The 56,834-nt window shown below is 57.6% G+C and carries 55 protein-coding genes and 3 pseudogenes (2 of these 58 cut by a window edge); 21 read left to right on the top strand and 37 right to left on the bottom strand.

Annotated elements, in window-relative coordinates; all coding sequences use genetic code 11:
* Nucleotides 1–252 carry the start of an alpha/beta hydrolase gene (locus VGC62_RS07275; RefSeq protein ID WP_331186394.1) on the bottom strand. The gene continues 741 nt to the left of window position 1, outside the view, so the window shows 252 of its 993 coding nt (coding positions 1–252); it begins with the start codon at nt 250–252; its stop codon lies beyond the left edge, outside the window.
* Between the two features lie 160 nt (nt 253–412).
* Nucleotides 413–2,788 carry a phosphoenolpyruvate synthase gene (ppsA, locus tag VGC62_RS07270; protein ID WP_331186393.1) on the bottom strand — a complete coding sequence of 792 codons (2,376 nt, stop codon included), beginning with the start codon at nt 2,786–2,788 and terminating at the stop codon, nt 413–415.
* 177 nt (nt 2,789–2,965) lie between these two features.
* Here ppsA and ppsR point away from each other — a divergent pair, with 177 nt between their 5' ends.
* A complete protein-coding gene (gene ppsR / locus VGC62_RS07265) occupies nt 2,966–3,784 on the top strand; it encodes a posphoenolpyruvate synthetase regulatory kinase/phosphorylase PpsR (RefSeq protein WP_331186392.1) in 819 nt (272 codons plus the stop codon).
* A gap of 132 nt (nt 3,785–3,916) precedes the next feature.
* Here the strand turns inward: ppsR and VGC62_RS07260 are convergent, their stop codons facing one another.
* Nucleotides 3,917–4,840, bottom strand: coding sequence for a DMT family transporter (locus VGC62_RS07260; RefSeq protein WP_331186391.1), 924 nt, complete (start codon nt 4,838–4,840; stop codon nt 3,917–3,919).
* Nucleotides 4,841–4,939: 99 nt separating this feature from the next.
* Here VGC62_RS07260 and VGC62_RS07255 point away from each other — a divergent pair, with 99 nt between their 5' ends.
* Both VGC62_RS07255 and VGC62_RS07250 read left to right on the top strand, forming a co-directional pair.
* Nucleotides 4,940–5,809 (top strand): LysR substrate-binding domain-containing protein, encoded by an 870-nt coding sequence (locus tag VGC62_RS07255; RefSeq protein ID WP_331186390.1) that lies wholly within the window; start codon nt 4,940–4,942, stop codon nt 5,807–5,809.
* Nucleotides 5,810–5,963: 154 nt separating this feature from the next.
* Complete coding sequence (locus VGC62_RS07250; RefSeq protein WP_331186389.1) at nt 5,964–6,695, top strand: CatB-related O-acetyltransferase; 732 nt, start codon at nt 5,964–5,966, stop codon at nt 6,693–6,695.
* 9 nt (nt 6,696–6,704) lie between these two features.
* Here VGC62_RS07250 and VGC62_RS07245 read toward each other — a convergent pair whose 3' ends face one another.
* Nucleotides 6,705–7,658 (bottom strand): alpha/beta hydrolase, encoded by a 954-nt coding sequence (locus VGC62_RS07245; protein ID WP_331186388.1) that lies wholly within the window; start codon nt 7,656–7,658, stop codon nt 6,705–6,707.
* Between the two features lie 264 nt (nt 7,659–7,922).
* Here VGC62_RS07245 and deoR point away from each other — a divergent pair, with 264 nt between their 5' ends.
* Both deoR and VGC62_RS07235 read left to right on the top strand, forming a co-directional pair.
* Nucleotides 7,923–8,687, top strand: a complete 765-nt coding sequence (deoR, locus tag VGC62_RS07240) for a DNA-binding transcriptional repressor DeoR (RefSeq protein WP_331186387.1) — start codon at nt 7,923–7,925, stop codon at nt 8,685–8,687.
* Nucleotides 8,688–8,952: 265 nt separating this feature from the next.
* Nucleotides 8,953–10,266 (top strand): MFS transporter, encoded by a 1,314-nt coding sequence (locus VGC62_RS07235; protein WP_331186408.1) that lies wholly within the window; start codon nt 8,953–8,955, stop codon nt 10,264–10,266.
* Between the two features lie 30 nt (nt 10,267–10,296).
* On the opposite strand, the gene VGC62_RS07230 is transcribed toward VGC62_RS07235, so the two are convergent.
* On the bottom strand, nt 10,297–11,247 hold the full coding sequence (locus tag VGC62_RS07230) for an AraC family transcriptional regulator (protein ID WP_331186386.1): 951 nt from the start codon (nt 11,245–11,247) through the stop codon (nt 10,297–10,299).
* Nucleotides 11,248–11,459: 212 nt separating this feature from the next.
* On the opposite strand from VGC62_RS07230, the gene VGC62_RS07225 reads away from it, so the two are divergent.
* A complete protein-coding gene (locus VGC62_RS07225) occupies nt 11,460–12,290 on the top strand; it encodes an oxidoreductase (protein ID WP_331186385.1) in 831 nt (276 codons plus the stop codon).
* 91 nt (nt 12,291–12,381) lie between these two features.
* Here the strand turns inward: VGC62_RS07225 and VGC62_RS07220 are convergent, their stop codons facing one another.
* The 5 genes and pseudogenes from VGC62_RS07220 to VGC62_RS27630 form a co-directional block, all read right to left on the bottom strand.
* Nucleotides 12,382–13,713, bottom strand: a complete 1,332-nt coding sequence (locus VGC62_RS07220) for a cytochrome c (RefSeq protein ID WP_414705757.1) — start codon at nt 13,711–13,713, stop codon at nt 12,382–12,384.
* Nucleotides 13,714–13,753: 40 nt separating this feature from the next.
* A complete protein-coding gene (locus tag VGC62_RS07215) occupies nt 13,754–15,529 on the bottom strand; it encodes a GMC family oxidoreductase (RefSeq protein WP_331186383.1) in 1,776 nt (591 codons plus the stop codon).
* A gap of 2 nt (nt 15,530–15,531) precedes the next feature.
* Complete coding sequence (locus tag VGC62_RS07210) at nt 15,532–16,275, bottom strand: gluconate 2-dehydrogenase subunit 3 family protein (RefSeq protein ID WP_331186382.1); 744 nt, start codon at nt 16,273–16,275, stop codon at nt 15,532–15,534.
* A 181-nt stretch (nt 16,276–16,456) separates the two neighbouring features.
* Nucleotides 16,457–16,951 (bottom strand): annotated as a pseudogene (locus tag VGC62_RS27635) (methyl-accepting chemotaxis protein); the annotation flags it as partial.
* A gap of 363 nt (nt 16,952–17,314) precedes the next feature.
* Nucleotides 17,315–18,049, bottom strand: a pseudogene (locus tag VGC62_RS27630) (cache domain-containing protein); the annotation flags it as partial.
* Between the two features lie 150 nt (nt 18,050–18,199).
* Here VGC62_RS27630 and VGC62_RS07200 point away from each other — a divergent pair.
* A complete protein-coding gene (locus tag VGC62_RS07200) occupies nt 18,200–18,370 on the top strand; it encodes a hypothetical protein (protein WP_331186380.1) in 171 nt (56 codons plus the stop codon).
* Here VGC62_RS07200 and VGC62_RS07195 read toward each other — a convergent pair.
* From VGC62_RS07195 to dusA, 3 genes and pseudogenes are all read right to left on the bottom strand, one after another.
* On the bottom strand, nt 18,360–18,692 hold the full coding sequence (locus VGC62_RS07195; protein ID WP_331186409.1) for a (2Fe-2S)-binding protein: 333 nt from the start codon (nt 18,690–18,692) through the stop codon (nt 18,360–18,362). The two genes, VGC62_RS07200 and VGC62_RS07195, sit on opposite strands and share 11 nt — an antisense overlap.
* Nucleotides 18,693–18,778: 86 nt before the next feature.
* Nucleotides 18,779–18,981: pseudogene (locus tag VGC62_RS07190) on the bottom strand (TonB-dependent receptor domain-containing protein); the annotation flags it as partial.
* A 474-nt stretch (nt 18,982–19,455) separates the two neighbouring features.
* Entirely contained in the window at nt 19,456–20,457 is a 1,002-nt protein-coding gene (gene dusA, locus VGC62_RS07185; RefSeq protein WP_331186379.1) for a tRNA dihydrouridine(20/20a) synthase DusA, read from the bottom strand.
* A 379-nt stretch (nt 20,458–20,836) separates the two neighbouring features.
* Between dusA and tal the strand changes: the two genes are divergently transcribed.
* Nucleotides 20,837–21,763 carry a transaldolase gene (gene tal / locus VGC62_RS07180; protein ID WP_331186378.1) on the top strand — a complete coding sequence of 309 codons (927 nt, stop codon included), beginning with the start codon at nt 20,837–20,839 and terminating at the stop codon, nt 21,761–21,763.
* An 88-nt stretch (nt 21,764–21,851) separates the two neighbouring features.
* Here the strand turns inward: tal and rssC are convergent, their stop codons facing one another.
* Together rssC and rssB are read right to left on the bottom strand one after the other, a co-directional pair.
* Nucleotides 21,852–22,334 (bottom strand): anti-sigma factor antagonist RssC, encoded by a 483-nt coding sequence (gene rssC, locus VGC62_RS07175; protein ID WP_331186377.1) that lies wholly within the window; start codon nt 22,332–22,334, stop codon nt 21,852–21,854.
* Entirely contained in the window at nt 22,334–23,515 is a 1,182-nt protein-coding gene (gene rssB, locus VGC62_RS07170; protein WP_331186376.1) for a two-component system response regulator RssB, read from the bottom strand. Before rssB ends, rssC begins: the two co-directional genes overlap by 1 nt.
* Nucleotides 23,516–23,783: 268 nt before the next feature.
* Between rssB and VGC62_RS07165 the strand changes: the two genes are divergently transcribed.
* A complete protein-coding gene (locus VGC62_RS07165) occupies nt 23,784–24,083 on the top strand; it encodes a PilZ domain-containing protein (protein ID WP_331186375.1) in 300 nt (99 codons plus the stop codon).
* Between the two features lie 99 nt (nt 24,084–24,182).
* On the opposite strand, the gene VGC62_RS07160 is transcribed toward VGC62_RS07165, so the two are convergent.
* Nucleotides 24,183–24,884, bottom strand: a complete 702-nt coding sequence (locus VGC62_RS07160) for a VacJ family lipoprotein (protein ID WP_331186374.1) — start codon at nt 24,882–24,884, stop codon at nt 24,183–24,185.
* Nucleotides 24,885–25,079: 195 nt separating this feature from the next.
* On the opposite strand from VGC62_RS07160, the gene VGC62_RS07155 reads away from it, so the two are divergent.
* Nucleotides 25,080–25,727, top strand: coding sequence for an HAD family phosphatase (locus VGC62_RS07155; protein ID WP_331186373.1), 648 nt, complete (start codon nt 25,080–25,082; stop codon nt 25,725–25,727).
* Between the two features lie 115 nt (nt 25,728–25,842).
* Nucleotides 25,843–26,106, top strand: a complete 264-nt coding sequence (locus VGC62_RS07150) for a DUF4404 family protein (RefSeq protein WP_331186372.1) — start codon at nt 25,843–25,845, stop codon at nt 26,104–26,106.
* 119 nt (nt 26,107–26,225) lie between these two features.
* Here the strand turns inward: VGC62_RS07150 and queF are convergent, their stop codons facing one another.
* Together queF and VGC62_RS07140 are read right to left on the bottom strand one after the other, a co-directional pair.
* Entirely contained in the window at nt 26,226–27,056 is an 831-nt protein-coding gene (gene queF / locus VGC62_RS07145; RefSeq protein ID WP_331186371.1) for an NADPH-dependent 7-cyano-7-deazaguanine reductase QueF, read from the bottom strand.
* A gap of 88 nt (nt 27,057–27,144) precedes the next feature.
* A complete protein-coding gene (locus VGC62_RS07140; RefSeq protein WP_331186370.1) occupies nt 27,145–27,666 on the bottom strand; it encodes a cupredoxin family protein in 522 nt (173 codons plus the stop codon).
* A 155-nt stretch (nt 27,667–27,821) separates the two neighbouring features.
* On the opposite strand from VGC62_RS07140, the gene VGC62_RS07135 reads away from it, so the two are divergent.
* Nucleotides 27,822–28,502 carry a heavy metal response regulator transcription factor gene (locus VGC62_RS07135; protein WP_331186369.1) on the top strand — a complete coding sequence of 227 codons (681 nt, stop codon included), beginning with the start codon at nt 27,822–27,824 and terminating at the stop codon, nt 28,500–28,502.
* Nucleotides 28,502–29,860 carry a heavy metal sensor histidine kinase gene (locus tag VGC62_RS07130; RefSeq protein WP_331186407.1) on the top strand — a complete coding sequence of 453 codons (1,359 nt, stop codon included), beginning with the start codon at nt 28,502–28,504 and terminating at the stop codon, nt 29,858–29,860. Before VGC62_RS07135 ends, VGC62_RS07130 begins: the two co-directional genes overlap by 1 nt.
* 25 nt (nt 29,861–29,885) lie before the next feature.
* Here VGC62_RS07130 and recR read toward each other — a convergent pair whose 3' ends face one another.
* From recR to dnaX, 4 genes are all read right to left on the bottom strand, one after another.
* The gene (gene recR / locus VGC62_RS07125; protein WP_331186368.1) at nt 29,886–30,488 is read right to left on the bottom strand and encodes a recombination mediator RecR; all 603 of its coding nucleotides are present in this window, start codon (nt 30,486–30,488) and stop codon (nt 29,886–29,888) included.
* An 83-nt stretch (nt 30,489–30,571) separates the two neighbouring features.
* Nucleotides 30,572–31,600 carry an NADP-dependent oxidoreductase gene (locus tag VGC62_RS07120; RefSeq protein WP_331186367.1) on the bottom strand — a complete coding sequence of 343 codons (1,029 nt, stop codon included), beginning with the start codon at nt 31,598–31,600 and terminating at the stop codon, nt 30,572–30,574.
* Nucleotides 31,601–31,961: 361 nt separating this feature from the next.
* Nucleotides 31,962–32,288 carry a YbaB/EbfC family nucleoid-associated protein gene (locus tag VGC62_RS07115; protein WP_331186366.1) on the bottom strand — a complete coding sequence of 109 codons (327 nt, stop codon included), beginning with the start codon at nt 32,286–32,288 and terminating at the stop codon, nt 31,962–31,964.
* 67 nt (nt 32,289–32,355) lie between these two features.
* On the bottom strand, nt 32,356–34,452 hold the full coding sequence (dnaX, locus tag VGC62_RS07110) for a DNA polymerase III subunit gamma/tau (protein WP_331186365.1): 2,097 nt from the start codon (nt 34,450–34,452) through the stop codon (nt 32,356–32,358).
* Between the two features lie 164 nt (nt 34,453–34,616).
* Here dnaX and VGC62_RS07105 point away from each other — a divergent pair, with 164 nt between their 5' ends.
* The 3 genes from VGC62_RS07105 (at nt 34,617) to VGC62_RS07095 (ending at nt 37,839) form a co-directional block, all read left to right on the top strand.
* Entirely contained in the window at nt 34,617–35,378 is a 762-nt protein-coding gene (locus VGC62_RS07105; protein WP_331186364.1) for a substrate-binding periplasmic protein, read from the top strand.
* Between the two features lie 137 nt (nt 35,379–35,515).
* Nucleotides 35,516–37,222, top strand: coding sequence for an acid phosphatase (locus VGC62_RS07100; protein ID WP_331186363.1), 1,707 nt, complete (start codon nt 35,516–35,518; stop codon nt 37,220–37,222).
* Nucleotides 37,223–37,377: 155 nt separating this feature from the next.
* Nucleotides 37,378–37,839, top strand: a complete 462-nt coding sequence (locus VGC62_RS07095) for an N-acetylmuramoyl-L-alanine amidase (protein WP_331186362.1) — start codon at nt 37,378–37,380, stop codon at nt 37,837–37,839.
* Nucleotides 37,840–37,946: 107 nt separating this feature from the next.
* Here the strand turns inward: VGC62_RS07095 and VGC62_RS07090 are convergent, their stop codons facing one another.
* The 5 genes from VGC62_RS07090 to VGC62_RS07070 form a co-directional block, all read right to left on the bottom strand.
* On the bottom strand, nt 37,947–39,191 hold the full coding sequence (locus tag VGC62_RS07090) for an MFS transporter (protein WP_331186361.1): 1,245 nt from the start codon (nt 39,189–39,191) through the stop codon (nt 37,947–37,949).
* A gap of 91 nt (nt 39,192–39,282) precedes the next feature.
* On the bottom strand, nt 39,283–40,209 hold the full coding sequence (coaA, locus tag VGC62_RS07085; protein ID WP_331186360.1) for a type I pantothenate kinase: 927 nt from the start codon (nt 40,207–40,209) through the stop codon (nt 39,283–39,285).
* 163 nt (nt 40,210–40,372) lie between these two features.
* Nucleotides 40,373–41,287, bottom strand: coding sequence for a CDF family Co(II)/Ni(II) efflux transporter DmeF (gene dmeF / locus VGC62_RS07080; RefSeq protein ID WP_331186359.1), 915 nt, complete (start codon nt 41,285–41,287; stop codon nt 40,373–40,375).
* 11 nt (nt 41,288–41,298) lie between these two features.
* Nucleotides 41,299–41,574, bottom strand: a complete 276-nt coding sequence (locus VGC62_RS07075) for a metal/formaldehyde-sensitive transcriptional repressor (protein ID WP_331186358.1) — start codon at nt 41,572–41,574, stop codon at nt 41,299–41,301.
* A gap of 213 nt (nt 41,575–41,787) precedes the next feature.
* Complete coding sequence (locus tag VGC62_RS07070; RefSeq protein WP_331186357.1) at nt 41,788–42,639, bottom strand: CAP domain-containing protein; 852 nt, start codon at nt 42,637–42,639, stop codon at nt 41,788–41,790.
* A gap of 205 nt (nt 42,640–42,844) precedes the next feature.
* On the opposite strand from VGC62_RS07070, the gene VGC62_RS07065 reads away from it, so the two are divergent.
* From VGC62_RS07065 to VGC62_RS07055, 3 genes are all read left to right on the top strand, one after another.
* Nucleotides 42,845–43,246, top strand: coding sequence for a hypothetical protein (locus VGC62_RS07065; protein WP_331186356.1), 402 nt, complete (start codon nt 42,845–42,847; stop codon nt 43,244–43,246).
* Between the two features lie 165 nt (nt 43,247–43,411).
* On the top strand, nt 43,412–44,077 hold the full coding sequence (locus VGC62_RS07060; RefSeq protein WP_331186355.1) for a glycosyltransferase: 666 nt from the start codon (nt 43,412–43,414) through the stop codon (nt 44,075–44,077).
* 242 nt (nt 44,078–44,319) lie between these two features.
* Nucleotides 44,320–45,591, top strand: a complete 1,272-nt coding sequence (locus tag VGC62_RS07055) for an Nramp family divalent metal transporter (protein ID WP_331186406.1) — start codon at nt 44,320–44,322, stop codon at nt 45,589–45,591.
* Between the two features lie 35 nt (nt 45,592–45,626).
* On the opposite strand, the gene VGC62_RS07050 is transcribed toward VGC62_RS07055, so the two are convergent.
* The 6 genes from VGC62_RS07050 to VGC62_RS07025 all read right to left on the bottom strand — a co-directional run bounded on the left by VGC62_RS07050 (nt 45,627) and on the right by VGC62_RS07025 (nt 51,691).
* Nucleotides 45,627–45,821: a hypothetical protein gene (locus VGC62_RS07050; RefSeq protein WP_331186354.1), complete on the bottom strand. Its 195-nt coding sequence runs from the start codon at nt 45,819–45,821 to the stop codon at nt 45,627–45,629.
* Between the two features lie 779 nt (nt 45,822–46,600).
* Nucleotides 46,601–46,972, bottom strand: a complete 372-nt coding sequence (locus VGC62_RS07045; protein WP_331186353.1) for a histone-like nucleoid-structuring protein, MvaT/MvaU family — start codon at nt 46,970–46,972, stop codon at nt 46,601–46,603.
* 242 nt (nt 46,973–47,214) lie between these two features.
* Entirely contained in the window at nt 47,215–47,523 is a 309-nt protein-coding gene (locus VGC62_RS07040; protein ID WP_331186352.1) for a hypothetical protein, read from the bottom strand.
* A 100-nt stretch (nt 47,524–47,623) separates the two neighbouring features.
* Nucleotides 47,624–48,829 (bottom strand): amidase, encoded by a 1,206-nt coding sequence (locus tag VGC62_RS07035; protein WP_331186351.1) that lies wholly within the window; start codon nt 48,827–48,829, stop codon nt 47,624–47,626.
* Nucleotides 48,826–50,409, bottom strand: a complete 1,584-nt coding sequence (hpxZ, locus tag VGC62_RS07030; protein WP_331186350.1) for an oxalurate catabolism protein HpxZ — start codon at nt 50,407–50,409, stop codon at nt 48,826–48,828. Before hpxZ ends, VGC62_RS07035 begins: the two co-directional genes overlap by 4 nt.
* A gap of 16 nt (nt 50,410–50,425) precedes the next feature.
* Nucleotides 50,426–51,691 (bottom strand): amidohydrolase/deacetylase family metallohydrolase, encoded by a 1,266-nt coding sequence (locus VGC62_RS07025; RefSeq protein ID WP_331186349.1) that lies wholly within the window; start codon nt 51,689–51,691, stop codon nt 50,426–50,428.
* A gap of 416 nt (nt 51,692–52,107) precedes the next feature.
* Here VGC62_RS07025 and VGC62_RS07020 point away from each other — a divergent pair, with 416 nt between their 5' ends.
* Nucleotides 52,108–52,623, top strand: coding sequence for a MarR family winged helix-turn-helix transcriptional regulator (locus VGC62_RS07020; RefSeq protein WP_331186348.1), 516 nt, complete (start codon nt 52,108–52,110; stop codon nt 52,621–52,623).
* Between the two features lie 54 nt (nt 52,624–52,677).
* Here the strand turns inward: VGC62_RS07020 and VGC62_RS07015 are convergent, their stop codons facing one another.
* From VGC62_RS07015 to VGC62_RS07000, 4 genes are read right to left on the bottom strand one after another with little or no spacing between them, the layout of a single operon-like run.
* The gene (locus VGC62_RS07015; protein ID WP_331186347.1) at nt 52,678–53,496 is read right to left on the bottom strand and encodes an amino acid ABC transporter ATP-binding protein; all 819 of its coding nucleotides are present in this window, start codon (nt 53,494–53,496) and stop codon (nt 52,678–52,680) included.
* Entirely contained in the window at nt 53,493–54,152 is a 660-nt protein-coding gene (locus VGC62_RS07010) for an amino acid ABC transporter permease (RefSeq protein ID WP_331186346.1), read from the bottom strand. Before VGC62_RS07010 ends, VGC62_RS07015 begins: the two co-directional genes overlap by 4 nt.
* Complete coding sequence (locus tag VGC62_RS07005) at nt 54,149–54,796, bottom strand: amino acid ABC transporter permease (protein ID WP_331186345.1); 648 nt, start codon at nt 54,794–54,796, stop codon at nt 54,149–54,151. Before VGC62_RS07005 ends, VGC62_RS07010 begins: the two co-directional genes overlap by 4 nt.
* Nucleotides 54,797–54,805: 9 nt before the next feature.
* Nucleotides 54,806–55,657: a transporter substrate-binding domain-containing protein gene (locus tag VGC62_RS07000; protein WP_331186344.1), complete on the bottom strand. Its 852-nt coding sequence runs from the start codon at nt 55,655–55,657 to the stop codon at nt 54,806–54,808.
* Nucleotides 55,658–56,196: 539 nt separating this feature from the next.
* On the opposite strand from VGC62_RS07000, the gene VGC62_RS06995 reads away from it, so the two are divergent.
* A protein-coding gene (locus VGC62_RS06995; protein ID WP_331186343.1) for a phytanoyl-CoA dioxygenase family protein crosses the window boundary here: on the top strand, nt 56,197–56,834 show its 5' portion. Its footprint extends 172 nt past the window's final position; only the first 638 of its 810 coding nucleotides appear in the window; the start codon lies at nt 56,197–56,199; its stop codon lies off the right edge, out of view.

Below are 56,834 nucleotides of genomic sequence, written 5' to 3'. Positions count from 1 at the left end.
CGCCAGATAAGCGCCCAAGCCAATGCCCTTGGGCGAATACCAGAAACGGCGATTGGAAAAACTGCCGTGCAACAGGATCACTGGCACCCCGCGCGCATCAGGACTGGCGACCAATCCCAGACGGGTGACGGCTAGCTCAACGGTGAAATCAAGACTGTTGCCGGGCTTCAAGCGGTATACGTCCTCGATCAGGTCGCCACGACGTTCGGCGCTGATCAAGGCCACGGGAAAAAGATGGCTGCTGCTTTGCATATTGTCTTGCTTGGCTCTGAAAACTCAGGGTTTCTTCCAACATCCTGGCAGACACGTCAACCAAGGCGCTGAATAACTCGCATAAAAAAGGGCGGAGTCTATAAAGCCGCCCTAAAAAAACTGACCCACCGAAGTGGGCCAGCATTTTACTCAATTTACATTAAGTGGGTGCTTCTTCTTCAGACAGGAAGAACCAGGTTTCCAGCACCGAGTCAGGGTTCAGCGAAACGCTCTCAATACCCTGCTCCATCAGCCAGCGAGCCAGATCCGGGTGATCTGAAGGTCCTTGACCGCAGATGCCGATGTATTTGCCAGCCTTGTTGCAAGCCTGGATCGCGTTGGACAACAGCTTCTTGACCGCCGGATTACGTTCATCAAACAGGTGCGCGATGATTCCAGAGTCGCGATCGAGCCCAAGTGTCAGTTGAGTCAAGTCGTTGGAGCCAATAGAGAAGCCATCGAAGAACTCAAGGAACTCTTCGGCCAGAATCGCATTGGATGGCAGTTCACACATCATGATGACACGCAGACCGTTTTCGCCACGCGTCAGACCGTTTTCTGCCAGCAGATCGATGACCTGGCTTGCCTCGCCCAAGGTGCGCACGAACGGCACCATGATTTCGACGTTGGTCAGCCCCATCTCGTTGCGCACGCGTTTGAGGGCGCGGCATTCAAGTTCAAAGCAATCACGGAAGTTTTCGCTGATGTAGCGCGATGCACCACGAAAGCCCAACATTGGGTTTTCTTCTTCCGGCTCGTACAGCTTGCCGCCGATCAGGTTGGCGTATTCGTTGGACTTGAAGTCCGACAAACGCACGATGACTTTCTTCGGTGTGAACGCTGCGGCCAGGGTGCTGATGCCTTCGACCAGCTTCTCGACGTAGAAGCCGACTGGATCGTCATAACCGGCGATACGCTTGTCAACACTGTCCTTGATGTCTTGCGGCAGGTTCGGGTAGTTCAGCAACGCCTTCGGATGCACACCGATCATGCGGTTGATGATGAACTCCAGACGCGCCAGACCGATGCCGGCATTGGGTAGTTGGGCGAAGTCGAAGGCGCGGTCGGGGTTGCCGACGTTCATCATGATCTTGAACGGCAGCTCCGGCATGGCATCAATGGAGTTTTGTTTGATGTCGAAACCCAGCTCACCTTCGAAGATGTAGCCGGTATCGCCCTCGGCGCAGGAAACCGTAACGCCCTGGCCATCTTTGAGCAACTCGGTCGCATGACCACAACCGACGACTGCCGGGATGCCCAGCTCACGGGCGATGATCGCAGCATGGCAGGTACGACCGCCACGGTTGGTGACGATGGCGCTGGCGCGCTTCATGACCGGCTCCCAATCCGGGTCGGTCATGTCGGACACCAATACGTCGCCCGGTTGCACCTTGTCCATCTCGGACACGTCCTTGATGATCCGCACTTTGCCCGCGCCAATACGCTGACCAATCGCACGGCCTTCGACCAGTACGGTGCCCTTCTCTTTAAGCAGGTAGCGCTCCATGACATTGGCCGAGCTGCGACTCTTCACGGTTTCAGGACGCGCCTGAACGATATAAAGCTTGCCGTCGTCGCCGTCTTTGGCCCATTCGATGTCCATAGGGCACTTGTAGTGCTTCTCAATGATCATCGCCTGGCGAGCCAGATTGGTGACTTCTTCGTCGCTCAGGCAAAAACGCGCGCGATCAGCCGGTTCAACGTCGATGACTTTGACCGATTTACCGGCCTTGGCTTCGTCGCCGTAAATCATCTTGATCGCTTTACTGCCCAGGTTGCGGCGCAGAATCGCAGGACGACCGGCTTCAAGGGTATTTTTGTGGACATAGAATTCGTCCGGATTGACCGCGCCCTGAACCACGGTTTCACCCAGGCCGTAAGCGCCGGTAATGAACACCACGTCGCGAAAGCCGGATTCGGTGTCCAGGGTGAACATCACGCCCGCGGTGCCGGTTTCGGACCGCACCATGCGCTGCACGCCAGCAGACAATGCCACCAGCTTGTGGTCGAAACCTTGGTGAACGCGGTAGGAAATGGCGCGGTCGTTGAACAGCGAGGCAAACACTTCCTTGGCCGCACGGATGACGTTTTCCACGCCGCGGATATTAAGGAAGGTTTCCTGCTGACCGGCAAAGGATGCGTCGGGTAAGTCTTCTGCAGTGGCGGAAGAACGCACAGCAACGGCGATGTCCGGATTGCCTGCTGCCAAGACAGCGAAGGCGGTGCGGATTTCGGCGTTGAGTTTCTCGGGAAATTCAGCCTCCATGATCCACTGACGAATCTGCGCACCGGTTTTTGCCAGGGCGTTGACATCGTCGACATCAAGGGCATCGAGTGCCGCGTGAATCTGATCGTTCAGACCACTTTGCTCAAGAAAATCACGATAGGCTTGAGCCGTAGTGGCAAAGCCACCGGGGACCGAAACACCGGCACCCGCGAGGTTACTGATCATCTCGCCGAGGGATGCGTTCTTGCCCCCCACATGCTCCACATCATGGACGCCGAGCTTATCGAGGGAAACTACGTACTCTACCAAGGTGATCTCTCCACTAACCAATTTGTTGTTGGGAAAAGCTTTGGTGCTTGAATTGCACAAGCAGTTCTGCGCACTTGTGGTCTGAATCTGGAAAATAAGTAAGAATGCGGCCAGTCATGGCAGCAAGCACGCCTATGATATCCAAGAATCGTCACCAGCTTAAGGCCCAAGGCGCAAATGAAACGATCCGCTTTCTTTATTTCCGACGGCACCGGCATTACTGCCGAAACCCTTGGCCAGAGCCTGTTGGCACAATTCGAAAACATTATGTTCAACAAGTTCACCAGGCCCTACATCGACAGCACCGAAAAAGCGCTGGCGATGGTACAACAAATCAACAAGGCTGCGGAGAAGGACGACGCCCGCCCGATCATTTTCGACACCATCGTCAATCAGGACATCCGCGAGATTCTCGCGACCTCCGACGGCTTCATGATCGACATTTTTTCGACCTTTCTGGCACCGCTTGAGCAGGAGCTTAGTTCACACTCTTCGTACTCGGTGGGGAAATCTCACTCCATTGGTCACAACTCCAATTACATGGAGCGCATCGAGGCGGTGAACTTCGCCCTGGACAATGATGACGGGGCTCGTACCCATTACTACGACAAGGCTGACATCATTTTGGTGGGTGTTTCGCGCTGCGGCAAAACCCCGACTTGTCTGTACATGGCTATGCAATTCGGGATAAGGGCGGCCAATTACCCGCTGACCGAAGACGACATGGAGCGTTTGCAACTTCCTGCCGCACTCAAGAAGCATCGTAACAAGTTGTTCGGCCTGACCATCGATCCAGATCGCCTCACCGCCATCCGCCATGAGCGTAAACCCAACAGCCGTTATTCAAGCTACGCCCAGTGCGAGTTCGAAGTGCGCGAGGTGGAAAGTCTTTTCCGCCGCGAGAACATTCCGAATATCAATTCCACGCACTTCTCTGTGGAAGAAATCTCCGCGAAGGTGCTGGTAGAGAAAGGCGTTGAGCGGCGGTTTAAATAAGAAAAGAGGCGACCCGATTCGGGTCATCGCCTATTGAGCGCGGCATCCTGTTCGGCTGCCCTGCAACTTCCCTCTGCTGAAACATTGCCCGACGCGCGAAAACGCATCGGGCAATGATCAGGCTACCTAGCGCTATGTGCGACGCACCAGTAATGGCAGACCGATCAGCGTCAGCGACACACCGGCCAGCGTGCTCCCGAGAACGCTGTCGCCAAACTGCAGCCAAGCCCAGACCATCGTCAAGGGCGGTGTCAGAAACAGCGCACCGCTGATGCGTTGCAGGCTGAAACGTTGCAAGCACAACCAATAAAAACCCCAACCGGCGAGCGTCGAAAACACTGTCAGCCACACGACGCCGAGACCAAAGCCTACTGTCGCCACCGGCCGCAATCCGCCTTCGTACAGTGCCAATCCCGCGAATACCGGCACCGCCGAGCAGACCTGAATGAACAACGCTGTTAGCCCGGAAATGCGTACAACGGTCGCGCGCTTCTCATAAAGCGTCGCGCAGGCCAGCGACAGCACCGCCAGCAACGGCAGTGAATAGGCCCACGCGGATGCAGTACCGAACTCGATACTCGATGCGCTGGCGATCAACATCCCCATTACGCATAGCAGCAGTCCCAGCCATTGCCAGCCTTGAGTACGCTGGCCCGGCACGAAACCAGCCAGCAACACAATCGTCACAGGCAACAAATTGACGATGACTGACGAAGTACCCGGCGCTACGCCCAACTCGATGGAACGAGCAATGGGTGCGATGTAACCGGCGATGGCAAACACGCCCATAAGGCCGTGATGAAGCAAATCTCCCCAGCACAATCGGCGCAGTTCCTTAATAGCGAACGGCAGCAGCACGAATGCTGCCAGCACGAAACGCCAGAACGTCGCCAGATACACCCCACCCTGCTCTGCCGCATAGCGATAGCCGATGAAGCCGGAACTCCAACTAATGATCATCGCGAGCATCAATAGCAGCCCGATCAACCTTGTCCTGAAGGTGTCCGCACAGACGTCAGCAGGTTTGAGGTCATACGCAGTCTGTCGGTTGGTCATCACGTCGCCCTTTTATGTTGACTGGCCGTGATGGTAAGAAGGGATGGCTGATGCAATCAAACGAGATGATTAGCACCACTCATGCAGGATTATTGGATTATGGGTGACGCGCTGGACATTGAACTGTTGCGAACCTTTCAGGCCATTGTCAGGTTCAATCAGTTTTTAGCGGCCTCTACGTGGCTCAACCGCAGCCCCTCGGCGGTAAGCCTGCACGTCCGGCGGTTGGAAGAACTGGCGGGTGGGCGGCTGTTTGAGCGGGATAACCAGACCGTCAGCCTGACCCCGCTGGGTCGCCGGTTCGCGTTGCAGAGTGCCGAGCTGTTGCAAGTACACGACCGTATGCTCGCCAGTTTCAGTCGGCCTCTCGCCAGCGGGCGCGTGCGCTTGGGCATTTCCGAGGAATACGCAGGGGCGCTGTTGCAATGCACATTGTCAACATTATCGACGCTCTATCCGCACATCGATCTGGAGGTGGAAACGGGTGCAAGCGGTCGTTTGAGCCTCAAGCTTGCACGCGGTCAATTGGACCTGGCATTGGTGGTTGAGCCGCTAGGTATCGATACCCCTGATGAGCGGCTGGTTAAAAAAGTCGGTACGACCGAGCCGGTCTGGGTCGCAAGCCACGGCTACCGGGTAGATGCAAGTAAACCGCTGCCGCTGGCCCTGCACGGCAGGGGCTGCCCGTATCGCAGCGCAGCGGTGGATGCCTTGACCCGGCAGGGCAAACGCTGGCGCACGGTGATCAGTAGCGCCGGGGTGATCGCGCTGGAAGCGGCGATCGGCGCCGGCTTGGCCATTGGTATCGTCGACCGCGCGCTGGTACAGGCTGGCATGCGCGTGCTTGGCAAAGAGGATGGTTTGCCCGAGCTAGCGTTGCACGAGATGAAACTGATGCTGGCGCCTGGGGATACCAGTGCGGCGTGCGAGGTGATGGCTCAGTTGATATGTAATCATTTTCGGGGGTGAGCGACGTGACCGGGCGGGCTCTTTTGCGCTTTCAGAATGTGCAGCCCCGTGCGATGATCCCGCGCCATTACAGATCGACGGGATTGAAATCCCGCACACTGCCCCTGCGCCGTGAACTAGCCTGTTTCATTTCATTTTGCCACGGACCGTCGACATGAACTTTCTCAAGCGAGCGCTGCTGGACCGGAAGCTGAAACAAGCACTTTTGCACAACAACTGCCGGCTTGACAGTGGTGTCAGAGGGCTGCGCAACGATGTCCAGTTGACGCTAGAACATGGCGTGAAGCTGCACCAGATCAAAATTCATTCAAAAAAATTGAGTATCGGTGCCTATACCGACATCGTCAGTGGCACCGAGCTGCACGATGTATCGAGCATTGGACGCTACTGCTCGATCGCCAAAAACGTAACCATCGGACAGGACCGCAAATCCCATCCACTGAGCTGGCTGAGCTCCCACAGTGGTCTGGTGGGGTTGCGTCAACAACTCAGTGGCGCCCCGGCGCATCATGATGGCGTGAAGCAGACGGTCATCGGGCATGACGTTTGGATCGGCATGGATGTATTGATTCTGGAAGGCGTGACCATCGGCACAGGTGCGGTGATCGGCGCCCAGTCACTGATCACCAAAGACGTGCCGCCATACGCCATCGTCATGGGATCGCCAGCCCAGGTGAAGCGTTTTCGCTTCGACCCACCGACCATCGACAGCCTGCTGGCCAGCCAGTGGTGGAACCTGACCGCGCGGCAGTTAGCCGATCTGCCCATCGAAAATCCACAAGCACTCATTGAAGCGCTCAACGGGTTTGTCGTACCAGACAGCCATCCCGGTAAAGTGGTAGTCCACAATCAGCCGTTCAAGGTCGAACACCACGCTGCTCAGTAGCCGTCACCTTTAGCCTGCCGAACCTGTGGGTGCAGCGTGTCCGGTCCCGCCGCTGACAGCATGCACTTTCGGCGCATTGGCATTGAGCAATGCCTGGATCGCCTGGCTATAGGCCTGACGCCCCATATTCATGCTGTTGTTGTGATTGCCGCCCGGCACCATCAGCAAACTCTTCGGCTCGCGTGCGGCATCAAACAACTCTTTACTGAAGCGCGGCGCCACGTACTGATCGTCAGTGCCGTGGACGATCAGTACCGGCATCTGCACCTGAGCGATCTTGTCAATGGAGTCGAACTTCTGCGACACCAACCAACGCACCGGCAGCGCGGTGTTGGCCAACGCTGTGGCGACCTCGGCGAGAGTGGTGAATGTTGATTCGATGATCAAGCCACGCGCCTGGATCGGTTCCCCCTTCTGCGCGTCTTGTCCCAGTTCCGCTGCCAGGTCTACCGCCACCGCGCCACCCAGCGAATGTCCGTAGATCAGCCGCTTGCGCGGGTCCGGCTGGAGTATTTTCAGACGTTTCCAGGCGATGCGGGCATCTTCATACACCGACGCTTCTGACGGCAGTTGACCCTTGCTTTGCCCGAAGCCACGGTAATCGATGGCTAATACCGAAAAGCCAAGCGCGTGCAACTGCTCAATGCGGAAGAACTGGCCGGTGAGGTTCCAACGTGAGCCGTGCAGGTAAAGCAATGCAGGCGCATCGCTTTTCTCGGCGGGCCACCACCAGGCATGAATGTTCTGCGCGACGCCGAACGACGGCGCCTTAAGCTCGAACTCCTGCACCTCGGGCGGCAACCCGTGATACCAGCTCGCAGTGCCCGGCTCGATGCGAAATAGTAGTTCGCGCTCCTTGTGTTGCAATACCGAGCAGCCAACGGGCAGGCCAACGATGACCGCGACCATGCAGGCATAGAGCAGCCAACGGGCCCTGAAGTGCGCGAGTAAAGGTTTGGGCATTGGCGTGGGGTTCCGGGCAACGCGACGAAGAGGAGCAGTTTGCCATTCATTGCACAAGCGGGTCATTTCCTTCTGCCCAAAGGGAACGTCACCTGTGATTCTGACCGCCAGTCGCAGGCCCCAGACGTGCCGCTAACCTGCCGGGAATTGGCAGCAAATCCCTCCAATGCACTGCATCAGATACCGCCGTATAATCAGCGCGCTCGTTACACAATCAACAATCATTGGTTATTTTCACAACTCAAATCGACACCGGAATGCCCCGTGGATAATAAAAAATCCCACCGCGTCAAACTGATTCAGCAGGCGCTACAAGACCAGAAAGCCATTCATCTGCGCGAGATGGCAGCCCTGCTGGATGTTTCTGAAATGACCTTGCGCCGGGATCTGGGTCGATATCCGGACAGATTTCAGTTGCTCGGCGGTCACATCACGCTGGCTTTCGATCCCACCGCGACCGCCGATTACAGGGTCCCCGAGCAAGGCATCCAACATCTAGAAGATAAACGCCGAATCGGAAAGCTCGCTGCGGCGTTCATCAAACCAGGTGATACGGTGTTCTTCGATTGCGGCACGACCATTCCCTTCGTGGTTGACTTTATCCCGGACGAACTGGAGTTCACGGCGGTGTGCAACTCGCTCAATGTCCTGCTCAAGCTGCAGCAAAAGCCCAATTGCAACATCATCCTGTGCGGCGGGACCTTCCACCGCAAGAACCAGATCTTCGAGCATCGCGACGAGAGCAGTATCCTCGATAGCGTTCGACTGACCTGGGCCTTGGTTTCTGCGGCGGGCGTCAGCGAGGCCTTGGGCGTGACCTGCTCCAACTTCAATGAAGTACAAGTCAAGCAGAAAGTCTTGCGCCAGGCCCGGCATTGCATGTTACTGGCCGATCACACTAAGTTCGATGCGGTACGTACCGCGCATTTCGCGACACTGGAGCAGTTTCATGTAGTGGTCTGCGACAAGAAAATACCGAAGCTTTATCGCGACGTTATCCAGGGCAATGGCGCGCAACTGGTGATTTAATCGGCTGCGGATAACGCACGATGCAGCGTAGCCGGACGCCGCGTCATCAAACTCCCCCACAGGTTGACGACTACCTACGGATAGCTGCATGCCCCATTGCGCAAGCAGGCACTAAACCGGCACGATCAGCCTTTCGTCTGCACCTGCAGACCTGCCCGCACTGATTGATCAGTCTTTTCCCGGAGCGTTGTCGGTCATGGTCCAGCCCACCACCCAGGATTCCTCGCGCGTCAGCAGCAAACTTACCTCCGTCGAATTTCGCGCAATGGTGGCGGTGCTGCTGTCCATCGCTTTGGCGACACTCGATACCGCCATTGCCAACACCGCCCTGCCCGCCATCGCCGCTGACCTGAATGCGTCGCCGGCCGCCTCGGTGTGGATCATCAACGCCTATCAACTGGCGGCAGTCGCCACGCTGCTACCGCTCGCCGCGCTGGGGGGTGTGATCGGTCATCGCAAGGTTTATCTCGGCGGTCTGATCCTGTTCATTGTCGCCTCAGCGTTATGCACCTTTTCCTGGTCGCTGCCGACCCTGACCATCGCCCGCGTCCTGCAGGGCTTGGGCGCCAGCGCGATCATGAGCGTCAACGCCGCGTTGATCAGCTCGATCTTTTCTTATGAGCGCCTAGGTCGCGGGCTGGGCATGAACGCGTTGGTGGTTGGCACCTCATTCGCGGCGGGCCCAACCATTGCCTCGCTGGTGCTGTCAGTCGCCAATTGGCCATGGCTGTTCGCGATCAACCTGCCCATCGGTATTTTTGCCCTGGTATTTGCCTGGAACTCGCTGCCGGCTGGCAAGGCTGGGACACTGACCTTCGACCGCATCACCGCGATCCTCAACGTCATCACCTTCGGCGCCCTGATTTTCGCGCTCAGCGAAGCGGCGCAACTGGGTTCCTTGAGCACGGTACTGATCGCGCTGGGTTTCTTTCTGGTTGGCGGCGCGCTGATGTTGAGGCGAGAAACCGGGCATCCGGCGCCGATGTTTCCGCTGGACCTGCTCAAGCGACCGATGTTTGCCCTGTCTGCACTGACCGCCTTTTGCTCGTTCGCCACGCAGGGGCTGGCGTTTGTCTCGCTGCCGTTCTTCTTCGAAACCACGCTGGGCCGCGATCCGGTACAGACTGGCTTTTTAATGACCCCATGGTCAGTGATCGTCGCCCTGATCGCGCCAGCGGCTGGACGCTTGTCTGATCGCTATGCGCCGGGCCTGCTGGGCGGTATCGGGCTGGCGATCTTGTGCGCCGGAATGATTTCGCTGGCATTGATGCCAGCAGACGCCAACGCCTGGGAAATTGGCGCACGGATGATTCTCTGCGGCCTGGGCTTTGGTTTTTTCCAGGCGCCTAACCAGAAGGCGTTGATGACCAGCGCCCCGAAAAACCGGGCCAGTGGCGCCAGCGGCACCATTGCCACCGCGCGCTTGATTGGTCAGGCAACAGGCGCTGCCTTGGTCGCGCTGAGCTTCGGGATTTCCAGCGAGCATGGACCGGTGCTGGCGTTGAGCATCGGTGCGTGTTTCGCGGCGGTGGGCAGCATCGCCAGCGGGTTGCGGTTAGTGACCAAAAATACGGCATGATGCGGCGCTGCCACGGTTAGGGTCGCGTCATCAATGCGACGACACGTAGATCGAATTCACCTGCGCTGGCGGCAGCGCGAACGTGCCCTGCAATCGCGCCACCTCGTCGGTGGGCGTGCGTCCGAACAGCCTCTTGAACTCCCGGCTAAACTGCGAGGGGCTTTCATAGCCCACTGTCGATGATGCCACTGATGCGGTCATGCCATTGCGCAGCATCAGCAGTCGCGCTTGATGCAGGCGGGTTGATTTCAGGTATTGCATCGGCGAGGTGTGGGTCACCGCTTTGAAATGCGCGTGAAAACGGGTGACGCTCATGTTGGCTTCGTGGGCCAGGTCCTCGACAGCCAGCGCCTGCTGAAAACTGCTGTGAATCTTGCGAATCGCCTTCGACACCCGGCCGAACTGGCCCTGCTCCTTGAGTGCCGCGCGCATCGAGCCGCCCTGCTCGCCCATCAATATCCGGAAGTAGATTTCCCGCACCAGCCCCGGCCCAAGAATGTCGCTCTCCAAAGGTGTGCGCATGGCTTCAAGAAAGCGCAACACCGAGTCTTTCAGGCGGTCATCCATCAGTGACGAATACATACCTTTAGGCAAGACCTGGGATTGAGGACGCTGTTCGTCCAGTTGCAGGATCAACTGCGCCGCCAAGGCAAAATCCAGATGAAAGTAGATGGCCAACAAGGGTTCGTCTTCGTTGGCATCAGTGGCCATGGTGAAGGGTACCGGCACCGACACTACCAAGCAGTGCTGAGCGTCATACACAAACATCTCATCGCCCCAGTAACCGATTTTCCGGCCTTGGCAGACAATCACAATGCCTGGATCGTAGAGCACTGGCGCCCGCTCCAACGGTCGGTTTGAGCGCAGCAATCGCACCGTGGGCAACGTCGTAAGGTTGTAACCCTCATGCGGCGCCAGCTCATTGAGCAGTGCAACCATCCGCCGCTGACGTTTATCTCGGGTGCTTTTCAGGTCTGTCATGGTCGGTTCGCTTTGATGGATGCGCCGTGCAACCTTGTACCGCCTCAACAGGAAAATCCAGCGGATGGGTAGGAATAGGCAAACATGAGGGAGGTCTGGGCGTTCGCGTTGATGGCAAAGCTTTCTAGCATGGCGGCTACTGCTTAATGAGTCCCATGGATGCATCCCATGACCCCATCCCAGCAACGGCACACCCCAAAGAGGCACACGATATGAGCACAAGCAAAACCCTATTCATCACTGGCGTCAGCAGCGGTTTCGGTAAAGCACTGGCGCAACAGGCACTGGCAGCGGGACATACAGTCATTGGCACCCTGCGCGATCAACAGGCGTTGCAGACCTTCGAGTCACTGTCACAGCGGGCTCACGGCGTGTTGCTCGACGTGACGGATTTCGACACCATCGATGCCGCAATCAACCAAGCTGACCGCACATTTGGCCCAGTGGATGTGCTGGTCAACAACGCAGGCTACGGTCATGAAGGGGTGTTTGAAGAATCATCGCTGGACGACATGCGCCGTCAGTTCGAGGTCAATGTCTTTGGTGCAGTGGCAATCACCAAAGCGTTTGTGCCGCTGTTTCGTCAGCGGCGCAGTGGACACATCATCAACATCACCTCCATGGGCGGTTACATCACGATGCCGGGGATTGCCTATTACTGCGGCAGCAAGTTTGCGCTGGAGGGTATTTCCGAAACCTTGAGCAAGGAACTCAAGCCCTTCGGCATCTTCGTCACCGCCGTCGCGCCGGGCTCGTTTCGCACCGACTGGGCGGGCCGCTCGATGCAGCGCTCGCCAAGGCAGATTGCCGACTACGACGCATTGTTCGACCCCATCCGCCAGGCCCGTGAAGAAAAAAGCGGCAAGCAGTTGGGTGATCCTGTCAAAGCGGCACAAGCGATGCTGCAACTGATTGCCAGCGACAACCCGCCAGCGCACCTGCTCCTGGGCAGTGATGCGTTGCAACTGGTGCGGGACAAACTGGCTCAGCTGAGTGCGCAGATGGATGAATGGGAGCAAGTGACACGATCAACCGATGGCTGATGGCTGATGGCACTTGCGGCACCTGACGCCGCAAAAAACGGCAGGCTCACGCATTGCGCGTCAACCTGCCGTTTGGGGTGACACCAAGCGGTTATGGTTTAGCGATATCTGTCCGCGAAACCGCTGGCGACTCTTTGGGGAGCGTCGCGCGCAGTTGCTTCACTTGGTCGGCGCTCACCGCTGGCGCCTGGTTGCCCCAACTGCTGCGGATGAAGGTCAGCAGCTGCGCCACTTCGTCATCTGACAGACGCCAGGCAAAGCCGGGCATGCCCAACTGCGATGGCGCAGCCTCGGTGCCCGGCAGCTTGCTGCCCGCCAACACCAGCCGAATCATCGACACTGGATCTGGCGAGAGCACCGATGAGTTACCGGCGATCTTCGGGAACACCCGCTCATCACCCAGGCCATTGGTGCGGTGGCATGCCGAGCAGTTGTCGATGTACAACTCAGCGCCACGACTGCCTTCCTGCCCGGCAGCCAAGGCTTTTGCCGTGGCCGGATCAGCCTTGAAGCTCGACACTTGATGCTCACTGGCGGGCAGCGTTTTCAGGTACGCCGCCACAGCTTGCAGATCACCGTCGTTCAGATGCTGGGTGCTGTGTACCACCACATCACCCATTGCACCGCCCAATACCGCATGCGTGGCACTGCGAGCGCTGCGCAGCGTGGCAACGATGTCTTCAGCGCTCCAATTGCCCAAGCCGTCAGCCGGATTACCGCGCAGATTGACCGCCAACCAGCCATCGATCACCTGCCCACCAGACAGGTAGGCTGCGCCCGTGTCATCCAGCGCCTTCTCCTGCAAGGTCACTTCCCGTGGCGTGTGGCAACTGCCGCAGTGGCCCAGGCCCTGCACCAGATAAGCACCGCGAGCGATCTGTGGGTCCTTATAGCGCGCGGCGTTGAAGCCCACCTCGGCAGGCGCGGGGCCAAAGGTCTTGCGCCAGATCGCCAGCGGCCAGCGCATCGACAACGGCCATGGCACGTCATTGGCATGGTTCTCGGCGTAAACCGGTGCAACACCGTGCATGAAGTACGCGTACAGCGCCCGCATGTCGTCGTCGCTGGTCCGCGCATACGCCGGATAAGGCATCGCCGGATACAGACTGTCGCCGTTGGCGGCGATGCCGTGACGGACCGCCCGGTCAAAATCATCCAGCGAATAACCGCCGATACCCGAGGCTTTATCCGGGGTAATGTTGCTGCTGTACAGCGTGCCGATCGGTGAAGCAATCGGCAGACCACCGGCGAACGGCTTGCCACCTTTGGCGGTGTGACACGCCGTGCAGTCGCCGGCATCCGCCAGGTAACGGCCCTTCTCGATCAACGCCGCCTGCTCGGCTTGCGACGCTGCCTGCAATGCAGGGGTATGGGTTGGCCAGAAGGCGAACACCAGCAACGCAACCAGTACCACCACGCCCAGTGCGACCAGGCTCAAGAGAAACTTTTTCATGGGTTTCTCCTTATGCCTGAACCAGCGGGCCGGGGTTTTTCAGGTACTGCTCGCGAATGGCCTTGGCAGACCAATACGCCAGCGCACCCACCATGCCGGTCGGGTTATAACCATTGTTTTGTGGAAACGCGTTAGCACCAATGGCGAACACGTTATGCACGTCCCAGGATTGCAGATACCGGTTCAACGCCGAAGTTTTCGGATCGCTGCCCATGATCGCGCCACCACAGGTGTGGGTACTCTGGTACTTGGTGATGTTGTAATGCTCACCCGTTTTCTTGGCGTCGCCAGCCAGGGCGGTCGGGTTGAGAATCTTCGACATCTCCAGTGCCTTGCCTACCAAAAACTGCGAAGCCTTGACCTCGTTGTCGTGCCAGTCGAAGTTCATTCGCAGTAATGGCCGACCGAAACCGTCCTTGTAGGTCGGGTCCAGGCTCAGGTAGTGCTGACGGTACGACATGCACGCGCCCTGCACTTCAAAGTAGAACGAGTGGCGGAAGGCATCGCTTGCCGCTTGCTTCCACTTTGTCCCCCAGTTTGGTGTGCCAGGCGGCACATTGATCCCGCGCACCGGTCCTGCGCCGGGTTGCCGCGCCCAGATAATCCCGCCGCCGACGAAACCGGCCTTGGCATTGTCCAGCTGATTGCCGTTGAGGTTGTCCATGGTCGTGCCCGCACCACCGATACCGATGAACTGGTTGGCCTGCACTTCCTTGCCAAAAAACAGCACCACGCGGTTGAGGTTCTGGTACGAGTAATTGCGGCCGATGGTGCCCTCGCCGGATTCTGGATCGTAGGGCTTGCCGATGCCTGAAAGCAGCATCAAATGCACATTGAACAGTGAGAACGCGCAGAGCAGTACCAGGTCAGCCTGTTGCTCGACTTCACGCCCCTGGGCATCCAGATAGGTGACGCCGGTAGCTTTCTTGCCATCGCTGTCGAGGTTGACCTTCAACACTTGCGCATGGGTGCGCAGCTCAAAGTTTTTACGCAGACGCAGCACCGGCAGAATGCTGATGTTGGGGCTGGCCTTGGAGTAGTTCAAACAGCCGTAATCACTGCAAAAACCGCAGGCGTTACACGGCCCCATCTGGCAACCGTACGGGTTGACATAAGGTGCCGATGCGTTGGATGCCGGGATCGGATACGGGTCCCAACCCATCTCGCGCGCGGCGCCGTAAAACATTTCCGCGCCCAGATAATTAGGGTTGGGTCCCAACGGGAATTCACGCGAACGTGAGCCTTCGAACGGATTGCCGCCCGGCTGTTTGGTGCCTTGGATCACACCGGCCTTGCCGGAGGTACCACAGACGTACTCGAAGTGATCGAAGTGCGGCTCAAGGTCTTCGTAGGTGACCGGAAAATCCTGAATGGTCATGTCCGTGGGAATGAACTTGGCGCCGTAACGCTGCTCGACGTTGCTGCGCAGCTTGAAGTCTTCCGGCAGCGCACGGAAATGACAGCCCGACCAGTGACTGCCCGCGCCACCGACACCGGTGCCCGGCTTGAACGAACCCATCTGCCGATACGGTACAGCGGTGGAGGTCAGGTTGTGGCGTGCGGTAACTGTTTCCTGGGACAGGCTTTGCAGGTAACGGCGATGCACCGAACCTTCCAGCTCATCGACCACTTTCGGGTAAGCGAAATCCGGTTGCGTGTCGCGATCAGCGCCGCGCTCCAAGACCACCACATGCAGCCCGGCATCGGTGAGTTCTTTGGCCAGGATCGCCCCGGTCCAGCCCATGCCAACGATGACAGCGTCTACTTTTGGTTTAACGTTCGCCATGCTCAGCCCCTCCGTCCGGCCAGATCGACCGGCGGCAATGGGTACGGCCTGTCACGCACCGTCACCCAATCCAGGTAATCGGCACGCATGCCCGGATAACCGATCATTTTCCACGCACCCATGTTTTTGTTGCCGCCGTGAGAAGGGTCGGCGAAATAGCCGTTGCGTACTTCGTTAAGCAAATTGCTGAAGAACAGCTTCGACGAGATGTCATCCAACGCCAGCTTGCCGCTCTCGGCGTTCTTGAGCAGCTCCTCTTGCTGGGCCGTGGTGAGTTCGGCGAAGGTCTTGCCGGAGAAGGTTTTCTTGCAACTGGCGTCCACCGCCTTGATGCCGATGCGTAGTGTCTCGCGCAGGGTCAGACGGCCCTGATAACCAAACTCTGGCGCCGCTTCAAGGAAGGGCCCCTGCATGTACCAGATGCCGCCATTGGCATAGGGCGTCTGCATATGCCGGTCGAGAAACTGCGGGACACCAAGCTCGACAGCGCCAGGCCCCACTTGATCGGACGGGATCAGTCGGTCACATGCCGCAATCACGAACGTCCACTCCTCGGGCGTGAAGAACGTGGGGGTGTAGTCATCGGCTTTGGCCGGTGGTTGCACGCTTGGCTGGGCATCGCTTGCCGGGGTCTGGGCAAAGGTTGTCGCAGGGAGGCCAGCACTGGCCAGGGTTACGACGGGGATAAGCGTCAGCGACTTACGCAAAAAGTCGCGACGCCCTGGGGAGGTATCGTCATCGGACATCGTTTACTCACTCCTGGGTCTAAACACGGGTGTGCTTCTATTTTTCTTGTGTTTTCTTATTGTTTGTCACTGCAACGCGACAATTAGATCGCTAGCTAATCATGACCAAGCTAAGCAATTGAGCGTACTAAACCAGTTATCCACCCCGCTTTCCAGACAGGCGACAGGCTGAAATGATTCTTCAAATCTTGAACTGACGGACCAGACTACTCAGATTACTGCCCAAAGAAGACACCTCGCGCATGGTGTGCGCGCTTTGTTCGGTTTCATCGGCCAGGTTTTCCACGGCACCGGCAATCTGATGCACGCTGCGATTAATCTCTTCAGCCACTGCGGTTTGCTCTTCGGCGGCGCTGGCAATTTGCGCGTTCATCGCATTGATGGTGCCAATCAGGCCTGAAATGGAGTCCAGAGACACGCCGACTTCATTGGTCTGTTGGTTAGCCCCCTCGCCCGCTTCAGTTGAACGACGCATGGCTGCAACCGAAGCGCTGGCCCCTGCTTCCAGGCGAGTGATCATGCCCTGGATTTCCTGGGTACTTTGTTGCGTACGACTGGCCAAGGCGCGGACTTCGTCGGCGACCACGGCAAACCCACGACCGGCTTCACCGGCTCGGGCTGCTTCGATAGCGGCGTTAAGCGCGAGCAGGTTGGTCTGGTCGGCAATCGAGCGAATCACGTCGAGGACCGACACGATGGACTGCACGTCGTGCTGGAGGTTGTCGAGACTGGTGCCACTCAGGCGAATATCAGACACCAGCGCGTTCATTCCCTGAATATTAATGCCCACCACTTTACGTGCGGCGTGCCCTTGCTGATCGGTCTCTGCAGCGGCCTCGGCGGCACGCTGGGCACTGACTGCGACTTCCTGAGCAGCCGACGACATTTCGTTGATAGCCGTTGCGACCTGATCCGTCTCGTGACGCTGACGTTGCATCGCCTGCTCGGAACGCAGGGTCTGCTGGGTCGCTTGATCCACCAGCCCATCGAGATCGGTGGTCATTTGTGCCACCTGTCGCACCATGGTGTGAATCTTCTCGACGAAGCGGTTGAACGAGGCGGCAAGATCACCCAACTCGTCACTGCTGGTAATGACCAAGCGATGCGTGAGGTCACCGTCACCAGCGGCGATGTCGTCCAGATTGGCTTTGAGAATCCGCAGGGGACGCACCACCCCATTGGCCGTCCAGACGCCCACTGCCGCTGTGACCAACAACAACACCAGCGTCACGATGAAAATACTGCCGAGGATATCGCGCGTGCGTGCCGTAACCGTTGCCTGTTCCTGCGCCATGGCCGCGTCGATATCGTCCATGTTGATTGCGCTGCCCAGCACCATGTTCCATTTTTCCAGGTAAATGGTGTAGCCCAACTTCGGGACCTGCACGCTCTCCTCACCCGGTTTGGGCGCTGCGTAATCGATGTAATGCTTACCGTTTTTAGCCACCTCGACAAAGGTCTGGTAATGAAAGGAACCGTCGGGGTCCTTGGTGTCCCAAAAACTTTTGCCAACGCCTGCGGTGCTGTCACCACGAAAGATTCTCACGCCCTTGGTGTCGTAGCCGAAGAAGTATCCGTCTTCGCCAAACTTCACCGGTTTCAACAATTCCAGCGCCTTGTCCCGCGCTGCCATGTCGCCGGGAGCTGAAGCGTCGTGCAGCGGCTTGATGGTGGTCAGCGCAACGTCCACGTAGTTTTTCAACACTTCGCGGTTGCGCTTGACCAAACTGTCACGGGTCTCGTGCATCGCTTGGGCAGCGCTGCGCTGCAGCATCCACGACGCTAGGCCGCTGACGATCAAGGCGAACAACAATGCAGGGATGATGGCTAAACACAGCAATTTTCTTTTGACGGTAAGCTTCATGAGCTCGATATCCTCCTGGTCGGTGTGGGTTTTCAGAGTATCGGCAAGGCGCGACAGAGCTTGAAACAGAATGATGGCATTTTGACGTCAAATTTCCAACAACAAGATTCCCTGTATCTGAACATCACGCTTCTGGTTCCCCCAATAGGTCATGAAGGCGAAGTGGCTCGGCATTTGAAAATCAATAATGGCGGGCTGTCGGCGCGTGCGGGCGCAGAACTTAGGGGGTGACCAACGGGCAATTCCCACAACGGTCCAACCCACGCACCAAATAAAGCACGCAGCACACTCGCCGCAGCCGCTTCAATTCGCTCTGCCCTTCCATTGCCAGGTAATGCACCGGCTGAAACAGAGGATTGCGCAGCCCATCGGGCGTTTTAGGTGCGCCGAGCAAGGCGTGTCTATCAGCAAGGTCGGCGTGGGGCACGGCGCTGGCGATGATTCCCGGCAGCCATTCGAAGTAATTCCCGCCGCCAACGGCAGGTGCCAGTCGAGGATCAGCGAGGCAGCGATCAGCGGCGGGATCAAACGGATGAAGCAGTACTTGGACCACATTGAGAGCAGCCCACGACGATCGCCTTCGGGGTACTGAGTGGCGCTGTTGCCCAACGGCAAGCTGCAATATGTCGAGGGCACGTTGTCATAGAAGCGATACGTCGCCCAGGTCGAGGCCTGATTACCGGAATACCGGTCAGTTGATGATCCTTGTACAGGGAACCTGCAACATCCTTGGTGACGCGTGCATCGGTGTAAGTATAAGACGCCGTCAGACTGAGGCTTCGAGTCACATCACTGTTGATCTCAAGCTCAATGCCTTGGGATTTGCTCTTGCCCACCTGACGATTAAAGTTGCCGTCCGGCACCACATCTTCGGCGCGAGCACGGCAGGCAAGGAACTAGATCGATAGGGAAATTCACTGGTATTGCAGGGCTGGAACAGTCACTTACTATCAATTCGATCAATATTGAACATGGCCAACTTCGCCGTTCATTTCCTTGTGCGAGATAGGGATGATAGCGCCATCGATTTTTAAGGACTCATCCGCCATGTCAATCAATATGACCATCCTGTTTTTGCTGATCGTATCCTTCACCGTGGCATTGTTTGGCGTAGGCTAGAACTGTACCAGCGTTGGCCTTTTGGAGGGCATTTCAGAATGTGTGTGAACAGCATCACCGGCCACTAAATAGTGAAAACCCGGAGCGCATTTGCACATGAGCGCTTGCAGCAGGGTGTTTCCGGGATGCTGAGGTTGCAACAAACGATACACTCGCTCACCCGGAACTAGCCGCCGCACAAGACTTCCAGCGAACACTCATCGTCCTTCCAGCAGCAACCCCGCTTGATCCAGCAAGCCCAACGGATCGTCGGTCTTGTGAATGTCCACCGACAACAACTGCCGAAACCGTCGCGCGCCAGGGAATCCGGTGCCCAAGCCCAAAACGTGTCGAGTGATGTGGTGCATCGAACCGCCATCGCGCAGGTGGGTTTCCACGTAAGGACGCATTGCGGCAAGGACTTCAGCCCGGCCGATGCTCGGCGCGGCACTGCCGAACAGCTCGCGGTCGACGTCGGCCAACAGATAGGGATTGTGGTAGGCCTCACGGCCGAGCATTACGCCATCAAAAGTCGTCAGGTGCTCGCGGCACTGCTCCAGGGTTTTGATCCCACCGTTGAGGATGAACTCAAGGTCTGGAAAATCCTGCGTCAGCCGCGCGGCGATGTCATAGCGCAACGGCGGGATGTCGCGGTTTTCCTTGGGGGACAGGCCTTCGAGAATGGCAATCCGCGCATGCACGGTAAAGCTGGTGCAACCGGCGTCGCGCACGGTGCCGACAAATTCGCAGAGTTCTTCATAGCTGTCGCGACCATTGATGCCGATCCGGTGCTTGACCGTGACCGGGATGGACACCGCATCGCGCATGGCTTTGACGCAGTCGGCCACCAAGTGGGGGTGCCCCATCAGCACCGCGCCGATCAGGTTGTTCTGCACGCGGTCGCTGGGGCAACCGACGTTCAGGTTGACCTCGTCATAACCCGCCACCTCGGCCATTTTGGCGCACGCGGCGAGATCCGCCGGAGTGCTGCCGCCCAACTGCAAGGCCAGCGGGTGCTCGGTGTCGTCGTGACGCAAAAAGCGTTCGCTGTCGCCGTGCAGCAATGCCCCCGTTGTAACCATTTCGGTGTACAACAAAGCGTTCTTCGACAACAGGCGCAGGAAATACCGGCAATGCCTGTCAGTCCAGTCCATCATCGGCGCAACAGAGAAGCGACGGGACAGTTCGCAGGGCTTGGAGTCGGCGGGTGGGGCGGTCATTGGCAACATGTTGGGCAATCGTACGAGCCTAGCGTGGCGGACGCGCAGTTTATCAGGTAGCACATGATTCGGTCGCTGCCGTTGCGTCAACAGCATCTATTTGAGTATCGCCCCTTTCAATTGAATACCTTGGGAACAAGGAGCGCCAACGAAGCTCAAATTCAGGCTGGATCGAGCAACCGCCGCTTCGGGGACCGACAACGCCACATAAGGACAGCCTCACAAAAAGGGCTGTTCGACTGAGTTCGTGGCGGATGCGCAGACCGCTCGTTTGCGCAAACGACAGCCTTGAAATCAGCCATGTACGCTATGGTTTACACCCTTGAGTGACTGGCGGCGCTCGGGTAATGTCATCAAACCCACAGGACAGAGCACGCCCATGACTTCCAAGCTGGAACAACTCAAAAAGATCACCATCGTCGTTGCCGACACCGGCGACTTCGCAGCCATAGAAAAACTCAAGCCAGTCGATGCCACGACCAACCCGTCCCTGCTGCTCAAAGCCGCATCAAGCGACAGCAACGCTGACCGACTGAAAGAAGCGTTCAGCGCCAGCAACGGTGATATCAGCCTGGCGTGTGATCGTTTCGCGGTCGCCATTGGTCAGGAAATTCTCAAAGTCGTGCCAGGCCGTGTATCCACTGAAGTAGACGCTCACCTCTCGTTCGACACCAATGCGTGCATCGAGCGGGCTGAGCGCCTGATCGGCTTGTATGAGAAGGCTGGCATTGGCAAAGATCGCATCCTGATCAAGCTGGCATCGACCTGGGAAGGCATCAAGGCTGCTGAAGTACTGGAAAAGAAAGGCATCCAGTGCAACCTGACCCTGCTGTTCTCTTTCGCTCAGGCCCAGGCGTGTGCTGACGCTGGCGTATTTTTGATCTCACCCTTCGTAGGCCGCATCTACGACTGGTACAAGAAAGCCGAAGGCAAAGAATACGTAGGTGCCGAAGACCCGGGGGTCAAATCGGTAAGCCGCATCTACAACTACTACAAAGCCAACGACTACAAAACCGTGGTCATGGGCGCCAGTTTCCGCAACCTGAGTCAGATCGAAGAACTGGCAGGCTGTGATCGCCTGACCATCAGCCCGGATCTGCTGCACAAACTGTCCGAAGACACAGGCACTCTGGAGCGCAAGCTGGCACCAGGTAAAGGCGGCGAGCCGCGCCAGACATTGAATGAAAGCCAATTCCGCTGGGCTTCCAACGAAGACGCGATGGCCACCGAGAAGCTGGCTGAAGGTATTCGGCAGTTCGCTCGCGACCAGGAAAAGCTGGAAGCACTGCTGTCAGCAAAGACGTAATGCGCTAGTCGGCAGCTGCAAAAAAGGCGACATCCTCACGGATGCCGCCCTTTTTATGCCTGCGATTTATCGCGGCCGGAGTTTCAGGTCACTGACGTTCGAGTGCGTTGACCAAGTCATGAAACGCTTCACGATTGGAGTCGTTCAAGCCCATCAGGATCTTGTGCGCCTCCAGCACCTTGGCCTTGACCACGTCCTCGCACTGATCCTGCGACGGCAAGTCGGTCAGACACTCAGGGCGTGGGATCGGACGATCGACGATGTTGAACACCTGATCGAAGCCCATTGACTGCAACAGGCGCGTGATGTCTTCGTGGGTGGTCACCACCGTGGGCAGCAGGCCCACTTTTTGACGCGACAAGATAGACAGCTTTGCTAATAAGCCGAGCGTGGTGCTGTCGATGCTGCGGGTTTCAGTCAAATCAATCACGACCGTTGAAAAATTCAACGCCGTGAAGATCCGCTCAATCGTCGTATCCAGAGCCGAACAGAGCGTTAACCGCACTTCGCCTACAAACTTTAGGACGAACGTACCATCTTGCTCGGCGAACTGGATTCTACCAGTACTCATTAAAGGTTCCTGCTCAACACTAACAAGGCGATATCATCCGGCATCTCCCCGAGTGTGGCCAATCCAAACTTGCGACGTAGGCCATCCAGGCTGCCGCCTGCCGCCTTCACCAACTCAGGTAACGCGGCTTCTTTTTCTTTGAGTGTATCACCTGGCAAAAGGTCCAGAATGCCGTCAGACAATAGCGTCAGACTAAAGGCCTCAGGTAGATCAAGGACATGATCCGTATAAGTCGCCTCACTGAACAACCCGACTGGTAAGCCGCGTCCCTCGAGGTAGCGCACTTCGGTTGGCGTGTACAGCACTGGCAACGGCAAATGGCCGCCAACACTGTAGGTCAATTGCCCGGTATCTTCGTCGATCACCCCGCCCACCATGGTTACGTGCTTGCCCAGCTTGCAACTGATCAATCCACGATTGATGTGGCCCAGGACGTCAGAGGGCTTGAATTCCGGCAATGTGCCACCGCGCTTGGATTCGAACAGCAAGCGCGTGGTCATGAACTTCAGCAGCACGGTGATGAACGCTGAAGATGCGCCGTGCCCTGAAACATCGGCCAGGTAGAACGCTACGCGCCGCTCATCGACGCGAAAGTAATCCACGAAATCCCCAGACAGATAAAGCGACGGAATGATTTCGTGTTCGAACTCGAACGCATCGATAGCCCAAGGGTTGGTCGGCAACATGTTCATCTGAACCTGGCGACCGGCGTCCTGATCTTCCTGAAGCAGGTGAAGGCTGGCTTCGAGTTCGCGGTTTGCTGTTTCCAGCTTCTGCCGATAGAGCTTGTTTTCCTGTAGCAGGCGCGCACGATCCAATGCACGGCGCACTGAGTGCTCCAGCACGGCAAGGTCTTCCAGCGGCTTGATCAAGTAGTCTGCAGCACCCAGACGCAACGCTTCGACGGCGTCGCTCATTACGCCAGCGCCAGACACCACGATGACCGGGGTTTCGGGGGCGAGACTGGTTACCTGACGGATCAGTTCAAGACCGCCCACCTGAGGCATCCGCAAGTCGCAGATCAGCAGATCGGGCTTTTTTTGCTCAAAGAGCTGTAGACCCTGCTGGCCGTTACTCGCCTGCAGGACACTGAACCCACTGTCTTCCAAATAGGCCGCGAGACTCGCGCGCACTACTTCGTCGTCATCGATTATCAGCAGCGTGGCACTGGTTTTTTGCATGTGGGCAAACGGCGCCAGATTAGGTTGGCGTAGGCGACCGGATTCTGTCTGGTCGCGTACTGGATTCGCTTCTAGCCTCTCTGGACCCGTGCGCTCGGACTTTTGATCTCGCGCGACGCGTTACAGAGGTGCCCTTCAAGGCGCAGACGGTACTCCCATCCGCCGGGCGTTTCAAGCACGCTCCAGCGGTCGGTTTTGCGTCTTTACATCGCAAATCGCCGGGAGTTATAAGAACGGTTAAATCAGCAACGAAAACAAAGGATGCGCCATGGGCCAGAATGATCGCGACTACGCTGAGAAACGTGATTACATCCGCATGCGGGTCGATGCCGATATCAGTTTACTGTACGCGGGTCAGATCATCCCGGCCGTGTGCGTGGATTTATCCAGCTCTGGCATGCAGATAGAGGCGCCGCGCTCGTTCAAGGTCGGCGACAGAATCAGCGTTCGCATCGACTCCGAACATGCTGCATTGAAGGGGCTGGAAGCCGAGACCGAGGTCGTTTGGCTAACTGACCACGAAGAAGGCGGACAACGGCTGGGCCTGACCATTCTCAAGATGAACTGATTGCAACGGCGCAACGAGTTCACGGACGGGACAGACTCAAGCAAAAAAGGCGACTCATTGAGTCGCCTTTTTTTGCATCATCAGATCGAAACGAACGAATCAGAAGTCGTCCACGACCTTGCCGTCCTTGACCTTGAATTCGCGGTTCTGCAGGAAGGCGTTACGGATGAAGATGTACTTGTCGCCATTGATCAACTTCTCGGCCGACAGCAAGCTTGCACGGGTATCGATGACACTTGCACCGACTAGCGTATTGCGAGTTGGTACGTGATCAATGTAGCGATACGGAGCGGTGTAGGTATCCGGGTACTTGGCGATGGCATCACGCACGGTACTTGGACCGAAAAACGGCAGCATCACGAACGGACCGCTGCTCACACCCCAATAACCAAGAGTCTGACCGAAGTCTTCATCATTGCGTTGCAAGCCCATTTTAGTGCCCACATCGAAGAAGCCGAGCACACCAAAGGTGGTGTTGAACACCAGTCGAGCGGTGTCGATGCCGGCGGCGCGTGGCTTGACTTGTAATACATCGTTGGCGAAGTTCGTGACGTCGCCGACGTTCTTGAACATGTTATGGATGCCGTCTTCAAGGAACTGCGGCGTGATGAACTCATAACCCTGCGCGATAGGCTTGAGCGCATAGGTATCAAGGGTATCGTTGAAGCGGAAAATCGCCCGGTTCACACCTTCCCATGGATCTTCGTCAGCGGCCTGGGCGGCCATTGGAATCAGGGCAATACCGGCAAAAAAACAAAGCTTAGCCAGACGATCAAACAAGCCTGCACCAGTCACGGGCATAGCTGACACTCCTAGTCAAAGTTATGAAGCGGGCGCTACGCCCCCAAAACTAAAGTCGCGAGTATAAAGCCTTCCGCGATGATTTACGTCGTCAACGCCAAAGGATTTCTCTACACGTAGGGACCACTGTCATCGCGCCGTCATCGGACTGTCATTGAAAGTCCTTAGTTTCACCTCTATTTGAGAGGGATATCCATGCTCGCTCCCGTCGCGGTCCCCGCCCCTTCCTTTACGGCTCTGCTCTTCGGTCTGAGCGGCTGTCTCGTCGATTTCGGCGCACAGGTGCGAACCCTCCGAATGAAAGATTCGCAACAACTCACTTCAACCGAGGCGACAGCACAGGCGGCGGATTATGCCATCGCCACTCCGGGTGCGCTCGGCGCCTTGAAATCCCTACACTTTCAAGGCGTGCCTTGTGCCTGGATCGAAGAGCTTCCGGCAATCATCGCTCAAACCCTCTGCGCGCCGCTGCGGGGCTGGATCGAACCATCGCCCACCCCCAACCATTGCTGGCCGGCACCCGACGCCTGCTGGCAAGCACTGATGCACCTGAATGTCAGCCAACTGGATGGCTGCGTGCTGGTCAGCAGCGATCCACGCCTGCTCAAGTCCGGACTCAATGCCGGGTTGTGGACGATTGGCCTTGCCTCCTGTGGACCGCTGTGCGGGGCATCGCCAGCGCAATGGGAGGCATTGAGCGACAGTGGGCGCGAACAGCTTCGAACGCGGGCCACATTGCAGCTGTATGAAGCAGGCGCGCACTCGGTGATCGATCACCTGGGCGAACTGGAATCGTGTCTGGCTGACATCGCGCTTCGCCGGATGAAAGCGGAAAAACCCTGAGTCCGCTTGATAGACATCATGCAGGTTGTCGCGGACTGGATTAGTCTTATAGCCATAAGGACCTTCGAGCACCCGTCGGGGTCCATGCTGAGACCATCAACTAAGGAAGCACCCTATGCCCGCCCGCGAACTGCAAGAGCAACTCAACACCTTGCGCGAGCAACTGAATCAAAACCCGCCGCTGACAGAAGCAGAACGCGACAATCTGCACGATCTGATGGCGCAGATTCAATCGCAGATCGAACTCGAGACCGCCACTCAAGACAGCAGCCTGGCTGATGGTGTGAATCTGGCTGTCGAACGCTTCGAACTGGAACACCCCGGCATCGCCGGCACTCTGCGTAACATTGTTCAGACGCTGGGTAATATCGGGATCTAAAACCCTGCTATCGCTGTACAAACAGCACGCTTGCCCGCATCGAAGGTAAAACACTCAACATCATTGTTGATTGACACGCCTCTATCGCGGGCAAGCCCACTCCGGACTGATGCTTAAGCTCACTGCCGCGCCAATCGTCCATTCCCCATTGTCAACCGTTGCGTGCTTCGGTACGGGTTGATATCCAGCCCGCCGCGACGCACATAGCGCGCATAGACCGTCAGCGTTTGCGGGTTGAGCAAGCGCTGCAGGTCCATGAAAATCCGCTCCACACAGTGCTCATGAAAATCCGAATGCTGGCGGAAGCTGACGAGATAAGCCAGGAAGCTTGCGTGATCCAGCGCAGGACCGCGATATTCAATGGCAACGCTGCCCCAATCCGGCTGGCTGGTCACCGGGCAATTGGATTTGAGTAAATGGCTGTGAAGGGCTTCTTCGACAATGCGTGACTCATCGCAACGCAGCAGTTCTGGCTGCGGACGGTCGTAATTGCTGATGCGGATGTCCAGATCGTCGATACATACGCCCGGTAAAGCGACGATGCCCTCGCCTTCAATCGCCTTCAGGCTGCGAATCTTTACACCGACAAGCTTGCCCGCGGCAGCCGACAGGTCGTTCTCCAGTGTCGTCACCAACTCAGCCTGAGACGCGAACGGTGTCTGGTTCAACGAGTTGAGGTAGAGCTTGAAGGATTTGGACTCAATAATGTTGGGTGAATCAGCAGGGATCGCAAATTCGCCAATTGCCACCACCGGCTTGCCCGATGGCAACAACCACGACAGCTCGTAGCAATTCCAGAAATCGACACCTGTATACGGCAGCGTTTCAGCGCTCAGCCCCAATTCAGCCCATTTGGCGGTGCGCGCAATCGGGAACAGCAAAGATGGCGTGTACGTGGCGATGTATTCACTGGACTTGCCCAGCGGCGAGTGTTCGGCTGCGGGATGCATGATGAGACCTGAATCGGAAGACGGCGGTGAAACCAGGACCGGCGAGTTTATAGGTTTTGCCCCCAGCTTTCAGCCCCGCTTTCAACCATTAAGGGGTGACCGCCAGCGTACCCACCATCCCTGCCTGATAATGCCCCGGGATATTGCAGGCAAACTGCAGATCACCGGCCTTGTCGAAGGTCCAGGTCAACTCCGCCGTTTTACCCGGCTCGACCAATACACTGTTGGACTCGTCATGGTTCATGGTCATACCGGCCATGTCACCGTGCCCCATGCCCTGATGATTGGTCCCGGTGGGCGTCAACATGCCGCTCTGTTGCATCTTGAGCATTTCCTGCTGATGCTCGGCATGCATCGTTGCGTCCCCCAGATTGAACTCGTGCAGCAGTTGGCCTTTATTGACCAACACAAAATGCACGGTTTCGCCGGTCTTGACCTGCAACGCTTTGGGCTCGAAATACATATCACCCAACGTCAGCTCAATCGTACGAGTCGCCTGAGAAGCAGGCGCCGCATGGCCAAAGTCCAAATGACTGCCGGGCGATGCCATCAGCGGTGCGCTCAACCCCAGGCCAGTCAACAATGCCAACAGCGTCAGACGATCAAACATAAGGGCTCTCCAATCAGCGATAATCCATCGTCCCACACTAGGCCACCCGCGCTGGCAGTGGGCTGACGGGAACATTACAAGTTTGTAAGGTTGCGGCCCAAAACGCTCACTCACGCTATAAAGCGCTACGCCTGACTGGGTTAAACGAGCACGCCATGAAATTACTGATCATCGAAGATCAACCCAAAACCGGCCACTACCTACGCCAAGGCCTCGCTGAAGCAGGCTTTAACGTTGAATGGGTGGCAGACGGCGCGAGCGGTCAACACATGGCGCTGAGCGGTGACTACGCGCTGTTGATTCTCGACGTTATGCTTGCTGGCCGTGATGGCTGGCAGATTCTGCAAGCGGTGCGCAACGCCGGACTGGAAACACCCGTGTTATTCCTGACGGCTCGCGATGCCGTGGAAGATCGCGTTCGCGGCCTGGAGCTCGGCGCAGACGACTACCTGGTCAAACCGTTCGCCTTCTCAGAACTGCTGGCGCGGGTGCGCAGTTTGTTGCGCCGCGGCAACAGCAGCCCTCAGGAAACCCACTTGCAACTGGCCGACCTGCGCCTGGACCTGCTGCGCCGCCGCGTCGAACGCAACGGTCAACGCATCGACCTGACCGCCAAAGAATTTGCCCTGCTGGAATTGCTACTACGCCGCCAGGGTGAGGTGCTGCCCAAATCGCTGATTGCCTCGCAGATCTGGGACATGAACTTCGACAGCGACACCAACGTCATTGAAGTTGCCATCCGGCGCCTGCGCCTGAAAGTCGATGATGACTACGCCAACAAACTGATCCATACCGTGCGCGGCATGGGTTATGTGCTCGAAGCTCGAACGCTGTGATTTCCAATCGCCTGTCGTTGGCCAATCGCTTGGCGTTGTTGTTCGCCGCCTGCACTGCCGTGGTTTCACTGACAGCCGGCGTGCTCTTCAACCGGGCCAGTGAGGCGCACTTTCTGGAACTCGATCAACAGTTGTTGGAGAGCAAGTTGCCGACTTTACGTACCGTGCTTCATGACGTGGACAATGCCCGTCGACTCGACGAGCGCAAACCGGCGCTGCAAACAGAACTCGCTCATCAACCGGACCTCGCCCTGAAAATTCGCGGCTTTGACGGCGCGGTGTGGTTCGACAGCCTGCCCCAGGCGTCAGCCGACATGCCGATGCACAACGGTCTTCATACCTTGAATACTGCCGAAACAGCCTACCGCGCCTATACCGTCGCCCTACATCCTGACACCCCGAATTCACCGCAACTGACGCTGCTTCTAAACATCACTCATCATCAGCACTTCCTACAGCGAATGCAGCACTTGATCTGGCTGACAGTCGGGCTGTCTGCGCTGGCGACGGCATTGCTCGGTGCATGGGCTGCTCGCAGCGGCTTGCAGCCCTTGCGGCAGATGAGCGAAATCGCAGCCAGCGTGTCTGCAAGCTCGCTCACAACGCGATTGCCTCAAGGCGACATGCCCCGCGAACTCGCAGACCTGACCCAGGCGTTCAACGCCATGCTCGGGCGTCTTGACGATGCCTTTCAGCGTTTGTCAGCCTTTTCGGCGGATATCGCCCATGAACTACGCACACCGCTGTCGAATCTGCTGACTCACACCCAGGTCACGCTGACCCGCCCGCGTGAGATTGAGGACTACCGCGAAGCGCTGCTGGGCAATCTGGAAGAACTGCAATGGATGGCGCAGATGGTCAACGACATGCTGTATCTGGCCAAGGCCGAGCATGGTTTGCTCACACCGAATCGGGAACATTTACGCCTGGAAGACGAGGCGGATGCGTTGCTGGAGTTTTTTCTGCCACTGGCCGAGGACACCCATGTGAGCTTGTCGCGGGAAGGACAAGCGACGATCAAAGGCGATCGCCACATGCTACGCCGGGCTTTGTCGAATCTGCTGGACAACGCGTTACGCTTCACGCCAGCCCACGGACAGGTGTGGGTGCGTATTGAAAAGATCAACAACAGCGTGCGTATCAACATCGAGAACAACGGCCCGACCATCCCGGCTGAGTTATTGCCGCGCCTGTTCGACCGATTTTATCGGGCGGACCCTGCGCGGCACGAAGGCAGCACCGAACACGCCGGTTTGGGATTGGCGATTACCCAGTCGATCATTCGCGCCCATGGCGGGACGATTCGCTGTGAGTCAGCAGACGGCCTGACGCGGTTTGTGGTTGAGTTGCCGGCCTGACAAAACAGACGCGATAAGAAATCGCTTACAGCGAGATCGGCTTACGCCCGGCAAAAGAATGCGCCAATGTACCGCCATCGACTAATTCCAGCTCGCCGCCCAATGGCACGCCATGGGCGATGCGTGAGGTGATCAAACCCTTCTTGCTCAGCAACTGAGCAATGTAGTGCGCGGTGGCTTCACCCTCGACAGTGGGGTTGGTCGCAAGGATTATTTCGGTAAAGGTGCCCTGCTCTTCTATCCGGGCCAACAGCAGTGGAATACCAATGGCCTCAGGCCCCAGACCATCGAGCGGAGACAAGTGCCCCTTGAGCACGAAATAACGCCCGCGGTACCCCGTCTGCTCAACGGCGTACACGTCCATGGGGCCTTCGACTACGCACAACAACGAATCGTCGCGGCGCGGATCGGCACACTGCGGACAAAGATCATCTTCGGTCAACGTACGGCACTGACGGCAATGACCGACACCTTGCATGGCTTGACTCAACGCTTGAGCCAGACGCGTACCACCGCTGCGGTCGCGCTCAAGCAGTTGCAACGCCATGCGCTGTGCGGTTTTTTGACCGACGCCAGGCAAAGTGCGCAAAGCGTCGATCAACTGGCGAATCAGGGGGCTGAAGCTCATGGGGCCAAGCTCATTAAAGAAAGCTCCGACAAGAAAACGAGACGCGGTTTATACCCGCGCCCCCGGCCAGCGTCAATTCAGGCTCATGACACCTTGACCACCAGCTTGCCGAAATTTTTGCCTTCAAGCATGCCAATGAAAGCGTCAGGCGCGTGCTCCAGGCCTTCTACCACGTCTTCGCGGAACTTGACCTTACCGTCTCTGACCAGCGGGACCATGGCCTGCATGAATTCGTCGAGACGCTGCTCGTACTCTTCATAGACGATGAAGCCCTGAATCCGCGCACGTTTGGTCAGTAAGGTCCGCATCAGCAGCGGCAAGTAATTAGTGCCCTCTGGCAGACGCTCGGCGTTGTATTGCGCGATCAGACCACACAAGGGTATCCGCGCCCGCTGATTGAGCAGCGGCAAAACAGCTTCAAACACTTTGCCGCCTACCAGTTCAAAATAAATGTCGATCCCGCTGGGACAGGCTTCGGCCAGTTGCTCGGCAAAGTACTCACTCTTGTGATCGATGCAAGCATCAAAACCCAACTCATCCACCACGTATCGGCATTTGTCGACACCACCGGCGATACCAACCACCCGCAGGCCATGCAACTTGGCGACCTGCCCCACGACCGAGCCCACCGCCCCTGAAGCGGCTGCAACAACCAGGGTTTCACCGGCCTTGGGTTGGCCAATGTGCATCAGCCCCATATAGCCCGTGATGCCGGGCATACCGAGCACGCCCACGGCCATCGACGGGCTGGGCAAATCCTTGGGTATCGCGGTCAGGTTTTTACCATCGGAAACACTGTGGGTTTGCCAGCCAGTTTGGCCGACCACCAGATCGCCTTCCTTGAAATCCGGATGACGCGATTGCTCGACGACACTGACCGCGCCGCCCTCCATGACGCCATTGATTTCGACTGGCGGTGCGTAGGACGGCGCATCACTCATGCGACCGCGCATGTAGGGATCAAGTGAAAGATAGAGCGTGCGCAATTGGACCTGCCCGTCCTGCAACTCGGGCAAGGCCTCTCGTTCAAGACGGAAGTTTTCCGGCGTGGGTGCCCCCTGTGGACGAGATGCAAGCACGATGCGTTGGTTGAAAATCAATTCTTGAGACATCGAAACGACTCCTTGATGCGGATGAATGGCTATGAAGAGCAGACCGTGGTGGCCCAGAGGCGTTCGGTTGGGTGGGCCTTTGAATATGGCACGTGTCCTCTCGCGAATGAAAGGATGCCGTTGATGGTCGGGAACGTACGCTATCGCAGCGTTCGTAAACCCGTCAGCTTTCATCAGACAAAAGATAGGTTATTTAACAGGCGATAAATAACCTGTTGGAACGAGGCCGGGCGGCGTTCCAACAACAGCCAGCGCGACAGCGCGGCTGCCTGGACTTCGGGCGATCTACCACAGACATGTGGGGGTCAAAAAAAATGCCAGGCACTGGGCCTGGCATTCGGGTCACGCTGGAGCTTGTAAATCAGAACGGTAGCTTCATGCCTGGTGGCAGTTGCATGCCAGCCGTCATGCTCGCGGTTTTTTCCTGGCTGGCCACCTCGATCTTGCGCACCGCATCGTTGACTGCGGCAGCGATCAGGTCCTCAAGGATTTCCTTGTCTTCCTGCATCAGGCTGTCGTCCAGAGTGACGCGCTTCACGTCGTGACGACCTGTCATGACGATGCTGACCAGACCTGCACCTGATTGGCCGGTCACTTCGGCATTGGCCAATTCTTCCTGCATTTTGGCCATTTTTTCCTGCATTTGCTGCGCCTGCTTCATCAGGCCAGCCATGCCACCTTTCATCATGAGAGTTCTCCTCAAAAGTCGATCGGGTCATTGGCGAGACGCTAATCAGCTTAGCGCCTCGCGGTCATTAATGAGTCTGTGCAGCCGGGGCATCCACGGGAGCAATCGTATCCTCTCGAATCACCGCGCCAAACTGTTGCAGCATTTGCTGGATGAACGGATCACCGTGAATCGAAGCCTCGGCCTGACGCTGCCGGTCAGCCCTGCGCCGCGCTCCCGCCTGCGCAGGGGTTTCCTGTTCGGGCTTGATCAACTCGATACTCAGGTTGAGAGTGCGCTCATGGAACTGGTTTAGCGCATCGTTCAGGCGGCGTTGCTGCGTCGGATTGAACAATGCGCTGTGGGCCGGGTCCAGGTGCAACAGCCAGCGGTCGCCATCAACCGAAATCAGCGTGCAATTGGCAGCGATACTGGCGGTCATCCCGGACACTGGCAATTTCGGAAACAGCTCCAGCCACTCCAGCGCCAGGCCCGTTGCCGGCATCGCGGCTGGCAGTAACTCGGGTTCAGCTTCGACGGCTTCGACCGTTTCATGGGCAAGATCATCGAGATACGCATAAGACGCAGGATCAATGTCAACGTCCGGTTCGTAATAGTCATCGTCCGGCGGTGGCTCGTCGTCACGGTCCATCGGCGCTGGCACATAAGCCACCGCGTCCGGTACGGCCTCAAGCATCGAAGACGTGACCACCTCAGCGGTGACCTGCACCTGTTGCGCGGGCTCCTCTTCTGGAGCATCCGGCACCGGGCTGGCAGGTGCCGGTGTCGGCATGGGCGTCAACTCAGGTTGTTCGGCGACGGTATCGAGCATCGGCTCAGGGATGTCTTCAGCGGCCGGCTGCGCCTCGGGCTCCGGCTCAGACATGGGTGCGCTGATCGCCTGGGCGACTTTTGGCTCATGCCATGGCAGGTCGACTTCTTCCACCGGCGCCGGTAGAGGCGCTGCAACCGGCACGGACACGGGTTGTGTAACGGGCGCCGGTGCAACTGACGTCACACCGACCACCGCTTTTTGGGAATCAACCGTGGCCGGGCTGATCCCCACTGACTTTAGCGGCTGTCTCGGCGCATCCTCGTTGTCGGCCGGGCGGAACGCCAGCATCCGCAACAGCACCATTTCAAAACCGCCCCGCGGATCAGGCGCCAACGGTAGGTCGCGACGTCCGATCAGACCCATCTGGTAATAGAACTGCACATCTTCAGCCGGCAACGCCTGAGCCAGTGCCAAAACGCGATCGCGATCACCGTGGCCGTTATCGACACCCTCCGGCAGCGCCTGAGCAATCGCTACCCGGTGCAACACGTTCAGAATTTCCGACAGCACGCCATTCCAGTCCGGCCCCTGCTCGGCCAGATGGCGAACAGCTTCCAGCAAACTGCGCGCGTCACCATCGATCAACGCGGTCAGCACGTCGAATACCTGACCGTGATCCAGCGTACCGAGCATGGCGCGCACATCGGCGGCCATGACTTTGCCTTCGCCAAACGCGATGGCCTGATCGGTCAGGCTCATGGCGTCGCGCATGGAGCCATCTGCCGCACGCCCCAGCAACCACAAGGCGTCGTCTTCAAACGGCACGTTTTCAACGCCCAGTACGTGGGTCAAATGTTCGACCACACGCTCAGGCGTCATGTTTTTCAGGGAGAACTGCAGGCAGCGCGACAGGATGGTCGCGGGAAGTTTCTGTGGATCGGTGGTCGCCAGGATGAACTTGACGTAGGGCGGTGGCTCTTCCAGCGTCTTGAGCAAGGCGTTGAACGAATGACTGGACAGCATGTGTACTTCGTCGATCAGGTAGACCTTGAAGCGTCCACGACTGGGCGCGTATTGCACGTTGTCCAGCAGCTCGCGGGTGTCCTCGACCTTGGTCCGGCTCGCGGCGTCGATCTCGATCAGGTCGACAAAGCGCCCCTCATCGATCTCGCGGCACACCGAGCACTCACCGCAAGGCGTCGATGTGATGCCGGTTTCACAGTTCAGGCACTTGGCAATGATCCGCGCAATGGTGGTCTTGCCGACGCCGCGCGTCCCTGTAAATAAATAGGCATGGTGCAAGCGTTGAGTGTCCAGCGCGTTGATCAAGGCCTTGAGCACATGGGTCTGGCCGACCATTTCGCGGAACGAGCGCGGACGCCATTTACGTGCAAGAACCTGATAACTCATCGAAAACCGTCGCGACTGGGAAGCGGAAGACCGCCAATGCTAGCCGAGCAGGCGCAAAATTGCATCTGGCGCGTCGCTTCTGCCTTTAATATGGCTACGCTCATCCTGCTGTCAAAACGTTACACTGCCCCACCGCACTGCGTTGCTCACTTCGAGGGTCCTGGATGCGTCGCTTGGTAATGAGCGCTTTTGTACTGATGAACGCCCCTGTCTGGGCCGCCGGGCCGCCGCTGCGGTTCTCGGTGGCAGACAGTTGGTCGATGCCCCTGATGCAGGTAGGCCGCGATGGACCGACATCAGGCATCCTGTTCGATATCATGGAAAGCCTGTCACGCCAACTCGGCCAGGCACCGGAATACCGCGTCTATCCGCGTATGCGCGTACAAGCCGCGCTCGAGCATGGTGAGGTCGACGTGCGCTGCTATGCGGCGCAATCCTGGCTACCGGATATGTCGGGCGATTACACCTGGAGCTTGCCGCTGCTTAATCAACGCAACGTCTTGATCAGCATGGCCTACAACTCGGCTCCCGTGCAGATGAGCGACATTCTCGGCGATCACATCGGCACGGTGCTGGGCTATGCCTATCCGGCGCTGGAGCAGTTGTTCGCAAATCGTGACCTGATACGCGAAGACGCCAGGTTGCAGGAACAAGTCCTGCAAAAGCTTGCCGCCCATCGATATCGGTATGCCGTGGACACGCAATGGTCCCTTGATTGGTATAACCGTGGCCGCCGCGACGAGGACAAGCTGGTGGCGGTCTTGACCATTGACGAACAACCCGTCGGATGTGTGGTGCGCAACGATCCCGACGTCCCGGCACAGCGCATCATGCGCACGCTGTTGAGAATGAAAATGTCCGGCGAGATAGAGCGCATCGTCGAACGCTACAACACTGAATCCGGCAATCCCACTGACCTCTACTGACCCTTCCCCTCGACTGACTGACGCAGGTCCGCTGAAACAGGGGCACACGGCCAGGATGTAGCAATACCGTCACACTGCGTCGCTAGGCTCCGTCGACATAACTCGCAACAACTTCGGCCCAGCGAGGAGGTAGAGCCATGAGCGAAAAACCAGAAGATCCGTCGACGCCGCCCGCCAGCCACACACCTGCAGACACCAGCCGACGCCGCTTTCTCGGCGGCGTTGCAGTATTGGGTGCCGGAGCAACACTGAGCAACTACGTGATGGCCAGCGAGTCCGGCGCTGGCAACAACACCGCGCAAGAAACGCCGTTGTCCGGCCCGGCGCTAGACAAGGCACTGCAAGACAACGTCAAAACCATCGTGGTCATTTACGCCGAGAACCGCAGTTTCAATAACCTGTTCGGCAATTTTCCAGGCATTGAAAAACCAATGTCTGCGTTAAAGCCCGCGGACTTTCAGCAGCGCGACCGCGACGGCAAGCTGCTGGAAAACCTGCCACCCACCTGGGGCGGCGTACTGCAAGTGGGTCCACAAACAGTGGATGGCGTAACGTATGCCACCGGCGTGCAATTTCAAGAAAACCTGCCCAATGCGCCGTACCCGCTCAAAGGACCAAACGGTGAAGAACTGCCATTGGGTCTGGTCACACGCGACCTGTGGCACGTGTTCTACCAAAATCAAATGCAGATCAATGGCGGCAAGAATGACGGTTTCGTTGCCTGGGCCGACGCCGGCGGCTTGACCATGGGCCATTATAGTCAGTCGCAATATTCCCTGCGCCTGTGGGACGTCGCCAAGGAGTTCGTGCTTTGCGACAATTTTTTCCAGGGCGCTTTCGGGGGTTCGTTCCTCAATCACCACTATCTGGTGTCGGCGACGGCGCCGTTTTACCCGGACGCCGCCAACTCCCCCGCGAAATCGCAGATCGCGGCGCTTCAAAGCGATGACGCCCACGATTACCGACTCAAGCCACTTGAAAAATCCCCAGCCAGTGCCATGACCGGGCCGCCGCAATTCGGCCCCAGCGCGCTGACTCCGGACGGTTATGGTGTAAACACGCTGGCCCCGCCTTACTGGCCCACCTGGTTGCGCGATCCGGAAAGACCGGACTATTCCAAACCGGATCTGGCCAACGTGCTGGTGCCGCAGAGCCACGAACACATCGGCGACAAACTGTCGAAAAAGAACGTCGACTGGGCATGGTACGCAGGTGCCTGGCAAGCGACGCTGGATCAGTTCAAGGATTCCAGCGGCATTCCGAAGATCCCGAACTTTCAGTACCACCACCAGCCTTTCAACTATTTCAAGCAACAAGGGCCACAGAATCCTGAAGAGCGCAACAAGCGCCTGCGCGACGGTGGCCTGGGCGATGAGCCCGGCACCAACAGATTCTTCGCCGATGCGCAAGCGGGCACGCTGCCTGCGGTCACATTCTATAAACCACAAGGCAACCTGAACATGCATGCCGGTTATGCGGACATTGCCTCAGGTGATCGCCACATTGACCGCGCCCTCAAAGTGCTGCGCGAAAGCCCGCAGTGGAAGAACATGGTCGTTGTCGTCACGGTCGACGAAAACGGCGGCTGGTGGGACCACGTTGCACCACCCAAAGGCGACCGCTGGGGCCCCGGCACTCGCGTTCCGGCGCTGATCGTTTCACCCTTCGCGCGCAAAGGTACTGTCGACCATACGATCTATGACACCGCCTCGATCCTGCGTCTGATCACCCGGGTGCATGGCCTGGAGAGGCTCAATGGCCTGAGCGAACGGGATAACGCAATGATCGCTCGTGGTCAGCCGCCAATGGGCGACTTGACCAACGCGCTGCGGTTTACAGGGTAATCGTGAGAGCGTTTGTAACACTCCAGAGTTGACCGAATCCGAGATTTTCTATTCAGTGCAAGGCTCACTCTATTGCAAGGAAGCAAGACATAAGCAGCATAAAAACCAACACAATACCCGCCCCAATTCCACACCGTGCCGGCACCGATTTCATCGTGGTGCATTGCTCGGCGACCAATGCCCGCCGCGATGTCGGCGTAGCCGAAATCACCCAGTGGCATCAGCAAAGGGGCTTCACAACGGTGGGCTATCACTATGTCATTCGACGCGACGGCTCGGTCGAAAGCGGCCGAGCCGAGTCGCAAACAGGCGCCCATGTAAAAGGCTACAACGCCCGCTCGATTGGCGTGTGCCTGGTCGGCGGTGTCGATGCCAAAGGAGCACCGGAAAACAACTTCACCGATGGGCAGTTTTCCGCGCTGCTGGATGTGCTCACTAAACTGAGCCGCAGCTACCCCGATGCACGGATTCTTGGTCACCGAGATTTGTCTCCAGACCTGAACAACGACGGTCACATCTCGGCGAATGAATTCATCAAGGCGTGCCCTTGTTTCGATGTAGGCCCGTGGTGGATCAAAGCGCAGGCTCGTTCACAATCAACCCCTGCAGACCGGTAGTTCCGACAACCAGCCCCGCCTGAGACAGCAGCGCCGTTACCTGTCTGCGATAGGCGGGACTGGTGATTGAAAAAGTGCGTCACGCCCACTATCAAGCGCCATCGGTGTCAATCCCCGACTGCGCATGAATTCGACGCGGGACAAACAACGCGCTCTTTTGGCAGCCGAAGCGTCAACCCACCGAGCAAGACAGCAACGATGCCAATGGCGCAATAAACGCCCACAAAACTTCCGTAAAGGCTTGCCAACAGTGCGCCGCAATAATTGCCAATCATCCCGCCAACGCCTTGCATGATGTTCGCTACGCCAAACACAGTGACGGCCAGCGCTGCGCTGTTTGCCATCTTCGACACATAAGCCGGGATCAGGCCAAATATCGGATAGAACGCTATTGCGAACAAGATGCCCGCCACCAGGGGCCAATAACCCACCGGATGCACAACGAAAATCAGCGCCGCCAGCGCCACGTTGAGATAGACCAATAGCATCGCCGCGCGCAGACCGATCCGATCCGAAAGCCAGCCCACCGCAAGCCCGGCGAACATACCCACGAAACCAATCACCGCCCAAATGTGCGCGGTACTCTCTACGGCAAAACCCAGTTCGGTACGCAAGTAGGAGGACAAGTAGTTCTGAAACGGGAAGGTTGAAAAGCCGATCAGGAAATTCATCGACCAGATGGTCAATACCCAAGGCCTCATCAATAGGCTTTTGCCCATCGTCAGCGTTGCATCTACGCAAGGGTCAGGATCACGCCCGGACGAAAGCGCCAAGGGTGGGGCTTTGACAAACAGGCCGGCCCGCTTGAACACACAGAAGACTGCGACAGCGATCATCACCGTCAACACACCCACGATCCACCAGACGGTACGCCATTGGCCTTGCGGCGCATAAACAGGCACCAACAAGCTGTTGATGAACACGCCATAACTGGTGCCGCTGGAGACCAGGCCCATAGCCATCCCGCGATATCGGTAGGCCACAGCCCTGGACAACACGTCGACCATGGGCACGAAGACCGTAGCGGCAGTGCCAGCCAGCACCGTCAACAAGGCGCCGATGACCAGCACGTTATGCGACAGCGGGATCAGTAACAACGCGCCACCGCAGACTACGCCTGATCCAAAAATCACCCAGCCGCCGCCCAACTTCGGCGTTAGCCAGGCGGCAAGCAGCGCGCTGACCAAAAAACCGAACTGCCCCGCTGCCGTCATCGCGCCAACATAGGAAATATCGAAGCCCAGGCTGGCGCGCATGTCTGGCACCAACTGAGCGAACAGGTAAATACCGAAACCATAAGTAGCCGCCACCAGAGCAGTGAGCAGCACTACGATCAAAGCGTTCATGCGCATGCTCATCTCCTGATGACGTCCCTATCGACCAGAAATGCCACTGTATTTTCGACGCAGCCCAAGTGGAGGATTTTTTGTTCACCCCCCTTAATCAACGCAACCAGATTTCACTCACCGAATGATCCGCCGCCTTGCGCACCACCAGATTCGCCCGCTCACGCGTGGGCAAGATATTCTCCAGCAGATTGGGGCGATTGATGTCACGCCAGATCTTGCGCGCCGCATCCGGAGACTTGGCCGGATCGAGGTCGGCCAGCTCGCGAAAATAAGCGCCGCGCGCCCGAAACGCCGTGCGTTGCAGCATCAGGAAACGCTCGACATACCACTGCTCGATGTTGAGCTCGTCGGCATCGAGATAGATCGAGAAATCAAAGTAGTCAGAGACGATACTGCCAGGCTTCTGGCTGCTGTCGCCTTGGGTCTGCAAAACATTCAAGCCCTCGAAAATCAGGATATCCGGCTGGCTGACCGCCTGAAACTTGTCGGGGACGATGTCGTAGCTGACGTGAGAATAGACCGGTGCGCTGATTTGCGCCGCACCGGTCTTAAGGTCGGACAAGAACTTGACCATACGCTTGCGATCATAGCTCTCCGGAAACCCTTTACGGTGCATGATGCCTTCGGCGTCGAGCCTGGCGTTGGGGTACAGAAAGCCATCAGTGGTCACCAGGTCGACCCGCGGATGATCCGGCCAACGTGCCATCAGCGCCTGCAAAACCCGCGCAAACGTACTTTTACCCACCGCAACACTGCCTGCAACGGCGATGACAAAGGTCTGTTTGTGCGTCGGACGCCCGAGAAACGTGTCTTTGATGCCAGAGAGGTTATGCGCGGCACTGACGTGCAGATTGATCAGTCGGGACAAGGGAAGATAGATATTGGAGACGTCTTCCAGAGAAATATCTTCGTTTACGCCTCGCAATGCCGACAGGTCTTCTTCGGACAAAGTCAGTGGCGTGTTGGCGCGCAGCCCCGCCCATTCCTTGCTGGTCATTACGAGATAGTCATGAGGCGCCATCTATAGCTTTCCGTCCAAGTGTCCGTATCGACAATGGTGCGAAGACTATCGCATCGGCCAAAACAGCGGCAGATTTATTTGATTTCCCCAGGGTCTGTTCTCATTTGGTTGTGGCCGCAACCAGACGGGAGCAGACCCTAGGCCGAATCGGCATGGGTACGGCTCAAGCGACGCGATACTCGATTGTCAGGTGGGAGATCTCATGAACGACCCGCAGGCGCGCACGAATGGCATCGGCAGAAACCTCCACCTTTGCCAGCACACTGATGATTGCAGCGCGCGCGTCCGGTCCCACCCGCCAGACGTGCAGGTCGGTGATGGTTACGTCGCCGCTACGCTCGAGCACTTCGCGGATTTCCTCTGCAACGTGCTCATCGGTGACATCGAGCAATACGTTGGCACTTTGCTGCAACAGGCCAACCGACCATTTGGCAATGACCAGCGCCCCGACAATGCCCATCGCCGAATCCAGCCAGATCCAGCCCAGGTAACGCCCGGCCAGTAACGCCGCAATGGCCAGCACCGAGGTCAACGCGTCCGCCAGCACATGCACGTAAGCGGAGCGCAGATTGTTGTCGCCGCCATGAGAATGCGCATGAGGGTGATCGTGACTGTGGACATGGCTGTGTCCGCCCGAGAGCATCAGGGCACTGACGATATTCACCAGCAGTCCGACCACCGCGATCACCGTCGCCTCACCAAACGCCACCGCAGTCGGCGCAAAGAGACGAATCATAGATTCAACGCCAATACCCAGCGCTACCAGCATCAAAATCAGGGCGGAGGCGAAACCCGCCAGATCGCCCACTTTGCCCGTACCGAAGCTGAAGCGGCCGTTGTGGGCGTTGCGCCGAGCAAACGCATATGCAGCAGCGGCAATGCTCAGCGCGCCAGCATGAGTCGCCATATGGAATCCATCTGCCAACAACGCCATGGAGCCAGTCCAGTAACCTGCGGCAATTTCCGCCACCATCATTACAAACGTGAGGGCAACTACCCACAATGTTCGTCCGGCATTCTCATCGTGAGAAGCGCTCAGGAACACGTGATCATGAGTCTGTTTTTCTGCACTGAACATGTCTGCCCCCCTTATTTCGAATAACGCCGAATCGCTTCAAGCAGTTCTTCCAATCCTTGAGCGCGCTCGCTGTCGCTCAAGCCAGGATGCGCTACGTGTTCACGGGCATGCGCTTCGATGATTTGATCAAGCAAGCCGTTAATCGCCCCCCGTGTAGCAGCCACCAGGTGCAATGTCCTGGCGCAATCTGCATCGGTGTCCAGGCAGCGCTCTATCGCCTGCACTTGGCCAGCAATGCGGCGCACACGTTTAAGCAGGTCATCTTTCTCAGCCAACACATGCGACATACAATACCCCCCTTCCCTATACAGAGGGTGATAATGATGTCTTTAGCCAACGACCACAAGGCTCAATTTGACGACTTTGTCGCTGGCCGGGTCCTGATAGAACTCTAGATGGCTGCGTAGTGGCGGGGTATCAGGCAGCCCTCGCATCGCGGCCTTTGGCAGCTCCCACATTGGATGGTTGCCAGCCAAAAAATCGCCCTCGCACTTTTTTGATTACTGCGCACCAAACATCGCAGTCCAGTAAATCCCAGCATCGCTCTTTGGGTCGACGGCGTACGCGGCACCCAGCTCTCGGAACTGTGGGTTCATCAGGTTGGCGCAATGTCCAGGGCTGGCCAGCCAACCGTCTACCACCTTGCGTGGGGTGTCTTGCCCGGCTGCGATGTTCTCGCCCACTTGTTGGCCAAGGTAGCCAGCCAGTTCCGCCCGGTCGCCGGGCATGCGGCCATCGCGGTCACGGTGATCAAAGAAGTTATTGTTGGCCATGGCGCGGCTGTGGTCTTGGGCGGCCGTCGCCAACGTAGCATTCCAGGCCAGCGGTGTCGTGGCCGAGAAGGATTGGGCGCCACAGGTGTGGGGCTGGGCGCGGGCGGTATTGACCATTTCAAGGAGCTTTTGCCCCTCTGCTTGCCCATCGCCAAGGCGCGCCGTCAACAATGGACGTGCCAGCACAATGCGCCACTCACGCCCTTCTCGACTCACGCCGATATCAATGAACTGCGGATTGAGCACCACCTGACAGAAACTTTCCTGAATGGCTGTCATCGCCGATTGCGCATCGCGCGGGCCAGACAAACTGATTGCCTGCACGCTGACCATCGGATAAGACGCACGCGCCAATGCTTGCTGCAGGTCGCCGCTACCGGTTGCGGGCAGATTCAGCCTAGGGTCCGCCGTCAAGGGCGGTAACTCCAGGGATGCCTGCCCCGCGCAACGCTGGGCCTGGCTGCGATAGACATTGATCGCTGCCGCCAACTGTGTTTCCTCACTGGCGAAGGCTGTGGCCGTGAACGCCAGCACCAACGACAACGCAACGATGCGAGCTACAAACGATACGACGCGCATGAAAGTCTCCTTTAGGTTGTGCCCAGCAGGATAAAGGATGGACAAAGGAGATGGATTTATTTTTCAGGAACAGGATGCGCCACGAACACCCGTTCCCACGGCCCGATGATCGATGGATTCGGCGCAGTTCGTTGGACGGTCGACGGGATGAGCGGTCATCCTGCCCATGGGCAAACGGGGTGATGCATCGCTATGATTGCAGCCCATGAAACCCACCGCACCCACCCGCCAACTCTGCCCGCCCGGCGCTTGCGACTGCGAGCGTGAACGGCTGCTTGAGGCGTCGGACGCAGACCTGCGCATCTTGTCCCTGACACGTGCGGAAGAAAAACGCCTGCTGGAGCGCCTGGAAAACATCACAAGCCTGGGCGACCTCGAACACATGCAACGCCGCATGTATGAACAACTTGGCATCCGTCTGCACATCACTCCGGGTTTCAACGAAGTGCGAAGCGCCCGCGGAATCGATTTTCATATCGAAGCGCTGCCCGGCATGTGCCGCAAAACCCGCAAGTCGATTCCGCGCGCGATCCGCCGTGGATTGGAAAGACGTCCGCAAATCGCCTACCAATTGCTGAACGCCCACGACTTGCTGCGCGACACCTAAGTGGCTCCACCCAGGTGATGACTCGGGCAATCGGGCTGAACAATGTTCGCGCACTGACGACACGCGGTCCGTCACACGGCAAATAGTTGAAACCATTTTCCGATCACCCCAGTCGACATCGAAAGGCCAATGCGACCGTCGCTTGCGCCGCATTGAGGTCAGCCTATGATTGCAATCATTGTCCCCGCGCATAACGAAGAGCTGGCCCTGGAGGGCTGCATCAAGTCGCTATTGGCCGCCGCCGCTCACCAAAGCCTGGCCAATGAGCCTGTCGAAATTCTGATTGCTTTGGATGATTGTAATGACGACTCCCTGCTCGTCGCCCAGCGTCACAACGTATTGACCCACACCTGCAATAACCGCAACGTGGGTATGACCCGCGCCGAGGGCGCCCGCCTAATGCTACAGCGCGGCGCCAGATGGCTCGCGTTCACCGACGCCGACACCTTGGTGCCACATTCCTGGCTGGCAGATCAGGTCCGTTTCGGTACCGATGCGGTGTGTGGAGTGGTGGAGGTGATGGACTGGTCCGAGCACTCTGATTTTGTGCGCGAGCGCTATGACGCGCATTACACACCTGTCGACGGTCATCGGCACATCCACGGGGCAAATCTCGGCGTCAGCGCCGCCGCCTATTTAAAGGCCGGCGGATTCAGGGCCCTCGCAGCCCATGAGGACGTGTACTTGATCGAAGACCTTGAGCGCAGCGGCGCCACGATCATGTGGACCGCTGCCAACCGGGTCACCACCAGCGCACGAAAAAACTGCAGATGTCGGGAAGGATTTGGAGACTATCTGAAGTCGCTGGCCAATCCGTTGTCGGTCGGCTGAATGCTGAAAACGCTACAGAGGGTCAGGTGGAGGGCAGCCAAACGCTTAGAGATGCAGCGTGATTATCCATGCACAAATATTGCTGAACAGGCGCCCCGCCGCTTGAGCCACAAAGCTTGGATGGTGTATGTGTTACTGCCAGACGTTGTTATGTGTTCTTCTTCGATTTCACCCAGGCGACCTTGATGTTACAGAGCGAGAACGAAGCGCATGACTCGCAATCACTGCTTGGCGGCGCGATGATGAGCGCCAGCGTTGCATTGCCAAAGAGTGGCAACTGGTTCAAACGATTACTGGCCTTTACCGGGCCCGGTTATATGGTTGCCGTCGGCTACATGGACCCCGGCAATTGGGCTACCGATATCGCGGGTGGTTCGCAGTTTGGCTACATGCTGCTGTCGGTGATTCTACTCTCCAACATCATGGCGATAGTGCTTCAGGCGTTGTCCGCAAGGCTGGGCATCGCCACCGGTTGGGACCTCGCCCGCGCCTGTCGGGAACTCTATAGCCGTCCAGTCTGCATCGCGTTGTGGCTGGCCTGTGAAAGCGCAATCATCGCCTGTGATCTGGCGGAAGTCATTGGCACCGCCATCGCCTTGAATCTGCTATTCGATATTCCATTAGTCTGGGGCGCGGTGATTTCAGCGCTCGACGTGTTGCTGATTCTACTGCTGATGGGCAGAGGCTTCCGGTCGTTGGAAGCGTTCGTGATTGCTCTACTAATCATCATTTTCGCCTGCTTCTCGATCCAGATGTTTCTCGCTGACCCGGTCCTTATTGAGGTCCTCCACGGGTTCATTCCCAAGGCAGAAATCGTCACCAATCCGGCGGCGCTTTACCTTGCGATCGGCATCATCGGCGCCACGGTCATGCCGCACAACCTTTACCTGCACTCCTCAATCGTCCAGACCCGCGCCTATCCGCGCACCGATGCCGGGCGCAAGCTTGGCCTGCGCTGGGCGGTGACCGACAGCAGCATTGCCCTGACGCTGGCACTGTTCGTCAATGCTGCGATTCTGATCACCGCCGCCACGGTGTTTCACACGTCCGGCAGAACCGATGTGGTCGAGATAGAACAGGCCTACCACCTGCTGTCGCCGATGCTTGGGGTGGCAATGGCTTCCGTGCTTTTCGCCGTGGCCTTGCTCGCGTCGGGGATCAACTCAACGGTCACGGCAACGTTGGCTGGGCAGATTGTGATGGAAGGCTTTTTACGGCTGAAAATGCCTGGCTGGATACGACGCCTGATCACCCGCGCACTGGCGATCATTCCAGTGATCATCGTGACCAGCCTTTATGGCGACAGCGGCACAGCGAAATTGTTGGTGCTGAGCCAGGTGGTTCTGTCCATGCAGCTACCCTTCGCGGTCATACCGCTGGTGCGCTTTGTCTCGAACAGGCAACTGATGGGTAATCTGGTGACGGGTAAAGTGCTCACGATGTGCGCATGGATCATCGCCACACTCATCGTCGGGCTGAACCTGATTTTACTGGCTGGCATGTTTCTGGGATGAAAGTCCGGCCATCAGCAACGCTTGACGCGCGACAGTCAGTCCGATTGAGGCGTGATCCGACAACTCTTGCGATTGCGAATCTCACTTTCCGAAGGCCGCTGCTTGATGAATTCGAAGCGTGGTTCGCCCTCGCTGTAAATCACCAGCCAGCCCCAGTCCAGCTCGGCTTCGTCCTGGCCCGGTTTGGGCGGGGCGGCCCACCAAGGTTCTTTGTTAACGATTTCGCGCATGGCCGTTCTCAGTAAGCTGGATGACGTTAACTATAGAGGCAACAGGTAATAGCATCAGGTTCCCTGTTGCAATCGCCATCGAGGAACTCACTCAAACCATGTGCCATGGCTGCTGATCGACCGCCAGACATTCAAATCCTGGTCATTGCCAAGGGCTTTTCTATTTATTGACGGGATGGCAGAGCCGATGCTAGACCCCATATAAGCGTCCGCTATGGCCTGTTCGACTTTGTCGGCCTTCACGCCAACCCCTCACCTCGATAATCGGATGGTACGGATGATACGGATGATGTTTATTCATAGTGCCGCCTGGCGGAGCGTTATTGAGCACGCGAGATTGCTTGCTACTACTTCATAGGCTTCTGCGCAAGGGTTTGTGGCGGCGCACTTTATAGTATTGACTCGAAATCGGCCGGCCAGGAGGGGCGACAATCGCACAGAGCGTATTGTTATATTAACGTCCGTCATCACGCGCTAACGTGATCGAAACAGATAGGCTGGGAATTAAAACTGTCTTTGTGTAATGCATATTTAACAAGGTTTTATCCAGGCGCCCGATGGCCAGGGAAGACTTCCCGAACACCTGCGGCTCCAGCATTGATCGGCAAGGACGCACGAGGCCAGGAAGTTAACCCTGCGGGGCTCGACGAAGATGCGCCGTTCGTTGACAAGAAATCACTTAAGTTTCTGTCAGCCTTGTCCAATAACGGCGAAAGTAGAATTCTTTTGAAACAATTACTCACGCCCACAAAAAAGCCGCACGAATGCGGCTTCAACTATCAGTTAGAGCGCCACGATTCTACTGTGTCCGAACCGTGCTCTGCTTTCCATTGTTTCAACAGCTTGTGGTTGCCACCTTTGGTTTCTACCAGTTCGCCGGTATGAGGGTTCTTGTAAACCTTCATATCACGTGCTTTGCGTTGTGCCTTCACAGGAGCAATAGCCTGCGCAGAGCTACGACGACCAGCCTGAGGATCAAGAATGTTGATCACGTCCTTCAGACTAAAGCCGTACTCACCCAGCAATGCGCGCAATTTGGTCTCGAACTCAATTTCCTTTTGCAGGCCGGAGTCATTTTTAAGGGATTCAAGTTCTGCCAGATGTTGAGCGAGTTGCTGTTCGAGTTTGCGAAATTCAGCGAGACGAGACATTGAGTAAATTCCATTGACTTAGGGGGAGCGCGTTACGCACACACAATGCTAACGCTTGAATAGCAAAGAGTCATCCGTTATTACTTCAATTTAAGAACACGTCATATTTAAGCTGTCGGTCTGCGCGCGGTGGAAACGGCAATGTTCGCCCGCGCATCCACCTCCAAAGCCTTATGAACAAAGGCCCGCCGGTATTCATGAAAGTACGCTGTCAGAGCGTTTGCGTTGTGACCAGCGGTCCATTACCGGCGCGCCATTTCGTGCTTGATGCAATCTTGGTAATAGGTTTGCTTGACTGCCGCAGGCTTCAATCGAGAAGCGCTGTCATAGGTTTGCTCGGTAATGCCCAACGCCATCATGCGCATCCAGGGCTGGGAATATTTACGCGCCTGGACCTTGTTGCGTGCGCCGTATAGCGAGACTCGGGAAAGCTTGGACGCCTGCGCAGATCCAGCGACAGCCGACCCCCAACTGCAAAGATCACGATCGTTTTTGCTCAGCGCTTTCGCCTGTGCCGAAGATACAACGCCGAACAAACTCGCAAATACCATGCAAAACAAACAAATCCGCATGCAACCATTACCTAGCTTTCTAAAAAGAACGCAAGTTTGCCTACACATTCAGATTCAGGGGGCCAGCACTTTGCCTCTTTTACAGAGAGGTACGGTGATGCAACAGGCGCGCGGCGTCGAATACCCTTTCATCGGCGAAGCGCGCGCCCATCAGCGACATTCCGACCGGCGCGCCGTTAAAGCACTGCCACGGCATGACGACCTGTGGTAGGCCAGACAGCCCGGCCATGCACAGCAGTTTTTGCGAACGCCCGCGGATCTCGTTGACTTGCGGCAGTGAAGCGTCCAGTCGCGGTGCGACACCCGGGACTGGCGGCAGCAACAACAAGCGATTATTGCTCAACACGTTCGCCAGAAGGCTCTGGGCTTGGGAACGCACCTGCGCAGCTGCAAATACCTGTTCCGACGTGACATGGCTCGCCGCTGCGAAGCGCTCGGCCACATCGACACCAAACTCAGGTGTCGAGCTGCGCACCCACTCCCCATGTTGTTGCCAGATTTCCGCTGCCTGCAGCGTACGAAACGCATGGGCCCAGGCGTCCAGCGCGAGTGTGCCAACGCCCAGGCGATCATGGGGGATGGCCTGCTCGATCAGCCAGCGCTCGAACGCCTCGCGCACCGGCTCGTCCAGCAAGCCGATCACGTCATCACTGACCAGCAACCGACTCGACAATTCAGACGATTCAGGCAGCCGAGTGTGCATGAGACACTCCAGTGCCGCGCCAAGAACCTCCGGGGCTCGGGCAAACCATCCCACCGTGTCGAAACTGTGAGCCAGAGTGAAGCAGCCGTCCGCCGCTACCCGGCCGTGGCTCGGGCGAATCCCCCACAACCCGCAATAGCTGGCGGGCAGGCGAATCGAACCACCGCAGTCGGTGCCCAGCGATAAGTCGGCATGGTGAGCCGCCACTGCCACCGCAGAACCGGAGGAAGACCCACCCGGCAAGCGTTCAGGCGCAGCGGGATTGATCGGCGTGCCATAGTGGGCATTGATACCGGCCAGGCTGTAGGTCAGCTCATCGGTCACGGTTTTGCCGACCCACTCGCACCCCTCGGCCAACAGCAGGCGCACTACCGGGGCAGTTCGGGTAGCAACCGCTTGCTCTTGCAACCAACGCGGATTGCCAGCGCCGCAGATCAACCCCGCGACATCGAATACGTCTTTGACTGCCAGGCGAACGCCGCTCAGACTCAACGCGCCAACACGCTCGGGTCGTGAAGGCTGGCCGGCAAAGCCCTCAGCCATGAAGGCTCCGTTGAGCCCCGGTTGCAGACGCATCTTCATCGCTCCATCCAGCTGACATGGGCCGCGACGATGCGCCAACTCCCAGCGATGCGCACCCAACTTTGCGTTTGCCGCCCGAAACGTGCTTGTCCGGCGCGGCTAAAGACGATGTGGGTGACGGCAAAATCGTCGCCGAAACTGGTCACCGCTCGCTCAAGGATCGTGCGCTCAAGGCCTTGACCGGGACGCGCACGTCGAAACGCCTGAATGGCCTCGTAGCCATACAGATGCTCCCCCGGACCATAACGCAGCGTGTGGGGACTGTCCCAGAACAGCTCATCGAGCACAGCAATGTCGTTGCGGGTCAACGCACGTTCATAGCGCTCGAAAGCCTGGTTAAGACTGGCCAACGATTGGGGGTTGTTGATGACCGGGGCGGTCACCGAAACAGCACCAAACAACGCCGGATCGGTGAGGCACACACCGCGCCCTAACAGACCCTGCTCGCCATTGGCGTCAAGCATCGCAATGGCCACACGCGGAGTGGATTGATCCGCGCAAATCAACTCCGCATCGATTGCGCTGCCCAGTTGAAATGCCTGGAACTCAGGATGACTGCCGACCAGCCAACGGGGGCGCTCGCGCGTGGCTCCCGGCAACCAGCCGCGCATGTCGCTGGCGATTTCGGTGGTGTAAAACCACGACTGTGCGCCAAACCCGGCCGCATCAATGACGCCGCTGTCACCGAGCATCGGGCTGGCGGCAAGATCACTGGGTGCCATTCTCGGACCTTGTGGCACATGCGCGGGCAAGGTAATCCAACGATCAGGTCGATCAGCCAGACGCACCCCGGCGTCGATGCCGTTACCGGCCAGTGCCAACACCAGCTTCGTAGCGTGCTCGGGATCATTACTGCGCGTCGCATCCAGCATCAAATAGCAGGCGGCCATCCACAGCGTAAGGAAAAACAGCGGCGTGGTTTCCAGCATCGCTTGCACGTCGGCGTCGTCCAGCGACGGCGATAAGGCTGCCAGTAACGCAGCCGTAGCGACCGTGGTGTGGCTGTGCAGATCGTCGCCGCCGAACAGGCCCGCCCTGGCAAGCGGTATCAGTTGGAGGGGTGAGCGTTGCAGCGCGCTCCGTAATACCGGTGCCAGACGTTCATCACGCCACGCCAATCGCTGAATAACCGCCAGGTTGCGCGTGCCGAAACGGATTTGCGGACCGAAACCACTGCTCAACAATGACCAGCAGCGCGGGCCGTCCGGTTGCGCGCTGTCGACCACTTCGACCAGGCTGGTGGACGGAGAAATTACCGCTGCCAACGGCGTGACGATGCGGTAATCCTGAGCTGGCAACACGCGCACCCGACCGTCCGCGATCATCGCCTGGGCTTGGGTTTCAGTGCCCGCCCAGCCTTCATACAAGCAACACAAGACGGCGGACGACAACACCGGCTCACTGGGCTGGCATGGGTTGGTGAACGGCGGCCCGGCGTGCAACAGCGTCATCGGCTCCAGGCCCACCGCCTCGCGGGCGCTGCGCACCGTGGTCCATGCCGGGCGCACGGCATACAGCCTGGCCAACGCAGCCTGCAAAGCGGGCTGATCGCTAGCGGTCGGGATCGATTCAGCGTTCATGCGGGCAGACCTTCAGTCAGACGACACGAGGGACAGGCAGTATTTGCGCAATGGAGTCGAAGCGTTTGCCGGCGCGCAGGCAAAACACCGGTTGCAGCATGCGATGAGCGATGACTTCAGTGCCTTCGTTGTCGCGCAGCAGCCAGGCGCCTTCTTCATCGCTCAGCACACTGACATCGGCTTCTCGGCCAACGCCCAAGGTGCCAATCTCGTCGCTCATGTCCGCAAGCTTCGCCGCATTGCTGGTCACCATCGGCACCACCTGCTCCAGGGTCAGCCCCAACGCCATCATGCTGACCATGGCCGACACCAGACTGAAACGTGAGGTTCCCGTGAACAAATGCTCTTCGTCGGGATGCTCGTCCGGCGTACCCGCAGGTGCCGGGACGGTGGTGTTGTAGCCATGCATGTCCGAACCCAGCGTGTCGGGCACGACGCCCGCGTCAATGACTTTGGCCGCCATTTTGTAGCTAAAGTGCGAACCGTGGCCGACATCGACCTTAAGACCGCGCTCGATGGCTTCACTGACCAACGGATGCAGTTGACCGTTCTGCTCGACGAAGCCCCCCGGATGACGACTGAAAGGATGCGCCAGCACGTCGCCGGGTTTCAGCAGGTCCAGCACCTGCGGGAAGATGCTGTCGGGATCGATCGTGTATTCAGGCTCGTCGGGCATTGGCCACAGCTGGCCGAAGTGGATGTAAACCGGAAGCGAAGTCTGCTCACCGATCTGCGCAGCTTTTTTCATCACGTCCAAGCCCCAGCGGGCAAAACCGCCCAGCTCGGCGTGGGCCTTGATGCCTTTGACGATGTCACGGTTAGCCAGCGCCGACTTGACCGTGGCGGCAACATCCGCACATTCGGGACGATACAGTTCGGGATAAAAATGCCCTTCCAGACCACCGACCAAATACGCGGAAAGAAACGACAACACGCGGCTCTCGGCAGGCTCGGCGACGAACTTGCGAAACCCCGGCAAGGTCATGCAACTGGCGCCACCCTGATCGATGAGCGTGGTGACGCCGGAATGAACCCCGCACATGTCGGCATTCAGGCCAAAACGTCCGGTGACGTATTGATACACATGGCTGTGGGTGTCGATCAGGCCCGGCAGCACCAGCTTGCCCGTGCAATCGATCAATTCGGCACCTATGGCGGCGTCGGTATAGAGCAGCGTGCCAACGGCCTTGATGCGATCGGCCTCGATCAGCACATCACAGACGGTATCAATGGAGTTCGCAGGATCGATAACACGACCGCCGTGGAGAAGGATCTTTTTCATGGAAGTCTTCTAGAAGTGTCATTAGGTGGAGGCTGCAACGCAATCAATGTGCCAATCAGAGATATCTATCCCATCACAAATTAATATCTTGTTGTTTTATATGAATTTAATCGTCAATAAATAAACGTGGCATACCATCTTTTATCGCAGCGATTAAAATCTGTAAGCCCCTGATATCTGCACCGTTTGAAGTCTCTGCGCACCATGCCCGCGCACTGAGAGGCATACCCCTCATAAATCCTGAGAACATTGAGTCCAATCCTCAGCAGGGTGGCCCGCAAGATGCCGGAAAAATCACTTTAAGATAAAGAGGTATGCCACTTTTTACTCTATAATCCGCAGCCTCTCGCTTCGCTGAACCCAGCCCCTTTTGCGGCGCTGAAGGGGCTCCATTGACAACAGGTTTGCCACGCTTTATGACGACGCAAGACGATGACCACCAGCCGGAGTTGGACGCCGCCCTTGGCCGTTCGGCCTTGCTTGGACGCCCTGGCTTTTTGATCCGCCGCCTGCACCAGATCCACTGCGGCCTGTTTCTCGATGAAACCCGCGAATTCAACATCACACCGGTGCAGTACAGCCTGATGACCGCGCTCGGCACCCATGGCGAGATGGACCAGAACTCCCTGTCCCATGAGATAGGTCTGGAGCGTACCAGCGTCGCGGAAGTCATCCCCCGGCTTGAGGCGCGCGGTTTGTTGCAACGCCGCCAGAGCACCGAAGACCGCCGGGTGAAGCTGGTTAAGCTCAGCCGCAAAGGGCTTTACCTGCTCAAGAAGATGGACGTTAACGTGCAACGCGCCCATGACCGCACCATCGAGCACATCCCTGAAGCACAACGGGCGTTGTTCATGCTGCAATTGATTCGACTGGTCGAAGCCAACAACGATGTGGGCAGCGCGCCCTTCAAGCTGGAGCGTGACAACAGTTAGTCAGTCACGCCAGGCATAAGGCAGCAGGATCAAGCTCCCCGCACGCCTTTTGCTCTAGCGAACAGTTGTCGCACCGCCGTGAAAACGCGAGAGGAATTGTTGCGCTCGCAAGGTCTTGGGCGCCGAGAAAAACTCTGCTGGCGCGCCACTTTCGACGATGTCACCAGCGTCCATGAACACCACGCGACTGGCGACCTGGCGTGCAAACTCCATTTCGTGGGTGACGATGACCATGGTTGCACCCTCACCCGCCAAACCACGGATAACCTCCAGCACCTCGCCCACCAACATCGGATCGAGGGCACTGGTGGGCTCGTCGAACAGCAAAATATCCGGCTTCATCGCCAGTGCCCGGGCAATACCGACGCGCTGCTTTTGCCCGCCTGACAGGCGCGACGGGAACATGTTGGCCTTTTCTGCCAAGCCGACCCTCGCCAACAACGATTGCGCCTCCTGGAGCACTTCATCACGGTTGCGTTTCTGCACGTACAGCGGCGCCTCCATAATGTTTTGCAGCACGGTCAGGTGCGGCCACAGCGCGAAGTGCTGGAACACCATGCCGATCCGCGAACGCATTTGCGCCAGATCAGCGTCGCTCATCTTCATCCCACCCTTGTGTACGCCCATGCGTTGGCCTTTGAGAAACACACTGCCGGCGTTGGGTTGCTCCAGCCAGTTAATACAGCGCAACAAGGTCGATTTACCGCAGCCGGACGGCCCCAACAGGCACACCACGTCACCGCTCATGACATCGAGCGAGACATCCTTCAGGACGTTGTTATCGCCAAACCATTTGGAGATACCCTGCAGTTGCAACACCTTTGTTTGTTGAACCAAAGCGACCTCGCTGGGGGAATTGTGCAGTGCGTTCACGTTCGACGTTCCTCGGCGTAGCGGGTCAGAAGGCTGGTCAGAATCTCAATGCACAGGCACAGCAGCCAATACAGCAGCACCGCCGAGAGAAACGCAGCAAAAGGGATAAAGTAAGTGGACTGGATGGCGTTCATCACGCTGGTGAGCTCGGTCACCGCGATGATCGACAAAAACGCACTGTCCTTGACGATCTGGATCAGTTGATTTCCAAGGCTTGGAATAGCGCGCATGACCACTGGCGGCATAATAATGCGACGAATCAGACTGAAACCGTGAAAGCCAAACGCCCGCGCCGACTCAATAGTGTCGGCGGGCAAGTCCTGCCAGGCGCCGCGCAGCAGCACAGCCATGTAGGCCGAGTTGTACAACACCAGCGCCAGCACGCCGCTGCTCCAGTTGGACAGGCGAATGCCCATGGACGGCAGCGCAAAATAGATCAGATAGACAAACAGCAGAAACGGCACGCAACGCATGGCATCGCAAAACGTATTGGCGATGCGGGCAATACCGGGGCGCGATGACATCAACATCGGCGTCAACAGCATGCCCAGCAGCAGCGACGTCGTGGCCGCGATACTGACCAATATCAGCGTGTTGAGAAAGCCGGTGCCGATATCCGGCAGTTGCCCCCAGATCGTCAGAAAGTCGTTGATCATGCAGCCACCTCATGCCCAGCGCTGCGCTGCTCAAGCCGCCGTTGCAAACGAATCAGCAAGTAGACGATCACGCTGTACAGCAGCAAGGCGAAGATGAACGGCGGCAGCGGGTCATAGGTGCGCGCCCCGACACGTTGCGCGGCCCGGGTAATTTCCACCATGCCGATCACCGCCACCGCCGGGCTGGACTTGAGCAACATGGTCATTTCATTGACCAGGCCCGGCAAACTGGAACGCCACACCTGCGGCAGTACGATGTGCCGCAAGCGCAAGCCACGGCGCATGCCGAAGGCCAGCGCTGCGTCGTATTCCTGCTTGGGAAAAGCAATCAACGCGCCCCGCCAGACCTCGCAATTGAACGCTGCGGTCGACAAGGTCAATGCCAGAATCCCTGCTGTTGCCGGGTCCAACGAAATGCCAAACTGTGGCAGCGCGAAGAAGATCAACAGGATCAACGTCACCGCCGGGCACGAACGCATGATGCTCACATAGATGAAGACCGCCTGCCGAGCCACCGGCACTTTGCCCCAACGAACCAACGCCAGGCCAAGCCCCAGTGGCACGCCAACGATAATGCTGACCAACGAAACCCCTATCGTCGACAGAGCACCCAGCAGGATGCTCCAGTAGTCGTATGCCGTCATGAGCGTGGATCAGTTGACGTTGACAGGCATGTTTTCATGGCTTTCACCCAGCCACTTTTTCTGCAAGCGATACATCTCGCCGTTCTTGCGCAACTCGAGCAGTGCATCGTCGACCATCTTCAACACACCGGTATTGCCTTTGGCGACAGCCCAGGCCAGATAAGTCGGCTCGCCAATCGGCTGGCCGACGACAAACATATCGCCGCGTTCCTTGACCAAAGAGATCAACGACAGGTCGGTATTGGCGACCGCATCCAGGCGACCGTTGGCCAGGTCCTGATACGCCTCTGGATAACCGTGATATTCGACGATCTCTTTAAGGCCTTTGCCTTTGGCCTTGAGTTTTGCATCGAAATCCTTCAAATCGGTGAGCATCGCGCTGCCGGTTTCACCGCCCACGGTTTTACCGATCAAATCCTCAGGCTTGAGAATTGCACTGCCTTTTTTGGTGGCGAAATAGGTTGTGGTCTGTGCCGTTGGAGAGGTGAAATCGAAGGTCGGCTTGCGCGCGGCAGTAACCAGTACCGCCGACAGCGCCATGTCGTACTTGCCCGTGGTCACACCTGGCAAAATCCCCGCCCATGGCAGCACTTGCTGACGAATCTTCACACCGGACGATTTTTCCACCAACGCCAGCAGCTCATTGTCGTAACCCGTTGCCTTGCCCTCTTCCATGAACTCGAAAGGACGGTAGTCATCCTCGGTGGCCACCAGCAGATAACCACGGCTTTTGACCTCGTCGATCGTGGCCGCATGACTCATGGAGGTATTGGCCAATGCAGCGGTCATCGCCATCGCCAATACCAATAACGGCTTACTGATACGCATCCGACGCTTGAGGTTGTGCAGTAGAGCAGTCATGGAATTTCCTTACTGAATCCGTTTGAGATCGGTCCATTCAGATGGTCCGGGCTGACAGCGCCAAAAGCGCTCCGATCGAACAAAGCAAGTGGCATGCCACATATTATCTTCTGACCTGAGGCCCTGAACGCGGGGATGGACGCATGTTTGCCACGATGCGTCAGTCGACTCTGTCCGTGACCTTGGACATAGGCGCACCAAAATAACCCAGGTCATATGTGGTATGCCTCTCAAATGCACAGTAAAAAGCAGGGATTTTTTAACATTTACACGACGATAGCGCGGATTGAGGACAGTTAATTTTCTGTAGAAAATCTTATAAGCCATTGTTTTTAAAAAACAACAAACAAACTAAGTTCTTGGCTTGTGCTCATCAAAACACCCACAAATAAAATATTGAGGGGTATAACCCATACTTCACATATCGCTTTATTTTTCGTTAGACCCTTGTTTTATAACGGCTTTGTCGTCACCCACTTTTATCGGCACGTTTTTGGCTTGAAGCAAGCACAGCCTCCCAATCCTGACCAGAGATTCTCATGACCAAGCACCTGACAACGGCTCAAGTCGAACACTTCCAACAACATGGTTACGCCTTTGCGTTTCGGGCGATGAGCCGCGAAGACGCCGCGCAATACCGGGCACACATTGAAGCTTATGAAGCGCATGTGGGAGAAGATGCTAACCGTTCGCTGAAAATCAAAGCCCACCTTGCATCACCGGCCTTCGTCGAACTGGCACGTAATCCGCGAATTCTCGACGCCGTCGAAGATTTGATCGGCCCGGACATCCTGCTGTTTGGGGCCTCGGTGTTTGCCAAGAACGCCAACGATCCACGCTATGTGTCGTGGCATCAGGATTCGACCTATTTCGGTCTGACGCCCCATGAGGAAGTCACGGTATGGGTCGGGTTCACCGACGCGACGTCGGAAAATGGCTGCCTGCGCATACTGCCTGACTCACACCGTGAGGCTGACTATCAACACCAGGAAACTTTCGCCAAAGACAATATGCTCGCCAAGGGCCAGGTGCTGATTGGAGTGGATGACAGCCAAGGGCTGGAGATGCCATTGCAGGCCGGTGAGTTTTCCATCCACCACGAGCGCACAGCCCACAGTTCGCGATGCAACACCACCGATGATCGGCGCATCGGCTTTGCTTTCTTTTACATTCCAAC

Origin of the sequence: Pseudomonas sp. (assembly GCF_036404235.1) — a bacterium.
Classification (GTDB): Bacteria; Pseudomonadota; Gammaproteobacteria; order Pseudomonadales; family Pseudomonadaceae; genus Aquipseudomonas.
The sequence above is the reverse complement of the archived record's forward strand: the minus strand, read 5'-3'. Positions and strand labels throughout refer to the sequence as shown.

What these genes read in the sequence shown, in the direction of transcription:
- ppsR (WP_331186392.1), top strand. Translation starts at nt 2,966, where the DNA reads ATGAAACGATCCGCTTTCTTTATTTCCGACGGCACCGGCATTACTGCC.
- VGC62_RS07260 (WP_331186391.1), bottom strand. Translation starts at nt 4,840, where the DNA reads ATGACCAACCGACAGACTGCGTATGACCTCAAACCTGCTGACGTCTGT.
- VGC62_RS07255 (WP_331186390.1), top strand. Translation starts at nt 4,940, where the DNA reads ATGGGTGACGCGCTGGACATTGAACTGTTGCGAACCTTTCAGGCCATT.
- VGC62_RS07250 (WP_331186389.1), top strand. Translation starts at nt 5,964, where the DNA reads ATGAACTTTCTCAAGCGAGCGCTGCTGGACCGGAAGCTGAAACAAGCA.
- VGC62_RS07245 (WP_331186388.1), bottom strand. Translation starts at nt 7,658, where the DNA reads ATGCCCAAACCTTTACTCGCGCACTTCAGGGCCCGTTGGCTGCTCTAT.
- VGC62_RS07235 (WP_331186408.1), top strand. Translation starts at nt 8,953, where the DNA reads ATGGTGGCGGTGCTGCTGTCCATCGCTTTGGCGACACTCGATACCGCC.
- VGC62_RS07230 (WP_331186386.1), bottom strand. Translation starts at nt 11,247, where the DNA reads ATGACAGACCTGAAAAGCACCCGAGATAAACGTCAGCGGCGGATGGTT.
- VGC62_RS07225 (WP_331186385.1), top strand. Translation starts at nt 11,460, where the DNA reads ATGAGCACAAGCAAAACCCTATTCATCACTGGCGTCAGCAGCGGTTTC.
- VGC62_RS07215 (WP_331186383.1), bottom strand. Translation starts at nt 15,529, where the DNA reads ATGGCGAACGTTAAACCAAAAGTAGACGCTGTCATCGTTGGCATGGGC.
- VGC62_RS07210 (WP_331186382.1), bottom strand. Translation starts at nt 16,275, where the DNA reads ATGTCCGATGACGATACCTCCCCAGGGCGTCGCGACTTTTTGCGTAAG.
- dusA (WP_331186379.1), bottom strand. Translation starts at nt 20,457, where the DNA reads ATGACCGCCCCACCCGCCGACTCCAAGCCCTGCGAACTGTCCCGTCGC.
- tal (WP_331186378.1), top strand. Translation starts at nt 20,837, where the DNA reads ATGACTTCCAAGCTGGAACAACTCAAAAAGATCACCATCGTCGTTGCC.
- rssC (WP_331186377.1), bottom strand. Translation starts at nt 22,334, where the DNA reads ATGAGTACTGGTAGAATCCAGTTCGCCGAGCAAGATGGTACGTTCGTC.
- rssB (WP_331186376.1), bottom strand. Translation starts at nt 23,515, where the DNA reads ATGCAAAAAACCAGTGCCACGCTGCTGATAATCGATGACGACGAAGTA.
- VGC62_RS07165 (WP_331186375.1), top strand. Translation starts at nt 23,784, where the DNA reads ATGGGCCAGAATGATCGCGACTACGCTGAGAAACGTGATTACATCCGC.
- VGC62_RS07160 (WP_331186374.1), bottom strand. Translation starts at nt 24,884, where the DNA reads ATGCCCGTGACTGGTGCAGGCTTGTTTGATCGTCTGGCTAAGCTTTGT.
- VGC62_RS07155 (WP_331186373.1), top strand. Translation starts at nt 25,080, where the DNA reads ATGCTCGCTCCCGTCGCGGTCCCCGCCCCTTCCTTTACGGCTCTGCTC.
- VGC62_RS07150 (WP_331186372.1), top strand. Translation starts at nt 25,843, where the DNA reads ATGCCCGCCCGCGAACTGCAAGAGCAACTCAACACCTTGCGCGAGCAA.
- queF (WP_331186371.1), bottom strand. Translation starts at nt 27,056, where the DNA reads ATGCATCCCGCAGCCGAACACTCGCCGCTGGGCAAGTCCAGTGAATAC.
- VGC62_RS07140 (WP_331186370.1), bottom strand. Translation starts at nt 27,666, where the DNA reads ATGTTTGATCGTCTGACGCTGTTGGCATTGTTGACTGGCCTGGGGTTG.
- VGC62_RS07135 (WP_331186369.1), top strand. Translation starts at nt 27,822, where the DNA reads ATGAAATTACTGATCATCGAAGATCAACCCAAAACCGGCCACTACCTA.
- recR (WP_331186368.1), bottom strand. Translation starts at nt 30,488, where the DNA reads ATGAGCTTCAGCCCCCTGATTCGCCAGTTGATCGACGCTTTGCGCACT.
- VGC62_RS07120 (WP_331186367.1), bottom strand. Translation starts at nt 31,600, where the DNA reads ATGTCTCAAGAATTGATTTTCAACCAACGCATCGTGCTTGCATCTCGT.
- VGC62_RS07115 (WP_331186366.1), bottom strand. Translation starts at nt 32,288, where the DNA reads ATGATGAAAGGTGGCATGGCTGGCCTGATGAAGCAGGCGCAGCAAATG.
- dnaX (WP_331186365.1), bottom strand. Translation starts at nt 34,452, where the DNA reads ATGAGTTATCAGGTTCTTGCACGTAAATGGCGTCCGCGCTCGTTCCGC.
- VGC62_RS07105 (WP_331186364.1), top strand. Translation starts at nt 34,617, where the DNA reads ATGCGTCGCTTGGTAATGAGCGCTTTTGTACTGATGAACGCCCCTGTC.
- VGC62_RS07100 (WP_331186363.1), top strand. Translation starts at nt 35,516, where the DNA reads ATGAGCGAAAAACCAGAAGATCCGTCGACGCCGCCCGCCAGCCACACA.
- VGC62_RS07090 (WP_331186361.1), bottom strand. Translation starts at nt 39,191, where the DNA reads ATGCGCATGAACGCTTTGATCGTAGTGCTGCTCACTGCTCTGGTGGCG.
- coaA (WP_331186360.1), bottom strand. Translation starts at nt 40,209, where the DNA reads ATGGCGCCTCATGACTATCTCGTAATGACCAGCAAGGAATGGGCGGGG.
- dmeF (WP_331186359.1), bottom strand. Translation starts at nt 41,287, where the DNA reads ATGTTCAGTGCAGAAAAACAGACTCATGATCACGTGTTCCTGAGCGCT.
- VGC62_RS07075 (WP_331186358.1), bottom strand. Translation starts at nt 41,574, where the DNA reads ATGTCGCATGTGTTGGCTGAGAAAGATGACCTGCTTAAACGTGTGCGC.
- VGC62_RS07070 (WP_331186357.1), bottom strand. Translation starts at nt 42,639, where the DNA reads ATGCGCGTCGTATCGTTTGTAGCTCGCATCGTTGCGTTGTCGTTGGTG.
- VGC62_RS07065 (WP_331186356.1), top strand. Translation starts at nt 42,845, where the DNA reads ATGAAACCCACCGCACCCACCCGCCAACTCTGCCCGCCCGGCGCTTGC.
- VGC62_RS07060 (WP_331186355.1), top strand. Translation starts at nt 43,412, where the DNA reads ATGATTGCAATCATTGTCCCCGCGCATAACGAAGAGCTGGCCCTGGAG.
- VGC62_RS07055 (WP_331186406.1), top strand. Translation starts at nt 44,320, where the DNA reads ATGAGCGCCAGCGTTGCATTGCCAAAGAGTGGCAACTGGTTCAAACGA.
- VGC62_RS07050 (WP_331186354.1), bottom strand. Translation starts at nt 45,821, where the DNA reads ATGCGCGAAATCGTTAACAAAGAACCTTGGTGGGCCGCCCCGCCCAAA.
- VGC62_RS07045 (WP_331186353.1), bottom strand. Translation starts at nt 46,972, where the DNA reads ATGTCTCGTCTCGCTGAATTTCGCAAACTCGAACAGCAACTCGCTCAA.
- VGC62_RS07040 (WP_331186352.1), bottom strand. Translation starts at nt 47,523, where the DNA reads ATGGTATTTGCGAGTTTGTTCGGCGTTGTATCTTCGGCACAGGCGAAA.
- VGC62_RS07035 (WP_331186351.1), bottom strand. Translation starts at nt 48,829, where the DNA reads ATGAAGATGCGTCTGCAACCGGGGCTCAACGGAGCCTTCATGGCTGAG.
- hpxZ (WP_331186350.1), bottom strand. Translation starts at nt 50,409, where the DNA reads ATGAACGCTGAATCGATCCCGACCGCTAGCGATCAGCCCGCTTTGCAG.
- VGC62_RS07025 (WP_331186349.1), bottom strand. Translation starts at nt 51,691, where the DNA reads ATGAAAAAGATCCTTCTCCACGGCGGTCGTGTTATCGATCCTGCGAAC.
- VGC62_RS07020 (WP_331186348.1), top strand. Translation starts at nt 52,108, where the DNA reads ATGACGACGCAAGACGATGACCACCAGCCGGAGTTGGACGCCGCCCTT.
- VGC62_RS07010 (WP_331186346.1), bottom strand. Translation starts at nt 54,152, where the DNA reads ATGATCAACGACTTTCTGACGATCTGGGGGCAACTGCCGGATATCGGC.
- VGC62_RS07005 (WP_331186345.1), bottom strand. Translation starts at nt 54,796, where the DNA reads ATGACGGCATACGACTACTGGAGCATCCTGCTGGGTGCTCTGTCGACG.
- VGC62_RS07000 (WP_331186344.1), bottom strand. Translation starts at nt 55,657, where the DNA reads ATGACTGCTCTACTGCACAACCTCAAGCGTCGGATGCGTATCAGTAAG.